Raw genomic sequence first — 57,671 nt, 5'->3', positions numbered from 1 at the left:
GCGAAACCCTTCGTGACGCTTGCAAGCTTGCTCCTAAACCTGGGTCCAGCGGTTGGGCCCGCGACCGACAGACTTCAACTCGACCGATGGACTTCGATCGAGGTCTGGCAGTCGAGTTGAGGTCTGTCGGTCACGAAGGCTTCGGCGACCGGGGTTGCGACCCTTCGTGACGCTCGCGAGCTCGCTCCTCAGGGCGCAGGGGTGGCGCTCGCGAGCTCGCTCCTCTGGGAGCAGGGTGAGGCGCTCGCGAGCTCGCTCCTCTGGGAGCAGGGGTGGCGCTCGCGAGCTCGCTCCTCTGGGAGCGCGAGCTCGATGCCGGCGGGGCCGCAGATACCGGGACTGATCATCGGACGCGCGATTTCTTGTCGGTGATCGGGTCTACCGTGCATGTATCAGTTGGACCGGCAACCAGGCCGGGCGGCAACGACTTCGGGGGAGTCACTGTGGGGGCATGGACCGATCTGCCGGGCGAGTTTCTCGCCGGGGTCGATCCTGCCCGTCCGGCCGACGCCGACACCGCCGCCCACATGCATCGTCTGGGGTCGATCCGTGCCGGGGAGTCGTATCTGGCGTGGTGCCGGTATCAGACGATCCTGGTGCTGTGTGACCGGTTGTTGAGTTCGGTCGGCAACAGTTACGTGTCCGACGGTTTCGGCGACATCGTCGCCCGGGTCTCGCGGGAGGCCGGGATCACCCGCTACCGCGCCGGGGCGATGGTCGATGAGGCGTTGTGTCTTCGTAGTCGGCTGCCGCGGGTGCTGGAGACGTTGCGCGACGGCATCATCGCCCCGCACCAGATCCGCGAGATCATCGGCCGCACCCACCTGGTGTCCGATGATCACCTTCTCGATCCCGATGACCTCGACAGCCGCCGGATCATCGAGGTGCTCGACGCATCCATCGCCGCCTTGCTGCGGAATCGGGTCGGGTCGTGGTCGACGTCAGGCTTGCGTGACATGATCGACCGGCTGGTCTTCGGCCACGACGCCGACGCTGTCCGCGAACGACGCCGCGAAGCGCTCGACACACGAGGCGTGTGGACCGAAAACCACGGTGACGGGACCGCGGAGATCACCGCGGTCATGGCCGCCGAGAACATCCGGGCCTGCGACGCCTCGGTGCGTGCGCTCGCGGCATCGGTGTGCGACCGGGACGGCCGCACCCGCAGCCAACGCAACTCCGACGCCATGTGCGCGTTGCTCACCCGAACAGCGTTCACGTGCGCATGCGGACAATCCGACTGCACCGCACCACCCGTCGATCCTGCCGGCGCGGCGGCGGGTGCCGAGATCGTGATCCATGTCGTGACCGACGCCGACACGTTGGCCGGTGGGTCGGGGCCCGGGTGGGTTGACGGACACGGGGTGATCTGCGACGAACACGTGCGTGATCTCGCCGCGCGGCCCGATGCCACCCTGAGCCCGGTCACCCCGGTGCGCACACCACCGGCGCGGGTCGCCGCCGAGGACGAGTGCACGCGGACCGCCGAGTCCGTCGCACCGAAGCCGGGTACGGCCACCGTGGTGGTCTTTCCAGGCGCGCTGCCCGGTGACCCGTATCGCCCGACCAGTGCATGTGCGGAGTTCGTGCGTGTACGGGACGGTTACTGCACCGAACCCGGTTGCACGCGTTCGGCGTTCACCGCCGATGTCGACCATGTCGCCGAGTACGACCACGCCCGGCCCGCCCGCGGGGGTGCGACGTCGAGTGAGAACCTCAACGCCAAATGCCGTGCCGGTCATCTGCACAAGACGCACAGCGACTGGACCGATGTGCAGTACCGCGATGACCACGGCCGACTGGTCACCGAGTTTGTGACGCCGGAGGGTTTCGTCATCCCCGGCGAGGCCGAAACCCTCGAAGACCTGTTTCCCAACCTGCGCCGTATCCGATTCGAGCAAGCCGCGAAAGCCCCGCCGACACCGCGGATCATCGTGCCGGAACGAGGACACCGACCGCCGCGCACGATCACCGAACGAACCGCCGCGAAACACGCGAAGCGGCGAGAAGAACGTGCCCGCAACAAGGCGCAGCGCGAAGCGGAACGGCGAGCCCGGAGCGAGGCAGCCCACCATCAGCCGACAACCCACGACGACGAGCCGCCGCCATTCTGAGTGACTGCGGCGTGCAGGGTCCGGAGGCTAGGCCCGCGGGTACCCGTTCGAGTCGGCGGGAGTGGCGTCTCCGTTGCCGTTGCCACCCGACCCCTTCGGCGGACGGGTGAGCCGCTTGGGAAGTCGTTCGGCCAGGCCGCCGAGGGGTGCGACCGTCTGATTGAGCAGGTCCACGGTCTCGGCCAACTCGTGCACCGTGTCCTGCATCGCGAGCAGGTTCGGCGCGAGTTGGCCGATGACCTCGGTCAGCTCGGTGATCCGGTCGAGCGGACCGCCGGGAGCGATGGCCCGTTCGACGGCGCCGTCCTCGCCGACGAGCTGATCGAGCAGCCCGCCGTCCGCGGCGAGCCGGTCGAGGATGCCTCCGGCCGCGGTGACCTTCTCCAGCACGCCGTCCGGTGCCGTCAGCTTGTCGACGATCCCGCCCTCGGAGGTCAGACGTTCGAGGATGCCCTCGTTCTCGGTGAACTGGTCGACGACGCCGCCTGCGCGGGTCAACCGATCCAGCGGGCCGTCCTTGGCGGTGAGCCGGATCAGGATGCCGCGTTCGTCAGCCATCTGATCGAGGAGCCCGCCTTTCGCGGTGAGCTTCTCGAGGGGGCCGTCGGATGCGGTCAAGCGGTCGATGACGCCGCCCGGATTCAGCAACCGTTCCAGTGGGCCGCCGTTGGCGAGGATGCGCCCGAACGGCCGGTCGGGTCCGAGCAACTCGGACAGCTGGTTGAGGAGGGCCAACGGCGTGCGGGCACTGCCCAACTCATCGGCATCGACCCCGACGGCCAGCGCGAGCTCGTGCTGGACGCTGCTGGCGGTCACCCGGGCGATGGTGACGGCGGATTCCGCGGCGCTCAGCACCACGCCGGTGACGGCGAAGCCGACCCGGAACGGCATCTCGACGAGCGCGCGGCCGGGATCGAGGGCGGCCTGTCGACGCTCGACTTCGCGTCGACCTGGGACGGGACGGCCGGAGAGAGACCGATCCGGAAGGGACTCCATGGTGTCCGACCCTAGGCCAACGGGTGTGTATTCGGGGTGAGGGTTGCGCGATTCCGGCGGGCGGTGTCGCTCCTAGGAGTCGGTGCCCGAGGTCTCCGCGGCCTTGGCCGCCTTGGCTGCCTTCTTGAAGTCGCGGACCTTCTGCAACGAATCCGGGCCGGTCACGTCGGCGACCGAACGGAATCCCTTCTTGCTGTAATCCCCGGCGACCTTGGTCCAACCCGACGGCTTGACGTCGAGTTGCTTGGCGACCAGGGCGACGAAGATCTTGGCCTTCTGGTCGCCGAAACCGGGCAGTGCGCGCAACCGCTTCATCAGATCGGCACCGTCGGCGGCTTCGGTCCAGATGCGTGCGGCGTCGCCGCCGTACTCGTCGGCGACGACCTTCGCGAGTGCCTGGACCCGCCCGGCCATCGATCGTCCGTAGCGGTGGATGGCCGGGGGAGTGGCACACAGGTCGGCGAACGCCTCGGGGTCGGCGTCGGCGATCTCGATCGGGTCCATGGTGCCGAACCGGTCGCGGATCTTGGCCGGCCCCGCGAACGCCCGTTCCATCGGGAACTGCTGGTCGAGGAGCATTCCGGTCAGGAGGGCGAACGAATCGCTGGAGAGGAGTTCGTCGGCCGCGGGTTCCTGGGCGATCTGGATCTTCGGCATGGGTCGATTCTGGCAGACGGCACAGGTGCGCGGCTCTAGACTGCCTCCATGATCAGCGGGGAGAACACGGGCGGCTTCGAGAACAGCAGGCCACGGCGCGGGCGCTTCGGGGTGGGGACGATCACGATGGTGGTCGGAACCGTGATGGGCCTGGCGGTGTCGCTGTTCGGTTCCGGTGTCGCCACGGCAGCGCCGGCCGACGACGGGGCGAACTACGTCACCACGCTGCGATGCGACAGCGTCAACCCGTGGCCCGCGGGCACGGTCAAGGTCCGCGTCGACGTGTTCAACCAGATCCGGTACCCGGCCGACGGCCTACCCGGCCCGGTGATCGCGCTCATCGGCACGGACCGCGCCAAGCGCGTCGCACTCGAATACACCTACGACGTGTCGGTGTCGTGGCGCAATCTGCGCACCGGGCGGACTGGTGTGACGACCGTTCCCGGCCGGGGTTACACCGTCAAGTGGCAGGTCGACATCCACCCGGGGAGCGGTCCCGTGACCTTCACGATCCGCCAGAAGATCGGTGCGCTCGCGTTCTTCCCGATGACCAACCCGCAGTATTCGACGTGCTCGGGTCGCGCTGTCGCGTGACCTACCGGTCGGCGAGTCCGCCGACCAGAAGGTACTGCGCGGTGAAGTAACTCGCGAGCACCCAGGCCTCGCCGGCGACTCGGAGTCGTGGATCGGTGACCAGGTGCCGTCGATTGACGATCGCGAGATCCGACAGCAGGAAGAACCATCCGCCGGCGCGCATGCGCGGCTGCGGCGCGGGCATGTCCGAGGCCAGCGCCGACATGGTCGCGAGCGTGTTGCCGTATGTACTCAGCACCGGCAGCAGTGCCGGACGGTGGCGGGCCAGGACCGTCGCCGACTCGGCGAGGATGCTCACCCGCGGTGCGACCGTACGGACCGACGGCCGTGCGCCGGCGCGCCACATCGCGGCCGCATAGCTCAGCTGCGCACCCGCGAAAGACGTGGCACCCCTGCGGAGAAACCGATCCTTCGCCGCCGGATCGCCGTGTTCGAACTCCTCCTGCAGCATGAACCGGTCCCCGGCCGCCGAGAATCCGAGAACGGCCGCCAAGGCGACGGTGTCGGCGACCGGACGACGTCGGGCACCGGCGGCCACCCGTGCTGCGAGCAGCAGGATCGGCATCGGCTTGGTGATCTCGGCGCTGCGTCGGCCACCAGCGGATCCGCTGATCGTCGCTGCCGCGGCCGCGGCCGCGTAGGCGATCCGGAATGCTCGACTCACCGCAGGATTCGGGCGACGAACCCACGGATGTCGGTGTCGGAGAATCGCTTCGACTGCGCTCCGTCGAGGGTCAGATACGTGCGTGCCGACACCTTGGTGTCACCGCTGCGCGCGTCGTTGAGGTACTTGAGCGTGAGCGGCACGACGACGGAGGTGTCCTGCAGGGTCTGCGTCATCAGAACCGGACGTTCGAAGCCGCGAGTCGGCAGATCGGTCGCCTTGGTGAGCAGAGCGGTGAGCTCGGTGTTCCCCGACAGCGGCTTGGTGAAGAGTGAACCGATCGCGAGCCCGTCCACCTCACGGGCGAACTCGGTCACACACGAGGCGGCGGCCTTGCTCATCCACTTCTTGCCGGTGTCGGTGAGGTAGGCGTCCACGTCGATGTCCGGTTGCGCGTTGCGGATCGCGCTCAGCGTGTACAACGCGTCGGCGGCCAGCCCGGACGGCATCGCGGCCGAGGACGGACCGAGATTGGCCACCAGCGAACCGAATTGGGCCGGGATCGAACTTGCTGCGGCGCCCTTGAAGTCGAGTTTGCCGCCCTGGATGGTCGGCGCCAGCCGGGCGAGGGTGATGGCGGCCGCCGCACCCTGTCCCTCGCCGACGACCGCCCACGAGCGCGACAGATTGTCTCCGATGTCCCGCGAGGCGCGCACCGCGTCGACGATGTTGCGGGCGGTGGCCTCCAGGTCGTAGTACTGCGGGGTGCCGGGTGTTCCGACGCCCGCGTAATCGGTGCTGACAACGGCATATCCGCGTCCGAGCCAACGCTTGAGTTCCTCGGTGTCCTCGGCGGTGGGCCGCGTCGATGGCGCGCACTTGTCGGCGATGCCGCGTGAACCGTGCGCCCAGGCGACGATGGGCCAGCCGCCGGCGGGCGCGCGGCCGCTGGGCACCATGAGCACGCCGGAGGAGAGGTGCGCCTTGCCGTCGGCGCCGGTGCTCCAGTAGGTGAAGTCGTTGCCTGACGCCGCGCCCGCGACCGTACGTGCCCGGGGGAGTTCACGATTGGCGTAGACAGCGCCCGGGGTCTGTCCCGGACCACGCGTGTCGACCGTGCCCGCGTTGTCGTCAGCAGGGGCACCGGCGTCGTCGGACGACGGCCCGGACGACGGGGCGGACGTGCCCGGTGTCGAGGTGCCCGGGGCGGGCTCGGCCGCGGCGGTGGCCGTCAGACCGGCGACGGCCGGAGCCACGACGATCGTGAGAGCCGCTGCGGCCGCGAGGGCCCGGGTGAGGTGGGCACTCCGGGGTTTCGAAGTGTTGCCATGGGGGTTCATGTGTCGTCAGTTCGTTCTGTGCGAAGAGGATGCCGAAGATGTTGTGGCTCAGGCGTTGACAACGCCGACGGCCGGTAGGAACCAGCAGTTCTGGGTGCCGTTGCTCGCGTTGCCGAAGACCGCCGACAAGATGGTGCCGCTGCCGGTCTTGACCGGTGCCAGCCGGACCCCGGACAGCAGGGGCAGCGCGGTCAGCGCGGTCCGGTCGGTGATCGGGTCGAGATCGGCGAAGCCGCCCTGCAGGGTGCTGGTGTTGAACCAGGCGACCTGCATCTTGCCGCCGCTGCCGGCCGTCGGCGAGGCCGGCACGAACGCGTAGGCGGTCTCTCCCTTGTCGACGAGGTTCAGCTTCTCGGGAAGCTTGACCCCGGGGATCATGTCGAGCAGCGGCTTGAGCTGGGTCAGTGGATCGGTCTTCATCGGCCACGGACCTGCCACGGCTCCCGCCCCGGCGGTCACGAGACCGAGCGGGTTGTCGGCGGTCGGCGCGGTGCAGAACGGCGCCACCGACGGGGTGAGTGTCTGGATGCCCAGCGTGCGGAGGAGGGCGATGGGATCGGTCGGCGCGGCGGCGGGCGTGGCGGCCGATGCGGGTGCACCCTCGGCGGCGGCCGGCAGCGGGAGGGCTCCCGCGCGACCGGCGATGTCCTCGACCGACAGCTGGCCGGCGCTGCCCATGATCGTCTGCGCGGCCTGCACGGCGATCTGGTCGACGCCCGCAGCCTTCAGCAGGCGGATCGCGCCCGCCAGCTCCGCGTCGAACGGGATCGACAGCGCACCGAGCATGTTGGAGGGGACGAGCGGCTCCGCGGCTGCGGGTGCCGACGTGGCGGTGAGCGTGGCCGCCGCCATCGCAACGCCCATCAGCCCGGCACCGCATCGCCGGATCGCGCGGTTGCGAGTGACGCGAAGGCCGGCGTCGGGGCGTGTGAACCGAGACGTGAGGGACATGGCTCTCCTTCGGGCAACCGGTCGAGACAACCGGATAGGGCGATCGAGCACCCGCCACGTGTGGCGGGTGTGACAGATGGGACTTGAGTTACAAGAGACCACGTCGGCGTCGACCCCGGCAAGTCGCGAGTCCGACCTGTGACATGGGCGCGATCGGCGAGAGACCGAACCCTCGACGACCTGCGTCTTCGGACGAAGTGCCCGCTCAGTCGCGATCGTCGGCGATGGCTGCGGCCACGCTCGGGTACAGCGGGATGGGGTCGTCGGGATCGGCTGTGGTGAGCACGTCGCGGAACTGACCGATGTCGCGCGCGACCCGGAGATCGACCCCACCGCGTCGCAGCGTCCGCCGCACCTCGGCCAGCATCCGCACCGCGCTGACGTCGATGAACGGCGACGTCTCGGCGTCGAGCACGATCAGGTGGACGTCGGTGGCGCCGGCGACGATCTGGTCGCGGACGTGGTCGGCGTTGGCGAAGAAGAGGCCGGCTTCCACACGCAGCACCCGGACGCCCGGAACCGTCGGCAGTTCGGGGTGTCCGTCGATGTCGACCCACCGGGTCTCGGCCCGGACCAGTGTCGCGACATGCGGTTTCGACACCCGGTACAGGAGTAGCAGCAGCGATACGGCGATTCCGATGACCAGGCCGGGCAGGGTGTCGAAGACCAGCACGCCGAACATCGCGGCGATCGCCGCCAGGAAGTCGAGTCGGGCGGACTGCCCGTAGATCGCACCGAGTCGGGAGGTCCACACCCGGTACAGGTCCCGCAACGCGCCGATGTCGACGAGTTCGAGGACCGCGGCGATGACCACCGCGGACAGCACCGCATCGGGCAGTTCCTCGAACAGGGGAGTGAGGACCAGCAGGGTGACCACCACGAGGGCCGCCGCGGTGAGTCCGCTCAGCTGGGTGCGCGCGCCCGCTCCGCCGTTGACCGCGGTCTTGGACAGGCTGCCGTTCACCACCATGCCGGAGGCGAGCCCGGCGCCGACGTTGGCCGCCCCCAGGCCGGCCAGTTCGCGATTCGCGTCGACTGTGTACCCGGCCTTGGCCGCGTACGTCTTCGCGGCGCCGAGTCCCTCGGCGAAGCCGATCACCAGGACCCCGACCGCCGGGCCGATCAGGCCGACGAAGTCGTCGAGGTCGACCCCGGCGGGAAGCCCCATGGCAGGCAGTCCCGCGTCGATGTCCCCGACCACCTCGACCCCGCGGGAATCGAGCCCGAAGAGATGCACGGCGCCGATACCGAGCGCGACGACGACCAGTGATCCCGGGACCAGGGGCAGCCACCGACGCAGCACGAGGACGACGACGAGGGCGCCGACGCCGAGCACCGCGGTGCGCCACTGGACGTCGCCGAGACCGGTCAGCACGCCGACGAGCTGTTCGAAGAAGTCTCCCGACGACTTGTCGACGCCGAGGAGTGCCGGGACCTGTCCGGTGATGATGGTCAGGGCGAGCCCGATGATAAAGCCCTTGAGCACGGGCTCGGAGATGAACGAGGCCACGAAGCCGAGGCGGAGGAGTGCGGCGAGGAGACCGATGACGCCCGCGACGACGGCCAGCGCCGTGGTCAGCGCGATGTAGCGCATCGTGTCGCCGCCGGCGATCGGGGCGATGATGGCCGCCGAGAGCGCCGCCGTCGCCGACATCGGACCGACGACGAGATGCCGCGAACTCCCGAAGGCGGCGTACAGGATCAACGCCGGGACCGCCGCATAGAGACCGACCACAGCGGGCACCCCGGCTATCGAGGCGTAGGCCAGCGCCTCGGGTACCAGGACCGCCCAGACGGTCAGACCGGCGACGACGTCGGGTCGCAGGAAGGTGCGGCGGTAACCCCAGAGGGACGGGAACGCGAGCCGGGCGCGGTCGGTCATGGTCCCTATCCGCTCGCCGCGCCGATTCCCTTGCCGATCAACACGATTCCGATCACCAGGATCAGCACCGCCATCACGGTCGCATTGTTCGCCTGCAGCCAGGACTTCAGGCTGTCGAGAGGTCCGCGCAGACGGGCGGCCGCGACCTGATATCCGACGACGGGCACCACGACCGAGGTCGAGGCGAGAACGGCGAACACCGCGACGGCGACGATGTCGCCCGAGACCGACAGCGCGCCGGAGGCGATCGTGACCCCCGCTGCCGCGCAGAGTACGAGGTTCTTCGGGTTGATCGCCGCCAGCGCGAACGCGATTCCCAGCGCGGTCACCGGACGCATCTCGTCGATGGCCGACATCCATTTCGGTGTCGCGGATTCCTTGTTTCGCGAGCGCCACTGCCGCAGACCGACGACGAGCAGGACGACACCGAGCGCGATCTTGACCCAGCCGGTGCTCGACGACGAACCACCGATGTCGACCGCACTGCCGAGCGCCACGAACACGGCCACCGCGACGACGATGCCGAGGAGCCATCCCGCCGCGAATCCGATGCTCGTCGTGCGCGCGTGGCGTCCGAGGAGCATGAGAATGGCGGCGATGATCGGGATCGGCGACACCGCGACACCCACCGCGAGAGGCAACAACTCTCCGAGTACGGATCCCATCGAGAACTCCTCACGAAATGGTGGCCGACAATGTAGTTTGTACGCCATAAGGGTGGCGAATGTCGGATTGTTCGCGTGAGAGACGTGGATCGACCTATCCGGCAAGCCATTTCGCGTCTGTTCGGCCGATGTTCACTTGATCTGCCCATTTGTTGTTCCGTCGGGGGTATGTCAGAGGAGGCTTGTTCAGTGTCACCAGATCTTTCCGATACCACCGATTTCGAGAATGCCGACCGGGGATTCGTCGACACCCTGGACCCGTGTGTGATCACCGATGACACCGGTCGAACGATCTGGGACATGCAGGCTTACGGGTTCCTCGATGACGACTGTCCGGAGACCGCCAATCCCAGCCTCTGGCGGCAGGGCCGCCTGTGCCGCAAGAACGGGCTCTACGAGGTGACGGCCGGCGTCTACCAGATCCGCGGATTCGACCTGTCGAACATGTCCCTGATCGAAGGGGACACCGGCGTCATCGTCATCGACCCGCTCGTGTCGGTGGAGGTCGCGGCCGCCGGTCTGGCCCTGTACCGCAAGCACCGTGGGGACCGTCCGGTCACCGGGGTCATCTACACGCACAGTCACGTCGATCATTTCGGCGGCGTCGAAGGGGTCATCGACCGCGACACCGATGTCCCGATCATCGCGCCGCACGGTTTTCTCGAGCACGCCGTGTCGGAGAACGTCTACGCCGGAAACGCGATGAGCCGGCGCGGGATCTACCACACCGGGGTGCTGCTGCCCCCGGGGCCGCGCGGCCAGATCGGCGACGGACTCGGCATCACCAACTCCACCGGCCGGGTGTCGCTGATCCCGCCGACGGTCGACATCACCCGGACCGGGCAGACCGAGGTCGTCGACGGGGTGACCATCGAATTCCAGCTGACCCCCGGCACGGAAGCGCCGGCGGAGATGAACTTCGTCTTCCCCGATCTGCGTGCCGCCTGCCTGGCCGAGAACGCGACGCACAACCTGCACAATCTGCTGACCCTGCGCGGCGCCCAGGTTCGAGATGCCAAGGCGTGGTCGAGATATCTCGACGAGGCCCGCCGGCTGATCGCGGGGCACGTCGACGTCGTGTTCGCCTCCCATCACTGGCCCACCTGGGGAGCCGAGGCGATCGACGGATTCCTGGCCGGCCAGCGAGATCTCTACGGATACCTGCACGACCAGACCCTCCGGTTGCTGAACCAGGGTCTCACCGGCGCGGAGATCGCCGAGGAGATCGACGGCAACATGCCACCGGCCCTCGACGACTCCTGGCACACGCACGGCTATTACGGCGCCGTCAGCCACAACGTCAAGGCCATCTACCAGCGTTACCTCGGCTGGTTCGACGGCAATCCCGCGCGGCTGTGGCAGCACCCACCGCGTGAGTCGGCGACGCGGTACGTCGACTGCTTCGGCGGCGTCGACGCGGTGGTGTCCAAGGCACAGGAGTACCGAGAGGCCGGCGATCTGCGATTCGCTGCCGAGCTGCTGGACAAGGCGGTGTTCGCCGAGCCCACCCACGAGGGGGCCAAGGCCGCTCTTGCAGAGGTGCTGGAGCAACTCGGTTTCGGTGCCGAGTGCGGGACGTGGCGCAACTTCTACCTGACCGGTGCGCAGGAACTGCGCGACGGGATCGCCCCGCAGGCGGTGGACATCGGCGCCGGGATGGCTCTCGCGCTGACCGTCGAACAGATCCTGGACTCGCTGGCGATGCGCATCGACGGCCCTGCGGCGCACCGACTCTCGGCGACGATCGACTGGGATGTCACCGATGTGGGTGAGTATCACCGATCGGTGCTGTCCAACGGCTTCTTGGCGCACCACCTCGCGGAATCAGGGGCGGCATCAGGCAAGGCCACCGACGCCGAGCTCGTGTTCCGGGTGACCAAACCACAACTGCTCGGACTGCTCGGGGGAGGGGTCGACGCCGAGTCCCTCGACCACACCGGTGATCTCGCGGCCTTCACGCGGCTCGGCGGTGTGCTCGTCACCTACGACCGTGACTTCCCGATCGTGACGCCCTGAGCAACCCGAGAGGAGTATCCGAACGTGTGTACCCAGCCCAAACCCCCTGATGCCCACACCATCTCGGCCAACCACGCCGCGCGCGAGCGCTACGCGATGGACGATGTCGAGGACTTCGCACTCAGTGCCCGCGGACTCATCGCCGAACTGCCGGGCAACGTGCTGTCCGACTCCGACGGTTCGGTCGTCTTCGACGCGGCCGCCCTGGACTACATCGACGACGACGCGCCCGCACCGGATTCGGTGAATCCCAGTCTCTGGCGCCAGTCGCAGCAGATCCGCCGCGGCGGACTGTTCCAGGTCACCGACCGGGTGTATCAGGTGCGCAACAACGACATCGCCAACCTCACCATCATCGAGGGTGAGGACGGACTCATCGCGATCGACTGCATGGCGGGCGTCGAGTCGGCGCGTCAGGGCATGGCGATGATCCGGGAGCACGTCAGCGACAAGCCGATCGCCGCGGTCATCTACACCCACACCCACATCGACCACTACGGCGGCGTCAAAGGGGTCGTCGACCCCGATGACGTCGCATCCGGCAAGGTCCCGATCATCGCGCCGGGCCACCAGTTCGACAAGTACGCCATCGGCGAGAACGTCGTGGCCGGCAATGCGATGGCCCGACGCGCCAGCTACGCCTTCGGCAGTCATCTGCCACTCGACCCGCTCGGCCACATCACCTGTGGCATCGGCGTCGTCAGCACCAAAGGGCCGGTCGTGTCGTACATCTCGCCGACCGACCTCATCACCGAGACCGGAGCGCGTCGCGAGATCGCCGGCATCGAGTTCGAGTTCCTCTACGCGCCCGACACCGAGGCGCCGGAGGAGATGCACATCTGGATACCCGAACTGAAGGCGCTGACCTGCGCCGAGAACGCGAACCACACCCTGCACAACATCCAGACCCTGCGCGGCGCGCGGACGCGGGACGCACGCAACTTCGCTCGCTACCTCGACGAGACCCTCGAGCGGTGGGGTGACGAGGCGGAGGTGCACTACGGTCCGCACACCTGGCCGGTGTGGGGAAACCGTGAACTCGTCGGATTCATCGAGTCACAGCGCGACGCCTACAAGTACATCCACGACCAGTCGCTTCGTCTGGCCAACAAGGGGTACACGCCGCTGGAGGCCGCCGAGGCTCTCGAACTCCCCGACGAGCTACGCCTCGCGTGGCAGAACCGCGGGTATCACGGCACGCTTCATCACGACGTGCGGGCGGTGTTCACCAAGGAACTCGGCATGTGGGACGGCGATCCCGTGTCGCTGCATCCCCATCCGCCGGTCGAGGCCGCCCGCCGCTACGTCGACCTCATCGGTGCGCCGGCGATTCTCGCCGAGGGGCGCCGGGCGATCGAGGAGGGCGATCACCGCTGGGCGGTGGAGATCCTGCACAAGCTCGTCTTCGCCGACCCGTCCGACACCGAGGCCCGCGAGCTGCAGGCCGATGCCTACGAACAGATGGGTTATCAGGCCGAGGGCCCGCAGTGGCGCGGGATCTTCCTGACGGCCGCCAAGGAGTTGCGGGAGGGCCCGCTGCCGCCTCCGTTCACGACCGCGAGTGAGGACTCGATCCTGGGCATGCCCATCGACATCCTCTTCGACTTCGTCGCCGTGCAGATCGACGGTGACAAGGCCGCCGACGCCGACATCCGCGTGAATCTGACCTTCAGCGACAGCGACGCCCGGTGGACGATGTGGGTGGCACGGGGCGTCCTGAATGCGCGCGAACACCACGCCGACGACGCCCGGGCGACCATCTCCGGTCCGAAGGCGGCGCTGACCGGCGCACTGCTCCGGCCGGGTGCGGCGTCGCAACTCGCCGACAGCGGAGCCATCACGATCGACGGCGACGCGAGTGAACTCGACAAGCTCGCCGCAGTCCTCGACACCGCCGATCCGAGCTTCCCGATCGTGACCCCCTGAGCGTTCACCTCGCAACGACGAAGGCACCCCGGCTCATCGCCTGGGTGCCTTCGTCTGTGAGAGGAGAAGTGGTCAGATGATCGCGAGTCCGATGACCGGGACGATCGTGCAGGAGACGACCTTGCCCTTCGTCTTGGTGGTCACGTTGCCGTGGATCGCCGAGATGACGCGTCCCTTGCCGGTTCGCGAGATACCGGTGAAGGTGCCGGGTCCCTCCTGGACGTTGATCTTCGGGTTGCGCTTGAGCGTCGTGGTGCCCGTGCGGCCGGTGTCGACGTTGAACCAGCTCACCGTGAGGGGTGCGGCCTTGTTGTCGATGGCCGGGCCGGTACCGAGCGAGGTGTAGACGTAACCGCTCTCGCCGCGCTTGGGGCCGGGAGCGGGGGCTTCCTGCGGGCCGGCGGTGACCAGGGCGCGTCCGAGTGAACCGCCGCCCGGGATGCATCCGAGGCCGAAGGTCGGGTAGAGGAATTCTTGGATCTTCGGGGCGTTCGGGCCCTGCGGGATCTCCGGATCGCCGGGCTTGCGCTCGGCGGCGAGCTCGCGCGCAGCCTGCTTGCGGCCGGGTTCGCCCAGGAAATCGGCGATCGAGCGCCAGATCTTGCTGACCTCCCCGGGCATCCCGGGGGTGTCGGCGAACGACTGGGCCTGACGGAGCAGATCGACCGAGACCTTGCCGTCGGGTCCGGGGGTGGCCACCGAACCGATGATCGCGGGTGCGAACGCGCCGAGTGAGTCCAGCACGCGCTGGTCGACCTTCGGTGCCGGCGCGGCCTGCGCGGCCGCCGGCAGTGCGAGCGAAGTCGCTGCGGCGAGCGCCGACACGGCGACGACGAGGCGACGGGTCCGGAGTCGATGCGGGGCGTTGCCGGATCGCAACCTCGGTGGCCGGGAGAAACGCACTGGTGTGTCCTAACGGTCGTGGCGCAGGCGGGAGAGCCGGGCTGCGCCTCGTGGTCGTGTCATCCGCCCGGGTGTCGGGTCGCGGACAGCCCATCCTCTCACCCGAGTCGTCGCGGGTCATTCTAAGCCCCCCGCGGGTTCCAATGTCCAGACCGAGACTCTGTTACGGGTGAGGTTTATGTGGTTATTGATGCAATTGTTACTCAAGTGAGGTGAAGATGGTCGACTCGTGCACTCCCTCGGCAACCTGGTTGGATGAGAAGAATCGGGAACTCGCCGGCGGTCGAAGAGGAGTCTGATGTGAACGAGCTGCGTACCGACGGCTTGTCGGGCCGTCGACGCGGGAGATCGCGACGGACGCGGGTCGTCGTCGCCGCGGCCGCGATCGCACTGGTGGCGACGAGCGCGACCGCATGCGCCGACGATTCGTCGTCGGGCGCGGAGGTCACCCTGCTCACCCACGACTCCTTCGAACTGCCCGAGCCCGTACTCGACGCGTTCCGCCAGGAGACCGGGCTGGCCTTGAAGATCGTGAAGTCCGGCGACGCCGGGCAATTGGCGTCGACGGTGTCGTTGACGCCGGGCGCACCGAAGGGCGATGCGGTCTTCGGCATCGACAACACCTTCGCGTCCCGCCCGATCGACGCCGGCGCCCTGGAACCCTACGAGTCGCCGGCCGCCGCCGGCGGTGCCGCGGAGTACGCGGTACCCGGCGCCGCGGGGCAGCTGACGGCCGTCGACCGCGGCGATGTGTGCCTCAACATCGACAACGGCTGGTTCGAGTCCAGGTCGCTCACGCCGCCCGCGAGTTTCCGCGATCTGACCCGACCAGAATTCGCCTCGCTCACCGCGGTGACCGACCCCGCCACCTCCTCACCGGGCACGGCGTTCCTGCTCACCACGGTCGGTGCGCTCGGCAACGGCTGGCAGGACTACTGGAAACAGGTCGTCGCCGGCGGCGCGACGGTCGTCTCGGGCTGGGAGGTCGCCTACAACCAGCTCTTCACCGCCGGCGAGGGTCGCGGCGACAAGCCCATCGTGCTGTCCTACGCGTCGTCGCCTGCGGCCACGCCCGGGACGAGCGCGCTGCTGGACAGCTGCTTCCCGCAAATCGAGTACATCGGCATCCTGAAGGGCACCCGGAACTCCACCGGGGCACGCAAACTCGTCGACTTCATGCTCAGTCCCGCTGTGCAGAAAGAACTCCCGTCGTCGATGTACGTCTACCCGGTGCAGCGGGACACCCCGCTGCCCGCGGGCTGGCCGGCGCGCGCGGAGGTGCCCGCCTGGATGTCGTCGCTGCCGCCGGCCACGATCGCGGAGAATCGCGAGATGTGGCTCGACCAGTGGCGCGCCGCGGTCGGTCGGTGATGCCTCGGTGACCCGCCCCGGGACGGCGATGACCCGGGCGTCCCGGGCCGCCGGACCGGTGGCGCTGTGGCTCCTCCCGGCACTGTTCATCGTGGTGCTGTTCGCGTGGCCGGTCGTCGCACTCGTCCGGCGGGCCGTCTCGATCGCCCGCGACTCGGGGACGGGTCTGGTCGAACTGCTCGAACGTACCGACGCGCTGGGACTTCTCGGCGTCACCCTGGGTCAGGCCGCGGCCTCGACCGTCCTGTCGATCGCCGCCGCCGCACCCATCGCGTGGCTGTTCGCCCGAGTCCGCGGAACCACCGCTGTCGTCCTCGCGGTCGTGGTGACCGTGCCGTTCGTCCTGCCCACGGTCGTCGTGGGCGTCGCATTCCGTTCGTTGCTGTCGGGCCCACTCGCGTTCTTGCACATCGACTCCGGCCTGCCGGCCGTACTCGCGGCCCATGTCTTCATCAACATCGCCGTGGTCGTACGTGTCGTCGGCGCGGCCTGGCGCACTCTCGACCCACGGCTGCTCGAGGCGGCCCGGTCGCTGGGCGCGAGCCGCATACGGGCGACGGCGACCGTGGTCGTGCCGCGGCTCGTGCCCGCGATCGCGTCGGCCGCGGCGCTCATCTTCCTGTTCTGCTCCACCAGTTTCGGCGTCGTGATCATCCTCGGTGCGGGCGAGCTGCGCACCCTGGAGACCGAGATCTACACCCAGGCCATCGGGTACTTCCGCATCCCCGAGGCGGTCGCACTGTCGATGCTGCAGATCGTGGTGGTGCTCGCGGCGTTGCTGCTGACTCGGGTGTTCGCCGATCCGGCCGGCCGCGGATCGGGTGGCGGTGCGCGGCGGGCCGAACGCGACCGCCGGGTCGCCGGCGGCCGGTGGACGCGGCCGGCCGTCTGGGCGGTCGGGGTGTGGACGGCGGTGCTCCTCGTCGGGCCGGTCCTGGTGCTCATGGTGCGGTCGGTCCGGCCGGTCGCGCACGGCGACTGGACCTTCGCCGGGTACCGCGCACTGGCCGAACCGGTCAACGGGGTGACGCCGCTGGAGAGTCTGCGGTACTCGCTGGTGACCGCGACCGCGGCGACCGCGATCGCGTTGGTGGTGGGCACACTCGCCGCCGTCGCGCTCCACCGTGCCCACGGGGTGGTCGGGGCCATCGGTTCGGCGATGTCGCTGGTGCCACTCGGTATCAGTGCTGTCACACTGGGATTCGGATATCTGATCGTGTTGGCGTCGCTGCCCTACGAGATCGCCGCGTCCCCCGCGGTCATCCCGCTCGTCCAGGCGCTCATCGCGATACCGGTGGTCATCCGGATCATGATGCCCGCGCTCGAATCGGTGCCGGCCCGGCTGCGGCACGCCGCGGCGACGTTGGGAGCCCGTCCGATTCGGGTGTTCGCGACAGTCGACCTGCCGATCATCGGCAGGTCGATGGGAGCGGCCGGCGGTTTCGCCTTCGTCATGGCCCTGGGCGAGTTCGGCGCGACGAGCTTCCTCGCCCGCGCGGACACGACCACCCTCCCGGTGCTGATCGGGTCCGCGCTGAACCGGCCGGGTGCCGACAACCTGGCGACCGCCATGGCCGCCTCGGTGGTCCTGGTCATCGCGACGGTGCTCGCCGTCGTCGCGGTCGAAGCCTTCCGTCCCCGCTCGGAGGTTCCGCTGCTGTGACCTCGATTCGTTCGAAAACCGATGCACCCCGGGGCGATCGGACCTCGCTGGAGGTTCGTGATCTCACCATCGCGTACGGCGACGACACCGTCATCGACGGCCTGTCCTGGCGCCTCGGCGGAGAGGGTTCGCTGGTGACCGCGATTCTCGGCCCGTCGGGGTGCGGCAAGTCGACCCTGATCCGGGCGATCGCCGGACTCGAGTCGCCGGTCCGGGGAACGGTGCGGTTCGGCGGTGTCGACCTCGCCGGTGTGGAGGTCCACCGCCGGGACTTCGGCGTCGTCTTCCAGGACGGTCAGCTGTTCGGCGGGCGCAGCGTCGCGTCGAACATCGGGTACGGACTGCGGATGCGGCGCTGGTCGCGCCGCGCCATCGCCGAACGCGTCGCCGAGATGCTCGACGTGGTCGGCCTCACCGGCTACGACAGACGTCTCGTCGACACCCTGTCGGGTGGACAGGCGCAGCGCGTCGCGCTGGCGCGTGCGCTGGCCCCGCGCCCGCGGCTGCTGTTGCTCGACGAGCCGCTCGCGGCCCTTGACCGACGTATGAGAGACGAACTGGCGGTGGAGATCTCGGAGATCGTCCGCGCGGCCGGTGTGCCGACGATGGTGGTCACCCACGACCATGCCGAAGCCGCGACCATGGCCGACGAGATCGCGGTGATGCGAGACGGCGTGATGATCCAGACCGACGCCCCGGCGGGGCTGTGGCGACGCCCGGTCGACGAATGGACCGCACGATTCCTCGGCGCCACGACCGTCGTCGACGCGCAGGTCCGGTCGGGCGTCGCCGACACCGTGCTCGGCGAGATGCCGCTCGACCGCCCCGACGGCAGCCGCAGGCTCGGCCTGCGGCCCGAGTCGGTCTCGATCGGCCCGTCGTCGCCGGGGACGGACGAGGACACCGGCGCGACGGCGACCGTCATGCTCGTCGCCGAACTCCCGGCCGGCCCGCGCGTGCGCATCGACACCCCGGTCGGCGAGATCGACGCCGTGACAGACGCAGCGGTCGCCGTCGGCGACCGGGTCCGGATGCGTCTGGTGCCCGAACGCGTCGCGGTGATCGGGCCGTGACGACGCGCGCGGTCGCGAGGACGTCGCCGTGCCGGTGACGCGACGCGACCTGCTCGTCCCGCCGGGTCTGATGGTCGTCGGCGCGACCTCGATGTATCTCGGCGCGGCTGTGGCCGTCGGCCTGTTCGACGTCATCGCTCCCGCCGCGGTCGCCTGGTTGCGGATCGCCGGGGCGGCCCTGGTGCTGCTGCTGTGGGTGCGGCCGCCGCGGACAGCCTGGCGGTGGGAGCGGCTGCGCCTCGCGGCGTGCTTCGGGCTGATCACCGCAGGAATGAACATCGCCTTCTACGAGGCCCTCGCCCATCTGCCGCTGGGCACGACCGTCGCCCTGGAGTTCCTGGGTCCGATCGTGGTGGCCGCGGTGGGTTCCGCGACACGTCGCGACGTCGCCGCACTCGTGCTGGCAGCGGTCGGCGTCGTCCTGATCGCCGATGTCCGATGGTCGGGGACGGCGATCGGCGTCGTCCTGGCGCTGACCGCGGCCGCCTGCTGGGCCGGTTACATCGTCCTGGGCAAACGCGTCGCGGCGCGGGGCGCGGGTGTCGAGGATCTGGCCACCGGGTTCGCGCTGGCCGCGCTGCTCACCGCGCCGCTCGCGTGGTGGGTGGCCGACGCGGTGCGCGAGGGTACCGAGCTGCCGGTCGTGCTGGCGCAGGGCCTGCTGCTGGGCATCGCGTCGACCGCGGTGCCGTATGCCCTGGATCAGGTCGTGCTGCGGAGAGTCGGACAGGCGAGATTCGCGATCCTGCTCGCACTGCTGCCGGTGACGGCGTCGGTGATCGGGTTGGTCGCACTCGGACAGGTGCCGCGACCGCTCGAAGCGGCGGGCATCGCACTCGTCGCGGTCGCCGTCGCGGTCCGATCGGCCGATGGGGACGTCCGGACCGCCGACCGCGAGAGCGAGACGCCGCCGGGCTGACCCGGGGTCAGGCGACGCGTGCCTTCTTCAGCGCTTTGTGGAGCTCCTTCTTCGACATCTCGGAGGTGTCGAGCTTGCGCATCCGATGGATGACCACCGGGCAGCGAACGCAGCGCGTGGAGCTCTTGCAGCACTTCTTCTTGGGCTTCAGAGAGCCCACCTTGGTCGGGTCGACCTTGCCCATACCGCGAGGTTAGCAGACCCTAACTATCCCCTTTCCGGGTGCTGTGATCGCGGTCTCACCGTCCGAGCCGATACTCTGTCACATTGAATCCCTGGGTGATCTGCTCTCCGCGCCGGTCAGAGCCGTTCGGATGCGAGTGTCGCCGACGTTCCGCAGTTGAACCGAGCGCCGTCCGCCGCCGCAGGTCCCCACCCACACGAAAGAGAGCCAGTGAGCGCTGCCCCCACCTTCCGCAACGTCGCGATCGTCGCGCACGTCGACCACGGAAAGACCACACTCGTCGACGCCATGCTGCGCCAGTCCGGCGTCTTCGGCGAGCGCGCCGAGGTCGTCGACCGGGTGATGGACTCCGGTGACCTCGAACGTGAAAAGGGCATCACCATCCTCGCCAAGAACACCGCGGTCCACCGGCGCCAGCCGGACGGGACCGAGGTCGTCATCAACGTCATCGACACCCCCGGCCACGCCGACTTCGGTGGCGAGGTCGAGCGTGGTCTGTCGATGGTCGACGGTGTCGTCCTCCTCGTCGACGCCTCCGAGGGTCCGCTGCCGCAGACGCGCTTCGTGCTCCGCAAGGCGCTGGCCGCCGAGCTGCCGGTGATCGTCGTCGTCAACAAGACCGACCGTCCCGACGCCCGCATCCAGGAGGTCGTCGACGAGACGCAGGACCTGCTCCTCGACCTCGCCTCCGACCTCGACGAGGAGGCCGCGAAGGCAGCCGAACTCGTCCTCGAGCTCCCGGTGCTCTACGCCTCGGGCCGTGCGGGCAAGTGCAGCACCGTCCAGCCCGCCAACGGTGAGGTTCCGGCAGGGGAGAACCTCGACGACTTCTTCGACGTCCTGCTCGAGTACGTCCCGGCTCCCAAGGGAGACCCGGAGGCGCCTCTGCAGGCCCACGTCACCAACCTCGACGCCTCGGCCTTCCTGGGTCGTCTGGCGCTCGTCCGCATCCACAACGGAACCCTCCGCAAGGGTCAGCAGGTGTCCTGGTGCCGCGAGGTCGACGGTGAAGCCGTCGTCGAGCGCGCCAAGATCACCGAGCTCCTCGCCACCGTCGGTGTCGATCGCGCGCCCGCCGAGTCGGCGTCGGCCGGCGATATCGTGGCCGTCGCCGGTATGCCGGAGATCATGATCGGTGACACCCTCGCCGACCTGGAGAACCCGCAGCCGCTGCCGCGCATCACCGTCGACGAGCCGGCCATCTCCGTGACCATCGGCACCAACTCCTCGCCGCTGGCCGGTCGGGTGTCCGGTCACAAGCTGACCGCCCGCATGGTCAAGCAGCGCCTGGACTCCGAACTGGTCGGCAACGTGTCGCTGCGCGTCCTCGACATCGGCCGGCCGGACGCCTGGGAGGTGCAGGGACGTGGTGAGCTCGCGCTCGCCATCCTGGTCGAGCAGATGCGCCGCGAGGGCTTCGAGCTGACCGTCGGCAAGCCGCAGGTCGTCACCCGCAAGGTCGACGGCAAGGTGCAGGAGCCCTTCGAGCACCTGACGGTCGACGTGCCCGAGGAGTACCTCGGCGCGGTCACCCAGCTGCTCGCCGCCCGCAAGGGCCGCATGGAGCAGATGAACAACCACGGCACCGGCTGGGTCCGGATGGAGTTCATCGTGCCCTCCCGCGGCCTGATCGGCTTCCGTACCGACTTCCTCACCGAGACACGCGGCACCGGCATCGCCAACGCCGTCTTCGACGGTTACGACGCCTGGGCCGGCGAGATCCGCGCCCGCCACACCGGTTCGCTCGTCAGCGACCGCGCCGGAACCGTGACCCCGTTCGCGATGATCCAACTCGCCGATCGCGGCACGTTCTTCGTCAACCCGGGCGACGACAGCTACGAGGGACACGTCGTGGGGATCAACCCGCGCCACGAAGACCTCGACATCAACGTCACCCGCGAGAAGAAGCTGACCAACATGCGTCAGTCCTCGGCCGACGTGATGGAGACCCTCGCCAAGCCGATGCAGCTCGACCTCGAGGCGGCCATGGAGTTCTGTGCCGCCGACGAGTGTGTCGAGGTCACCCCGGAGGTGGTCCGGGTGCGTAAGGTCCACCTCGACTCGAACACCCGTGCCCGTGAGCGCTCCCGCGCCAAGTCCCGGGACGCCGCTGTCAACTGACGGTTCGGCGGTACGGCGGCGCCCGTGCACGGTGGTAGACACGTCTGACGGACCGAGCAGCTTCTTTGTCATGGGGGTATCCGAGGTGAATCGCGCGAGACCACAACAAGGCCGCGAGACCACGAATCGCGCCCGGGGCCGGCTGCTCGGTGTGGTCTCCTGCGGCATCGCCCTGCTCGTCGTGTTGACGGCGTGCATGTCCGATCCGCCACCCCCGGTCCGCGACACCGGGCCGCCGCCGACCCCGACCGAGTACCCGGTGGAGAAGACGATCTACATCGCCACCGACTCGGTCGGCTCGGGGTTCAACCCGCACATCGCCGCTGACCAGAACCCGGTGACGACGGCGGTCGCGGCGATGACGCTGCCCAGCGCCTTCGCCCCCGTTCAGACGCCGGGCGGGACGGTGTGGGAGCTCCAGCGCTCGTTCGTGACCTCCGCGGAGGTCACGTCGCGGGCGCCGTTCACCGTGACCTACCGCATCCACACCGACGCCCAGTGGTCCGACGGGTTGCCGGTGACCGGTGACGACTTCAACTTCCTGTGGCAGCAGATGTCCCGGCAACCCAACGTGGTGGCGCCGGCCGGCTACCGGCTCATCGACTCGGTGCAGTCCCGGGAAGGCGGCAAGGTCGTCGAGGTCCGGTTCGAGCGGCCGTTCCCGGCCTGGCGCGAACTGTTCACCGGGCTCTTGCCGAGTCACGTGCTGAAGGGTGCGCCCGCGGGTTTCCAGACCGGGATGGACACCGGCAAGCCGGTGTCGGCCGGTCCCTACGCGATCGTGGGGATCGACAAGACCCGTGACGAGGTGCGACTCGCCCGCAACGACCGCTACTGGGTCACCCCGCCACGGCTGGACCAGATCGTGCTGCGCCGTGCGGGCACCTCGGCCCAGATGCTCGACTCCGTACGCTCCGGCGACTCGGCCATGGTGGCCCTTGGTGCCTCGCCGGCGACCGACGCCGAACTGAAGGCCCTGCCCGGTCTGGAGACCGCGCGCAGCCTGACGTCGCGGTCGCTCGGTGTGAGCGTGAACGCACGTACCGACGCGATGAGTTCGGTCGAGGTCCGGCGCGCGATCCTCGGACTGGTCGATCCGCGACTGACGACCTTCGCCGGCGCCGGCGACTGGGTGGTCGAGCCGTTCGCCAACACGGTCTTCGCGCCGTCGGACCCCGGTTACACGCCGGTCGACCGACCGCGTGTCGGGCCGGCCGAGATCGATGCCCTGCTGGGTTCCGCCGGTTATCGTCGCGCCGCGCCGGAACCCGTCGGTTCCGCGTCGCCGGTGCCGTCGGCGTCGTCCGAGTCCTCATCCCGGGCGCCCTCGTCGGTCTCACCGTCGTCACCGCCCGCGTCGGGGTCGCCGTCCGCCGGTGGTTCCACGACGCCCGGTGCAACGGACGCCCCGATCGAGGGGCTGGTCGAGGTGCCGGAGTTGCCCGAGGGCATCCTGCCGTTCCAGCGCGACGGCCAGGACCTCATCGTGCGTGTCGGTGCGGTCGCCGGCGACCCGCGCACCACGTCGGCCGCATCGAGCATCGTCGACCAGCTCCGCGGGGCTGGGGTGCGTGCGCAGGTCGTCACGCTCCCCAACAGCGAGCTGTACGGGTCGGCGCTCACGAACAAGCGGGTCGACCTGGTCGTCGGGTGGTCGGGGCTCGGCGTGCCGCCGGCGGCGTCGCTCGCCTCGCAAGTCGACTGCAACCAGCCCAAACCCGGTACCGAACCGTCTCCCGCGACGCCGCCGACCCCCACCAGCATCGCGCCGAGCGGAGGCGATCCCGGGGACAGCTACGCCAGCAACATCTCGGGGCTGTGTGATCCGCGCCTGATCGAGCTCGCCCGGACCGCACTCTCGGAGGACGACCCGATCCCGACACTGAACGAGGCCGAGCCGCTGCTGTCCGCACAGGCGATCTACCTGCCGCTGTATCAGGACTCGATGGTCGTGGGAACCACGCCCGCCGTGCGCGACGTCCCACTCACCGGGCCCATCCAGGTCTCGATCTTCGGGACCGCGGTGAACTGGGAGCTGTCGTGACCGGTTCCGCCGCCGGTCGCCGGTTGCTGCTCGTGCACGCCCACCCCGACGACGAGACGATCATGACCGGCGGCACCATCGCCCGGTATCTCGCGGAGGGTGTCGACGTGCGGGTGCTGACCTTCACGCTGGGCGAAGAGGGCGAGGTGATCGGGGACGAGTGGGCGCAGCTGGTCGCCGACGGCGGCGCCGATCAACTGGGCGGCTTCCGCATCCTCGAACTCTCACGGGCACTGGCCGAACTCAGTCCCGACGGGCAGCCACCGCTGCGACCGGAGTTCCTCGGCGGTGCCGGGCGCTGGCGGGACTCCGGCATGGCCGGCGCGCCGTCGGCGAACCACCCGCGCGCGCTCGTGCGGGCGGCGTTCGACGAGCCGGTCGGTGCGCTGGTCGGCGTCCTCACCGAGTTCGCACCGCAGGTGGTCGTCAGCTACGACGCCTCGGGCACGTACGGGCATCCCGATCACAAGCTCGTCCACGAGGTCACGGCGGCCGCGGTCGCGCGGGCCCGCGAACTCGGCTCGGGCCCGGTCAAGGTCTACGAATCGGTGACCGAACGCAGTGCCCTGGAGTCCGGGCTGGCCCGCGTCGTCACCGTTCCCGACAACTGGCGGATGCCCCAAGACGGTGAGCTCCCCAGCTATCCCGATGCCGACATCACCACCGAGATCGACATCAGCGGGTACCTCGCGCGCAAGGTCGCCGCTCTGGCTGCCCACGCCACCCAGGTGACCGTCGCCGCGTCGGGTACCGAGTACGCCCTGTCGAACAACATCCTGCAGCCGATCGCCAGTGCGGAGCACTTCATCCTCACCGAACCGGAACGCCACGAGTCCCTCGGCGCGACGGACACGCGCGAGTCGGACCTGTTCGCCGGGATCGACTGAGACGCGGGATCCAGACGATGACACGTTCGGCTCGCCCCGCATCGGGTTCCGTCCTCGACCGGCTCCTCCTGGGCTTCCTGATCGTCGACGGGTTCGCGGTCGGGCTCCTCGGCGTCGCCTTCACCTACCAGCGTTTCGGCGGTGTCGCGCTACCCGTCGCGGCTCTCGTCGCAGGGGTGGTCAACGCGGCTCTGCTCTGGCTCGCGTCCGGCTTCACCGCCACCCCGTGGCGGTACGGGCCGCTCGCCGCGTGGGGGCTCGTCGTCGTCATCGCCGGCGGCGTCCCCGGGCCGGGCGGTGATGTCGTGCTGTCGATCAGCGGCGGTTACCTGGTGCAGACACTCCTGCTCCTGGTGCTCGGCGTCGGGCCGTGCGCCGCGCTGGCCTGGACGGGTCGGCTACCCGAACCCGAGTGACCACCCGGCGCAGGGGCGCTCTGCGCTGCACTGCGCGAGGCGGAGTTAGAGTGAGAGACATGCTTCTGCGCGCGTGGGCCGAAGACATCATGGCCCCGATCGAGCGCGTCACGGCCGCACTGAGCCGTGTTCGTGACGACCCGACTCTCGGGGCCGACGCCCTCGACGATGACGGCTGGATCGCGCTGCTCGGCGCCGCGGGTGAGCAGCTCGACGAACTGTGTGACCTCGCCGACTCCGCGCGTCGTCGCGTCACCGATCCGGATGCGCTGACGTTCGTGGTCAACCGCAACCTCGACACCGGGGTCGTCAGCCGCCTGGGCCCCGACGACCCCGGGCTGGACGACCTGGTCGTCGAGGCGGTCGGTCTCGGAGCGACCGAGATCTGCATGCAGGGACCACTGCCCGCCGAGCTCCCGGCCGACGAGTACATCCGGCTCGTCGAAACCATCACCGGTGCCGCCGACGGGTTGCATCTCCACGCGTACCGGGCACCGGAGATCGTCGACGGCGCCGAGCGCGCCGGGGTGTCGGTGGCCGAACATCTCGAGCGGTTGCACTCGGCAGGCCTGGGATCGGTGCCGGGGACCGCCGCCCAGATCCTCGACGACACGGTGCGTGCGACGCTGTCGCCCACCGGCTCGGCACCGCCGGTCGGCAGCTGGGTCGATGTCATCGAGACCGCCCACCGGGTGGGCCTCTTCTCCACGGCGACGATGCTCTACGGGCATGTCGAGACGCCCGTGCACCAGGTCGCACATCTGCGGTTGCTCCTCGAGATCCAGCGCCGCACGGGGGGTTTCAGCGAGCTCATCCTGATGCCGCTGCTGCCCGAGAACGTGCCGCCGCACCTCGCCGAGACCGCGTCGCGGACGGCGTCGGAACGGGAGACCCGCGCGGTGCACGCCGTGGCCCGACTCATGTCCGTGGGCCTCGTCGACCATCTCCAGGTGGCCTGGACGAAGCTCCCTGCCGCCACCGTCGATCTGGTGCTGCGCGGCGGGGCCGACGATCTGGGCGGTCTGCTGCTCGACGGCGCCCTGATGCCGACCGCGGGACCGGAAGCCGGCCACGTGCTCGATGTCGCGGCCGTCGTCGACATCGCGGCGCGAGCCGGACGCACACCACGTCAGCGCACCACCCGTTACGAGATGCCCGGACCGGACCGGTTGGTCGCGTTGCCCCAGGTGTCCGCGTGAGCGGGACACCGTCCTCCGCGGGACCGTCGGCCGGGTCGTGCCAGGCCTCGCTGACGATGGACGACGTCGACGTCGTCATCATCGGTGCGGGCTTCGCCGGCCTCGGCATGGCGACACAACTCGCGCGCCGCGGCCGGGAGTCGTTTGTCGTACTCGAACGCGCCGACGGCGTGGGAGGCACGTGGCGCGACAACACCTATCCCGGAATCGCCTGCGACATCCCGGCTCATCTGTACTCGTTCTCGTTCCGGCCACCCGCGGACTGGTCGGCGCGGTTCCCGCGCGGCGCGGAGATCCGCGGCTATCTCGAACAGATCGTCGTCGACGAACGGCTGGCCGACCGCATCGAGCTCAATCGCGAACTGCGTGACGCGGTCTGGGATGAGCCGGACGCGCGCTGGGTGATCACCGCCGCCGCGCCGGACGGTCGGTCCGCGACGTTCCGCGCCCGTACGCTGGTTCTGGCGGTGGGGCGATTGTCGGAGGCGCGTATCCCCGACATCGACGGCCTCGACACCTTCCCGGGACAGGTCGTCCACACGGCCGGTTGGGACGACGCCGTCGCCGTGGCGGGTGCGCGGGTCGGGGTCGTCGGGACCGGCGCGTCGGCCGTGCAACTCATCCCACACCTCGCCGAGGTCGCCGAGGACCTCGTCGTGTTCTGCCGCACCGCACCGTATGTGGTGCCGCGGGCCGACCGCGACTACACCGACGACGAGCGCGCCGCGATGCTCGATCCGGCCGTCGCCGCCGAGGTGCGCGACCAGCTGCTCGTCGAGGCCGACGCGGCCTTCCGGCAGCGACTCGGGTTGCATCCCGACATCGATGAGATCCGGGCGCGGGCCCGTGACCACCTGCACGGGCAGGTGGCCGACGCCGGCCTCCGTGAGCAGCTGACGCCCGACTACGAGATCGGTTGCAAGCGCATCCTTCTCAGCGATGACTTCTATCCGGCGCTGCAGCGGCCCAACGTGGTGTTCGAGCCGAGCGCGCTGACGTCGGTCACCGAGTCCAAGGCCACCGCGCACAGCGGTCACACCTACGACCTCGACGTCCTGGTGATGGCAACCGGATTCGAGGCCGCGCGACCTCCCGCCGCGTCGCGCATCACCGGCCGCGCCGGGCACCGGCTGTCCGAGCACTGGTCGGCGGGCATGACCTCCTATGCCTCGACCGTCGTCAGCGGGTTCCCCAACATGTTCGTCCTCGACGGGCCGAACGCCGCACTCGGACACAACTCGGCGATCTACATGATCGAGACGCAACTCGACTACGTCGTGGGTGCGTTGGAGTACATGGCCGACAACGCAGTCGCGACCCTGGCGGTCTCGGCTGCCGCGGAGGAGGCCTACACGCGTGAGATCGACACGCGCAGTGAATCGACTGTGTGGCTGACCGGTTGTGACAGTTGGTATGTCGACCCGGACAGCGGTCGCCTGACCCTGCTGTGGCCGGGCACCGCGGCGTCGTTCCGTGAACGCAACGGCACCTTCGACCCCGCACCCTACGAACCACATCCCGACGAACCCGGCACCGGAACACCCGAGGAGGGTGAGGAATGACCGACCAGACCGCCATCCGCGGAGCGCTGGCCGCCGCCCGCGAACGGGCGCCGATCGGACTCGACGACGCCGTGGCGCTCCTGTCCTGTTCCGGCGACGACCTCACCGAACTCCAGTCGATCGCCGGGGCGATCCGCGACGACGGGCTCGCGGCGGTCGGCAGGTCGCGTCAGATCACCTACTCCCGCAAAGTGTTCATCCCGCTGACCCGCCTGTGCCGCGACCGGTGCCACTACTGCACGTTCGTGACGGTCCCCGGGAAGCTCGCCCGCGCGGGGGAGGGCCTGTATCTCGAACTCGACCAGGTCGTCGACCTTGCGCGGCGCGGTGCCGAACTCGGCTGCAAGGAAGCCCTGTTCACCCTCGGTGACCGGCCGGAGGAAAGATGGCCGCAGGCCGGCGAATGGCTGGCCGAACGGGGTTACTCCTCGACGCTGGACTATGTGCGTGCGGCCGCGGTCGCGGTGTTGTCCGAGACGGGTCTGCTGCCGCACCTCAATCCCGGTGTGATGAGCCTCGAGGAACTTCGCCACCTGCGGCCGGTCGCGCCCTCGATGGGCATGATGCTGGAGACGACGTCGCGACGCCTGTTCACCGAGAAGGGGCAGGCGCACTACGGAAGTCCCGACAAGGATCCACTGGTCCGCATGCAGGTGCTTCGCGACGCGGGCACCGCTCGCGTTCCGTTCACCACCGGAATCCTCGTCGGGATCGGCGAATCCCTCACCGAGCGAGCCGAATCGCTGCTGGCCCTCGCCGACGTGCAGGCCCAGGGCGGGCACATCCAGGAGGTGATCGTGCAGAACTTCCGCGCCAAGCCGGACACCGCCATGCGCTCGACCCCCGACGCGGAGATGACCGAGTTCCTCGCCGCAGTCGCGGTGGCCCGGATCGTCCTCGGCCCGCACATGCGGGTCCAGGCGCCGCCGAACCTGGTGTCGCCCGCCGAGTGCGCCGCGCTGATCGCCTCCGGCGTCGACGACTGGGGCGGGGTGTCGCCGCTGACGCCCGACCACGTCAACCCGGAGCGCCCCTGGCCGCACCTCGACGCCCTGGCCGCGCGTACCGCGGAGTCCGATTTCGTTCTCACCGAGCGCATCACCGCGCAACCGCCCTACGTGCTGAACGGTGCCGACTGGATCGACCCGGCGCTGACCCACCACGTCGCGGCACTCGCCGATCCGGTGACCGGCCTCGCCGTCGACACGCGCCCGGCGCCGCGACCGTGGCCCGCGGTCGCCTGAGTGTGTCCTGCTGCCTGATCCGAAGAATCACACCCCACTGGTCCCCTGAGGTGCGGATGGCCACCCTCTGCTCCCTGAGGTGCGAGGAGCGCGACCGTCCGCTCCCTGAGGTGCGAGGAGGGCGACCGTCCGCTCCCTGAGGTGCGAGGAGGGCGACCCCTCTGCTCCCTGAGGTGCGAGTAGGGCGACCCCGTCCGCTCCTTGAGGTGCGAGGAGGGCGACCCCCTCTGCTCCCTGAGGTGCGAGGAGCGCTAGCGACGAGCCTCGAAGGGGCCTGGCGAGAAATGTGCCGGAGCCTTCACGGGCAGCTACCCGAGTACCGGTGCGAGAGCCTCATATCCGCCGATGACGTCGGTCGCGCGATGGAGTCCGAGCTCCTGCAGCGCGGCCGCGGCGAGGCTCGACGTATAACCCTGCGAGCAGAGGATGATCCAGCGGACGTCGTGGTCGACCGCCTGGTCGATGCGTGCGTCGCTCGCCGGGTCGCACCGCCATTCGAGGACGTTGCGTTCGATCACGAGGGCCCCTGGCGCTTCGCCTTCCTCGGCCCGCTGGGCCGCGGGCCGGATGTCGACGAGTACGGCGCCGTCGGCCAGCTCCGCCGGGATGTCGACGGGCTCGACCCGCGCGATCCGCGACCGCGCGTCGGCGAGCACGTCGTCGATGGTCCGGTGAGCGCTCATTCGGGTTCGTCGGTGAGGACGGTCCGATTGCGGCGCAGGTGCCCGCCCTCGGAGATGTCGTAGTAGGACATGGCGGTCAACGGCGGAGAGTATGCGTGCACGCTCAGCGTCGGGGTCACCAGCGCAACGGGCTGCTCACCGGCCGACGGCTCCGGCGCGGCCACGACCGGGTTCCGCACGACGTCGTGCACCCACCCGAGGGGGAAGGCGGCCTGGTCGCCGGCGTCGAGGATGCGCACCGCCAGATCGTCTCCCGTCCAGTGATACTCGCGCAAGCTGCCCGACAGCACGGTCAGCGCGCCGAGCGAGCCGGCGTGGTCGTGGAGTTCGGTGGCCTCGCCCGGCGTCCAGCTGATCAGCCACACATCGACGTCGTCGTCGGCGTGCAGTCGGGTCGACCAGCGGTGCCGCTCGTCCCAGACCTCCGGGAGCACGGCGTCGTGCCGGCCGTCGAGGACATCGGCGACGCCCTGGTCGGTGATACGGAGGAGGTCGGCGGGCCGAAGCCGTGTCGGCAGGTGGCTGATGGTGCGCGGAGCCGCAGCGCCGGGGCGTTCACGGAGTGACGAGGAGTTCCGAGCCCGGTTCCGGGCGGCGGACAGAGACGACGTCGAGGACGGGGACGCCCATTCGGTGCGGGCGAGGGTGGAGGTCATGGCGAATCCTTGCGATGGTCGACGGGGATGTGGTGAGGCCGATCGGTTCAGCAACAGCACATCGACATCGACCGCGCGGTGGGTCGGTGCGGCACCCGGGCGCACGCACCCGCGGGTCGGTGTCCCGTCAGGACGGATTCGTCGACGACGATCATGTGCCCGACACTGCCCGCGGATGATCGCGGCGTCGAGGTTTGTCGGCACGATGAGCGAAACCCGTGGCGCCCACCGGCGGCCCGAGTGTGATCCTCGTTACTCCCAGGCCGATCCAGGCCCTTCTGGACGGGGGCCGATTTCGTCGCAGCGTCCACCGGGGCGGATACTGTGGGGTGCGGTTCGACCAGCCCTCGGGCCGCACCGGCGCCGACGCCGGAGTGCTGTTCGACGCCGAACCAGCGCTTCTCGTCGCGTCGACCCGGATCTTCCCTAGCGAAGGAGTGAGTGGTGACCTACATCATCGCGGAGCCTTGCGTCGACGTGTTGGACAAGGCTTGCGTGGAGGAATGCCCCGTCGACTGCATCTACGAGGGTGGACGCATGCTCTACATCCAGCCGGATGAGTGCGTCGACTGTGGTGCGTGCGAGCCGGTGTGCCCGGTCGAGGCGATCTTCTACGAGGATGATGTCCCCGACGAGTGGGAGCCCTACGTCAGCGCGAACGCGGACTTCTTCGACGACCTCGGCTCCCCGGGCGGTGCCAGCAAGGTCGGCAAGACCGACGCCGATCCGGCGTTCATCAAGGGACTCCCGCCGATGAACGAAGAGGACTGACCGGCTAGGCATGAGCAGTCCTGTCTCCCGTGCGGCCGCACCGCTACGAGTCACCTCGACCCGGGTGAGCGGGCGCCTGCCCGACTTTCCCTGGGACACGATCGCCGACGCCAAGGCGGCGGCCGGGGCTCACGCCGACGGCATCGTCGACCTCTCGGTGGGCACGCCCGTCGACCCGGTGCCCGATCTCATCCGCGATGCACTCGCCGACAGCTCGACGTTCCCGGGGTACCCGACGACGATCGGGACGCCCGAGTTGCGCGAGGCGGCCGCGGAGTCACTGGTCCGGCGGCATGGAGTCACCGCGCTCGACGAGACGGGCATCCTGCCGGTGATCGGGACCAAGGAGGCGATCGCGGGTCTCGCATCGACCTTCGGACTCGGACCCGGCGACGACGTGGTCATTCCCGAGGTCGCGTACCCGACCTATGAGGTGAGCGCGCTGCTCGCGGGTGCCCGACCGGTGCGCGCGGATTCGACCGTCGCCCTGGGGCCGATGAACCCGGCGTTGATGTTCATCAACTCGCCGTCGAATCCGACCGGCAAGATCCTCGGCCTGGACCATCTCCGCAAGGTCGTCGGATGGGCACGTGAGCGAGGGGCCGTCGTCGTGTCCGACGAGTGTTATCTCGGGTTGAGCTGGGAGGGCGAGCCGCTGTCGATCCTCGACCCACGGGTCTGCGACGGCGACCACACGGGGCTGCTGGCGGTCCACTCACTGTCGAAGATCTCGAACCTGGCGTCGTACCGTGCCGGGTTCTTCGCCGGCGACCCCGATCTCATCGGCGAACTGCTCGCGGTCCGCAAGCACGCCGGACTGATCGTGCCGTTCCCGATCCAAGGGGCGATGACCGCCGCGCTACGCGACGATGCGCATGTGGACGAGCAGCGCGAACGCTACGCCGCCCGTCGGCGCCTGTTGAAGGCCGCAGTCGAGGGTGCGGGCTTCCGGGTCGATCACTCCGAGGCGGGCCTGTACCTCTGGGCCACCCGGGACGAGCCGTGCCGGGAGACCGTCGACTGGCTCGCCGCGCGTGGAATCCTCTGCGCCCCCGGCGATTTCTACGGGCCGGCGGGTGAACGCCACGTTCGCATGGCGCTCACCGCGACCGATGAACGGATCAGTGCGGCCGTCGCCCGGCTGGCCGTCTGAGCCCCCAACCGGATCAACCCCGACCGGATCAACCCCGGCCAGATCAGCCGCGACCGCTCTTCTGCTGTAGTCGATCGATCTCCTCGGAGGCCTCGGCCTTGGTGAGGTCGGCCGAGAGCGTCTCGCCGGCCTCTCGCGCGAGGGTGTCGAGGTAGCTGCGCTGGGCTCCGGTCATCGGCTCGTCGCCGGTCACCCAGTCGTCCGGGTCCTTCTCGGTGGAGTTCCCGGCGCCCGCGCCGAGGACGTCGTCGGTCTCGTTCGTCGAACGATTGTTCGATGTGCTCATGAGCCCACCATACGTCGCGATCACGGATCCGGCCAGCGGCCCGGACTCAGTCGTTCTTGTGCAGTGCCTCGTTGAGGGCGATGCCGTCGCCCTTCCACGGCACGACCTCGACCGCGCCGGTCAGGCTGTTGCGACGGAACAGCAGGTTGGACTGGCCGGACAGGTCGCGCGCCTTGATCTGCGTGCCGTCGGGCCCGGTGACCTTGGTGCCGGCGGTGACGTAGAGGCCGGCCTCGACGACGCAGTCGTCACCCAGCGGGATGCCGCAGCCGGAGTTCGCGCCGAGGAGGCAGCGCTTGCCCAGCGCGATGATCTCCTTGCCGCCACCCGACAGGGTGCCCATCGTCGAGGCGCCGCCGCCGATGTCGGAGCCGTCGCCGACGACGACGCCCGCGGAGATGCGACCTTCCACCATCGACGACCCGAGGGTGCCGGCATTGAAATTGACGAAGCCCTCGTGCATCACGGTGGTGCCGGCCGCGAGGTGTGCACCGAGACGGATGCGGTCGGCGTCGCCGATCCGTACGCCGCCGGGCACCACGTAGTCGACCATGCGCGGGAACTTGTCGATCGAGTAGACGGTGACCGGTCCGCGGGCGCGCAGCTTGGCCCGCACCGACTCGAAGTCGTCCACCGCACACGGGCCGTGGTTGGTCCAGACCACGTTGGTGAGCATCCCGAAGATGCCTTCGAGGTTGGCGCCGTGCGGGGTGATGAGGCGGTGCGACAGCAGGTGCAGTCGGAGGTAGACGTCGTAGGCGTCGATCGGTGCGGCGGCGATGTCGGCGATACCGGTGCGGACCGCGATCGTCTTCACCCCGCGGGCCTCGTCGACACCCACCAGCTCACGGAGGTGAGCCGGTGTCGACTCGTCGTCGAGGGTCACGGTCTCGGCGGTCTCGACACCGTCGAGTTCGGGTTCGGGGAACCAGACGTCGAGGACGACGCCGGGAGTCGAACCCCCGTCGATCACGGTCGCGATGCCAGTTGCGTGTGCGCCAGTAGATGTCACGACAGGTGAGTCTAGGTGATCGCTACCGCGGCCCCTGTTCGCCATCGGCATCCATGGCGCTCCGTCTGGTCATCCATTCGGCCCAAAGTCCTGGTCGCGCGGGGTCCGCCGCTCGTAGGGTCGCCCTCATGACCGGTCATCCGCAGCCACCTGCACCACCCCGGCGCCGACGCCGCCGCCGGCCGTGGTTGCTCGGCGGCCTCGGCGTCGTGATCGTCGCGGCGCTGGCGGTCGGGGCCGTCGTCTTCCAGCCGTGGCTGATCTTCGTCGACACCGAGGTCGACGACGCGATCCCGGTCGCGGTCACCCCGACCACGCCGGTGCCGGGGCAGGCGCCTCCCGCCGGGCCGGTGGTGATCTCGCGCGGCAGCCTGATCAGCCACGAACACTCGACCTCCGGATCGGTCTCGATCATCGAGCAGCCCGACGGGTCACGCGTGCTGGCGATCGAGGGCCTGGACACCACCACCGGACCGGACGTCCACGTGTGGCTGTCGCAGGGGGAGGTGGTCGGGGGATTCGCCGGGTGGCGCACGGCTGCCGGGGTCCCACACGTCGACCTCGGGATGATCAAGGGGAACAAGGGCGACCAGCTGTACGAGATCCCCGCCGGCGTCGACCTGGGCGACTATCCGTCGGTGTTCCTCTGGTGCGTGAAGTTCAGCGTCTCCTTCGGCGCCGCGGAATTGGGCTCACTACGGTGAAGGGGTGAGCACTCCCGATCTCGACCTGACCGCCGATCCCGTCGACCTGACCGCCGCGCTGGTCGACATCGAGAGCGAGTCGCGCAACGAATCGGCCATCGCCGACGCGGTCGAGGCCGCCCTGCGGGCGCAGACAACCGGTTTCGAGATCCTCCGGCACGGCAATCGCGTTCTCGCCCGTACCGATCGGGGCCGCGCCCAGCGGGTCATCCTCGCCGGTCACCTCGACACCGTGCCGGTGGCGGGGAACCTGCCGCACCGCCGGGAGACCCATCCGGACGAAGGCGACGTGCTGCACGGCTGCGGCACCGTCGACATGAAGTCCGGTGACGCGGTGTTCCTCCACCTGGCCGCGACGCTGCCGGAGCCTGCCTCGGATCTGACGCTGATCTTCTACGACTGCGAGGAGATCGCGGCAGAGTTCAACGGCCTGAACGACATCGAACGCGAGCTCCCCGACTGGCTGGCCGGCGACGTGGCGATCCTGGGCGAGCCGACCGCGGGGCTCATCGAGGCGGGATGCCAGGGAACACTCCGGGTTCGACTGTCGGCGTCGGGGACCCGGGCGCACTCGGCCCGGTCGTGGATGGGCGACAACGCCATTCACAAACTCGCCGGTGTCCTGACCACGCTGGCGCGCTACGAGGCCCGTCGGGTCGACATCGACGGCTGTGAGTACCGCGAGGGTCTGTCCGCGGTTGCCGTCGGGGGTGGGGTCGCGGGCAACGTCATCCCCGACGCCGCACACGTGGACGTCAACTTCCGCTTCGCGCCCGACCGTTCGGTCGATCAGGCGCTCGACCACGTGCGCGAGGTGTTCGCCGCCGACCTGGCCGACGGCGCCATCGGGTGGGAGGTCACCGATTCCGCGGCCGGCGCCCTGCCGGGTCTGGCCCATCCGGCTGCCGCGGCGCTCGTCGAGGCCGCGGGCGGACGCTTCCGTGCCAAGTACGGCTGGACCGATGTGTCGCGGTTCTCGGCGCTGGGCATCCCGGCCGTGAATCTGGGGCCCGGCGACCCCAATCTCGCGCACCGCGTCGACGAGCGGGTGCCGGTGGCGCAGATCCGGGCGGTGACCGAGCTGCTGCGCGCCTACCTGTCCTGACCTGGCGCGACCGGCCGGGTCGCGTGTCGCTGCTAGCGTGACCGCCATGTCGACAACGCCCGATCCCGCCGCCGCCACCGCCGACGAGGCCGAGACCGAGGCCGACACCTGCTACGTCGGACCGATCCGGATCCGGCGCGACCAGCAGGGCAAGACCACCGACCGCCGGCTGCTGGAGTGGATCGACCCACGCGACGCCGCGCGTCGTTCCGACCGGACCATGCGTGACTCCTGGCGGGTGCTGCGCATCCAGTCCGAGTTCGTCGCCGGGTTCGACGCGATGAGCGAGGTCGCCGAAGCCGTGACGGTCTTCGGCTCGGCGCGACTGCATCCCGAGTCGCCGGAGTATTCTCTCGGTGTCCGCGTGGGCCGAGCCTTGGGCGAGGCCGGTTACGCGGTCATCACCGGTGGCGGACCCGGTGCGATGGAGGCCGCGAACCAGGGCGCACATCAGGCCGGGGCGCAGTCGATCGGACTCAACATCGAGCTGCCCTTCGAACAGGGCCTCAATCCGTGGGTCGATCTCGGCATGAACTTCCGATACTTCTTCGTGCGCAAGACGATGTTCGTGAAGTACGCGCAGGCGTTCGTCTGTCTCCCTGGCGGGATGGGCACCCTCGACGAACTCTTCGAGGCGCTGACCCTCGTGCAGACCAAGAAGGTGGTCAGGTTCCCGATCGTGTTGGTGGGCAGTGACTTCTGGGGCGGCCTGCTCGACTGGATGCGCGACGTCCTCGCCGCGCGCGGGATGATCTCGCCCGAGGATCTCGACCTGCTCACCGTCGTCGACGATCCCGATGACGTGGTCGCCGCGATCGAGGCCGCCACCCCCTGAGGGCCGATATGACCTCATCGGCCGGCGATGGCACGATTGCCCGGTGAGTGCTGTCTGTGTCTATTGCGCGTCCGGTCCCGTCGACCAGCCCTACCTCGACCTCGCCGCCGAGGTCGGGCGGACCCTGGCCGAGCAGGGGCATGTGGTCGTCTCCGGTGGCGGGAACATCTCCATGATGGGCGCGCTGGTCAACGCCGCTCGCGAGGCCGGCGGCCACACGGTCGGCATCATCCCCCGGGCGCTGATGAAGCACGAGGTCGCCGATCTCGGGTCGGGAGAACTCGTCGTCACCGAGACCATGCGCGAACGCAAGCGGCTGATGGACGAGCGCGCCGACGGGTTCATCACCCTGCCGGGCGGGATCGGGACGCTCGAGGAACTGTTCGAGACATGGACCGGTGGCTATCTCGGGATGCACGACAAGCCGGTCGTCCTGCTCGATCCTGTCGATTTCTACGCGCCGTTGCTCGACTGGCTGCGAGAGTTGTCGACAACCGGGTTCGTCGCCCGGCGATCGCTGGACCGACTGCTGATCACGCGCTCGGTGTCCGACGCGGTGGAGTTGGCGACAGCACGGTGAGGCCTTGCTACCGGCCGGTAGGGTAGCGCGTGGGTGCGCGGGGCACCCGATATGCCAGCGGGAGAGCGGAGGGCAGATGTCCCCAGAGGTCGAGCAGCAGGACAGTCGGCAGCAGAGCGTGAAGAAGACGGTCGGTATCCCCGACATTCTTCGTGGTGTGGTGAAGATGGCGCCACACGCGACCGGGATGATCAAGCACGCGCCGGGGCTCATCCGCCGTCCACCGGAGGCCAAGCGGACGATCGGTTCGGTCTTCCAGAAGCACGCGGCCGAGCACCCCGACCGGCCGTTCGTCCGGTTCGAGGGCCGCACGACCACCTACGGCGAGGCCAACCGCCGGGTGAACCGTTACGCTGCAGCGCTTTCGGCCGACGGCGTCGGCAAGGGCGACGTGGTGGCGCTGCTGTCCAAGAACTGCACGACCGACCTGCTGCTGATGCTCGCCACCGTCAAACTCGGTGCGATCGCCGGGATGCTGAACTACAACCAGCGCGGTGAGGTGCTCGAGCACAGCGTCGGACTCCTCGAGGCCACGGTCCTCATCCACGATCCCGAATGCGCCGAGGCATTCGACTCCATTCCCGAATCGGTTCTGCCGCAACACGTCTACGATTTCGCCGAGTTCGATGCCGCTGCCGAGGGGCTCTCGGAGTCCGACCCGGAGGTCACCGAGCAGCTACCCGCGTCGACCAAGGCCTTCTACATCTTCACCTCCGGCACCACCGGAATGCCGAAGGCGAGCGTGATGAGCCACAACCGGTGGCTGGCGAGCATGTCCGGCATCGGCGGTCTCGCCGTCCGGTTGCGCCACAGCGACACCATGTACGTGCCGCTGCCGCTGTACCACAACAACGCGCTGTCGGTCTCGCTCGCCTCGGTCCTCGCCTCCGGTGCGTGCATCGCCATCGGACGCTCGTTCTCGGCGTCGAAGTTCTGGGACGACGTGATCCTCAACCGTGCGACGGCCTTCTGCTACATCGGCGAACTGTGTCGCTATCTCCTCGCACAGCCCGAGAAGCCCACGGATCGCCAGCATTCCGTGCACACCGTGGTCGGCAACGGTATGCGCCCGGACATCTGGGACGAGTTCCGCGAGCGTTTCGGTGTCGACCGCGTCGTCGAGTTCTACGGGGCCAGCGAACTCAACCTCGCGTTCGTCAACGCGTTCAGCGTCGACAAGACCGCGGGTTTCTGCCCGCTCCCGTACAAGATCGTGGAGTACGACGAGGAGGGGAACCCCAAGCGCGGCGACGACGGTCGGCTCGTGAAGGTCGGCCGGGGCGGTACCGGCCTGCTGCTCGCCCAGATCAGTGACCGGGTGCCCGTCGACGGGTACACCGACTCCGAGGAGACCGAGAAGAAGATCATCCGGGACGCCTTCAAGGACGGCGACTCCTACTTCAACTCCGGTGACCTCGTCCGCGATCAGGGCTTCGCGCACATCGCCTTCGTCGACCGGCTCGGTGACACCTTCCGCTGGAAGGGCGAGAACGTCGCCACGACCCAGGTCGAGGGGGCGGTCGACTCCTACGAGGCCGTCGCCCAGTCGGTGGCGTACGGCGTCGAGGTCCCGGGAACCGACGGTCGCGCCGGGATGATCGCGATCAAGCTGCGTGAGGGCGCCGACCTCGATCCGAGCGCTTTCGCCCGGCACCTCTACGACGCCCTGCCGTCGTACGCGGTGCCGCTGTTCGTGCGGATCGTCGACGACTTCGAGCAGACCTCGACCTTCAAGAACCGCAAGGTCGAGCTCCGCAAGGAGGGATACGCCGACGCCGAGGCCGAACGGGTCTACGTGCTGCTCGGCAAGGAGAAGGGCTACACCGAGTACTACGACGACTACGCCGACGACGTCGCCGCGGCCAAGGTCCCCAAGGGGTGAGTTCGACCCCGGAGGCGTCGGTGTCGCCGACGCTGTGCGGGCGTCGGGTGCCGACCGATCGCGCGCTGGTCATGGCGATCGTCAACCGCACCCCCGACTCGTTCTACGACCGGGGGGCGAGCTTCGACGACGCCGCCGCGCAGGCGCACGTCGATCGGGTCGTGGCGGAGGGCGCCGACATCGTCGACGTCGGCGGGGTGAAGGCGGGACCCGGTCGCGAGGTCGATGCGGCGACGGAGGCCGCCCGGGTCGTCGGGATGATCTCCTGGATCCGGGACCGGCACCCGGATGTGCTGATCAGTGTCGACACGTGGCGCAGCGAGGTGGCCGACCAGGCCTGCGCCGCCGGGGCCGACCTCATCAACGACACCTGGGCGGGGTTCGATCCCGACCTGGTCGCCGTCGCGGCCGAGCGGGGCGCGGGGATCGTCTGTTCCCACACGGGCGGCGCGGTGGTGCGCACCCGGCCGCACCGCGTCGCGTACGGGGATTCCGTGGACGCCGTGGTGGCCGATGTCCTCCGAGAAGTGACCGCCGCGGCCGAACGTGCGCTCGCGGCCGGCGTTCGTCGAGACTCGATCGTCATCGATCCGACGCACGATTTCGGCAAGAACACCCACCACGGGCTGGCTCTGTTACGCGGCGTGAAAGATCTTGTTAACACGGGCTGGCCGGTGCTGATGGCGCTGAGCAACAAGGATTTCGTAGGGGAGACTCTGGGTACAGACCTAACGCAACGATTGGAAGGGACACTGGCCGCGACAAGTCTGGCCGCCGCACAGGGCGCCCGGATCTTCCGCGTTCACGAGGTCGCTGCCACTCGCCGTGTGGTCGACATGGTCGCTGCCATCGCGGGAACGAGACCACCCGCCCGAACAGTCAGGGGACTCGCATGACCAAGCAGCAGAAGCGACGTACGCCCAGCACCGTCATCAGCCGCGACAAGGCCGCGATGTGGCCGACGGTCGCCCAGGCCCCGGGAACCGAGCAGCGCTGGTCGGCAACCCACACCTGGGAACAGCCGGACTGGACGATCGACGAGCTCGTCGAGGCGAAGGACGGCCGGACGATCTCGGTCGTGCTCCCCGCGCTCAACGAGGAGGAGACCGTCGCCGACGTCATCGCGACGATCATGCCGCTCTACGGCAGCCTGGTCGACGAGGTCATCGTCCTGGACTCCGGTTCCACCGACGCGACCGCCGAACGGGCGCTCGCCGCCGGCGCACAGGTGGTGACCCGCGAGGAAGCGGTACCCGAGCTGGACCCGGTCAAGGGCAAGGGCGAGGTGCTGTGGCGTTCGATCGCCGTGGCGACCGGCGACATCATCGCCTTCGTCGACTCCGACCTCATCGACCCGGACCCGATGTTCGTGCCGAAGATGCTCGGCCCGCTTCTGGTCAACCCCGAGATCCAGCTCGTGAAGGGCTACTACCGGCGTCCGCTGCGAACGGGCGGTACGCACGACGCCAACGGTGGCGGTCGCGTGACCGAGCTCGTCGCCCGGCCGCTCCTGGCCTCCCAGAAACCCGACCTCACCGCGGTGCTCCAGCCGCTCGGCGGCGAGTACGCCGGCACTCGCGAGCTGCTGTCATCGGTCCCGTTCGCGCCCGGCTACGGGGTGGAGATCGGGCTGCTCATCGACACCTACGACCGCTACGGTCTGGCCGGTATCGGTCAGGTCAACCTCGGGGTCCGCACCCATCGCAACCGCCCCCTGGTGGAATTGGGAGTCATGAGCCGGCAGATCGTCGGAACCCTCATGCGCCGGTGCGGTATCGAGGACTCGGGCGTCGGCCTGACCCAGTTCACCGCCGAGCCCGACGGGTCGTTCACACCGCACACCACCGAGGTCTATCTCGAGGATCGTCCGCCGATGAACACCGTGCGGGTGCTGGACCCCAAGACCGAGGAGATGGCCTCCTAGGCGCGCCCCGACGCGAGGCGCGGACACGACAGACGCCGACCCGACAGACGCCGACCCGGCGACCGCGCCACCGTAGGCCGGCGGTCGCCGGGTCGGCGTTGCGCCGGAGTCCGGTTCGACGGCTTCTGTCAGGATGGATCACATGCAGACGCTGCTGCTGTACCTGCTGATCATGGGGCTCGTCGTCGCGGGCGTGTTCGCCATCGTCTGGTTCGTGTTCGGCCGTGGGGAAGATCTTCCGCCGGTCGAGCCCGACACGACGCTCACCAGACTGCCGTCTGCGGGGGTCACGGGCGACGACGTCCGCGCGCTGCGGTTCGCGCAGACGCCGCGAGGCTACAAGCAGGCCGAAGTCGACTGGGCGCTGGCACGTCTCGCACATGAGGTCGACGATCTGCGCTCGGTGATCGCGCGCCTGCGTGACCGGGAGCCGGTGCCCGGGACGTCGGTCGACGCGCACTCCGACGATGTGGTCGCCGACCACGAGAACGGTGGTGCCGGCACGTGGCAGCCGGGCCCGCCGACGGCCCCGGGGTAGGCGCGCAGCGGGTTCCGCGCGGCGCGCGTGTCGCGCACTGGCAATCGTGTGAGACGCCTACACGTATCATGTTCGGAGCAGGGACCTTGAAGGGAGCTTGAGAATGGCGGCAATGAAGCCACGTACTGGGGACGGCCCCCTCGAAGCGGCCAAAGAAGGGCGTGGAATCGTTGTCCGGATTCCGATCGAGGGTGGGGGTCGACTCGTCGTCGAGCTGACCGCCGACGAAGCAGCCGCGCTGGGCGAGGAACTCCGCGGGGTCACCGGCTGAACATGCCCCACGAGGGCAGTTCCCATGAGGCCCGGGCGGACACACCGACACCGCACCGGGCGCATGGCCTCACTTCGATCGTCGAGATCCTCCGATGCCCGGTGTGCGCCGGACCCCTCTCGGTCGACGGCACGTCGCTGCGCTGTCCCGACGCTCATTCATTCGACATCGCCCGGCAGGGCTATGTCGCACTGCTCGACGGTCGGTCGGGCGCGCTGCGCGCCGACACCGCGGCCATGGTGGCCGCTCGGGCCCGTGTGCACGACGCCGGTTTCTTCGTCCCTGTGGTCGATTCCGTGTCCCGACGCGCCGCCGAGTTCGCGAGTGGATCCCCTCGGCCCGTGATCCTCGACGCGGGCGCCGGTGGCGGACACTACCTTCGCGCCGCGGTCGCGGCGACCGGAGCGCCGGGCGGTGTCGACGGGTCTCCCGTCGCCGGGATCGGCATCGACCTGTCCAAATATTGCGCGCGAGCCATCGCCCGGGGACCGTACGGGCTCGCCGCCGTCGTCGGCGACGTCTGGCGTGGCCTACCGGTCGTCGATGGCGCTGTCTCGGTGGTGCTCTCGGTGTTCGCGCCCCGGAACCCGTCCGAGTTCGCCCGGGTGCTGACGCCCGACGGTGCACTGATCATCGTGAGCCCGGGGCCCGACCACCTCGCCGAACTCATCGAGCCGATGGACATGCTGCGGGTCGACGACGCCAAGGCCGCACGACTCCACGCGGCGCTCGACGACGGTTTCGAACTGGTCGACGAGTCTCCACTGCGGTACACCGCCGACCTCGACGCCGGGACCATCGGCGATCTGGTCGCCATGGGGCCCTCGGCATTTCATTCCGAGGACGCCGACATCCGCGCGCGGGCCGACGCCTTCGCCGGGGACGCTCGCGTGCCGGTGACGGTGTCGGTCGTGGTCACGACGTGCCGTCCCACCCGCGGACGGCGCCCGGCTCAGCGCCGGACGGACTCGTAGACGCCCAGGGTCTGTTCGGCGATCGACGCCCAGGAGAACTCGGCGTCGGCACGGTCGCGGCCGGCCGCGCCCATCACCGACGCTGCGGCCGCGTCGGAACCGACCGCGTTCACCGTCTCGGCCAGATCGTGTTCGAAGGTCTCCGGATCGGCGGGGTCGTAGGGGACGAGGCGGCCGGTGACGTTGTCGCGCACCACCTCGGGGATCCCGCCGACCTCCGAGGCCACCACCGCGGTGCCGCAGGCCATGGCCTCGAGGTTCACGATGCCCAGCGGCTCGTACACCGACGGGCACACGAAGACCGTTGCCGCTGTCAGTATCTCGCGGATGCGGGGGAGAGGGAGCATCTCGCGCACCCAGTGCACGCCGGGACGTGCCGCGGACAGTTCGCCGACCGCCCGCTCGATCTCGGCGCCGATCTCCGGGGTGTCCGGTGCACCTGCGCAGAGGACGAGCTGGATGTCGGGGTCGAAACGGTGGGCCGCGGCCACGAGATGCGCGACGCCCTTCTGCCGCGTGATCCGGCCGACGAACGCGACGATGGGTCGGTCGGGGTCGAGTCCGAGAGCGGCGGGCGTCGAGTCGGGTCCGAACGGGTCGGCGACCGGATACCACTGCGAGGTGTCGATCCCGTTGCGCACCACGTGGACACGCTCGGGGTCCAGTCGCGGGTACGTGTCGCAGATCTCCGTCCGCATACCCGCACTCACCGCGATGACTGCGTCGGCGTACTCGACCGCGTTGCGTTCGACCCAGCTCGACACCCGGTAGCCCCCGCCGAGTTGTTCGGCCTTCCAGGGGCGCGACGGTTCGAGCGAATGCGCGGTGAGCACATGCGGCACGTCGTAGAGCTGGGCGGCCAGGTGCCCGGCGAGACCGGTGTACCAGGTGTGGGAGTGCACGACGTCGGCGTCGGCCGCACCGACAGCCATCCGCAGGTCGGCCGAGAGAGTCGTGATCGCCGCGTTCGCCCCGGCCAGCCCGGGATCGGGGGTGTACACCGCGGCGGTCTCCCGCTCGGCGCCCATGCAGTGCACGTCGACGGTGATGAGATCGCGGAGATGGCGGACCAATTCGGTGACGTGGACACCGGCACCGCCGTAGACCTCAGGTGGATATTCTCGTGTCATCATCGCCACCCGCATGATCTCGACGCTAGTGCCATCGCGCGCAGTTCGCCATCGGTGCCGGTCAACGGTCACCGGGGCCGGGACGCGCGGCATTCTTCCGGCCCGGTCACCTGGCCGACGGGTTCGATGGCGGTTAAGTTGGGGGAGTGAGATCTGAGCCGCACGTCCTCGGCATCGTCCTCGCAGGCGGCGAAGGCAAGCGTCTGTATCCGCTGACGATGGACCGTGCCAAACCTGCGGTGCCCTTCGGCGGTGCCTACCGGCTGATCGACTTCGTGTTGTCCAACCTGGTCAATGCCGGTTACGAACGCATTTGCGTGCTGACACAGTACAAGTCGCACTCGCTGGACCGGCACATCTCGCAGACCTGGTGGACGTCGGGATTCCACGGCGAGTACATCACCCCGGTCCCGGCCCAGCAGCGTCTCGGACCGCGCTGGTACACCGGCAGCGCCGATGCGATCTTCCAGTCGATGAACCTCATCACCGACGAACGACCCGAGTACATCGTCGTCTTCGGCGCCGACCACGTGTACCGGATGGACCCGTCGCAGATGGTGGCGGCGCACGTCGAATCCGGCGCCGACGTGACGGTCGCCGGAATCCGTGTCCCGCGAGCGGAGGCGACGGCCTTCGGTTGCATCGACTCCGACGAGAGCGGCAAGATCACCCGCTTCCTGGAGAAGCCGACCGATCCGCCGGGGACGCCGGACGATCCCGAGTCGACGTTCGCGTCGATGGGCAACTACGTGTTCACCACCGAGGCGCTGGTCGACGCGCTGCGCGCCGACGCCGCTGACTCGGACTCCGACCACGACATGGGTGGCGACATCATTCCGGCCTTCGTGCGCCGGGACACCGCCTACGTCTACGACTTCAAGGACAACGATGTCCCCGGTGCCACCGAACGCGACACCGGCTACTGGCGTGACGTCGGAACGCTGGACGCGTTCTACGAGGCCCACATGGACCTCGTGTCGGTTCATCCGATCTTCAATCTGTACAACGGCCGCTGGCCCATCCGCGGCGAGACACACAACCTGCCGCCCGCCAAGTTCGTTCAGTCCGGGGTGGCCGAGGACTCCGTCGTGGGGTCCGGCTGCATCATCTCCGGGGGCACGGTGCGCAACTCGGTCCTGTCGTCGAACGTCATCGTCGAGGACGGCGCGGTGGTCGAGGGCAGCGTGCTGATGCCCGGTGTCCGCGTCGGAAAGGGCGCGGTCGTCCGCAAGGCGATCCTCGACAAGAACGTCGTGGTGGGTGACGGCGAGCAACTCGGCGTCGATGTCAGCGCCGACCGCGAACGGTTCTCGGTCAGCGCCGGCGGTGTGGTCACGGTGGGCAAGAACATCCGCGTCTAGCGCGATGAGCCGTCCCGCAACGCCGCGTCGATGAGCGTCGCGATGTCGTCCCCGGCGTCGTCCGGCAGGGCGTCGACCGGCCACCAGCGCAGATCCACCGACTCGTCGCTGCGCACGACCTGGGGGAGTTCTCCGTCGGACGTCGGTGCGGCGATCACTCGGTAGCGGACATCGAGGTGGCGGGTGGGGACGCCCAGCGAGCAGGTGATCGGGTGGGTGTGCAGATGCACGATCCCGCCTCCGGGATCGGCGGGGTCCGTCGTGTCGAGTACGAGTTCGGGCATGCCCGACTCCTCTCGTGCCTCGCGCAGCGCCGCGTCGGCGAGGGAGTCGTCGGTCGGTTCGCAGTGCCCGCCGAGCTGAATCCACTTGCCGACCCGGGGATGCAGGGTGAGCAGGACGTGCCGGCGCGTGGCGTCGAAGACGATCGCCGAACCCGTCAGATGTCCTGCCGCGCTGGCCCGTAGGCATCCCTGCGAGGATGCCGCCAGGAAGGCGAGGTACGTGTGGCGGAGGGAGTCCTGGTCGGGATCCGGTGTCTCCCACCGGGTGAGGGCCTCGACGGCGGACGCGTGCAGCGACTCGGCGGTCACAGCTCCAGCACCCAATCGGCGGTGGGGGCGGGGTCGCGGAGCTCCGACGGTTCGAGGGGATGACCGATGGCGACCGCGCCGAGTGGTTCCCAGCCGGGGTCGAGGTCGAGGACCCGGCGTACCGTCGGCGCGGCGAAGATGGTCGACCCGATCCAGCAGCTGCCGATGTCGCGGACCGACAGTGCGGTGAGCAGGGTGGCGACCGCCCCGCCGGCGGCCACGGTGAACATCGTGTGTTCGGCTGCGTTGCGCCGCTCGTCGGGGTACTCGTGGACGCCATCGGGCACGAGGAACGGGATCACCAGTTCCGGGGCGTCATAGAGGATCTGTCCGCGTCGCAGCCGTTTCTCGATGGATTGTGTGGTCTTGGAATCCGACTCCAGATCGGCGCGCCACTCGTGTGCCATCGCGTCGAGGAGTTCCCGACGCCGGGATGCCGACCGCAGCCAGACGAAGCGGACCGGATGCGTGTGGTGGGGCGCCGGAGCGGTGAGCGCCTCGCCGAGGGCGGCGCGCAGCTCCTCGGGGTCGACGGTCCGGTCGGCGAAGGCCCGTACCGAACGCCGGGTGCGGATGGCCTCACGGCGTCCCTGGGCGATCGCCTCCTCGGTCCCGAGGCGGAACAGGTCCTCGTCGTGGGGCCGGATGAGATCGGCGGCCGTGGTCCCGTCCTCGGCCGGACCGAAACCGCGGACGACGGCGACGGGGACGGCGGCCAGCTTGCCCTTCACGAGGTCGGCCGCGGCGGCGAGCTCGTCGGCGACCGCGATCTCGGTGACGATCAACGGGTTTCCGTAGTCGTCGACGCCGCCCTCGTAGGGGTGGGTCACCGCGATACCCGATGCACCGATGGCGACGTCGGTCTGTCCGGTCCGCCAGGCGCGGCCCATCGTGTCGGTGATGATCACCGCGACGTCCAGGCCGGTGGCATCGCCGATGGCCCGCCGGAGCGCCGCCGCGCTGCGGTCGGGATTCTCCGGCAGTAGCGCGAGCTGGTCGCTGCGCACGTTCGAGCCGTCGATCCCGGCGGCGGCCTGGACCAGGCCCAGCCGGTTCTCGGTGATGAGGGTTCGGTTCTTGCGTGCCAGTACACGCACCGATTCGTCCTCGACGAGGCGACGGCGCAACGCATCCCGCTCCTCGGGGTCGCTCGGTGCGTCGACCATCCGACCCTCGGCCTTGGAGATGATCTTGCTGGTGACCACCAGGACGTCACCGGATTCGAGCCAGGGTGCGGCAGTGAGGATCTCGCCGGCGACGTCGGTATCGGCGGTGAACTCGGGCAGACCGGTCACCGGACGGATCTCGAGCTGGCCCGGGGCGCGGTGGTCGGGGCGTGCGGTCACACGAGGCCCTTGTTCGCATCGGGGAGCGCGACGTCGACGAGGGCGCAGGCCGCACGCACCATCTGGGCGGTGGCCGCGGGGTCGGTCATGAGGAGGGGGGCGGCGCCGACGGCGATGCCGTCGACGGCGGCGTGGTCGCCCTCGGCGATCAGCCAGCCGTCCAGGATCCCGTTCCCGCTGCGGGCGCCGTAGTGTCCGGCGATGCCCTCGGCCGAGGACTCGACCTCGATCACCGACAGGCACTCGTCGGCCATGCCGCGCAGCGGCCGGTTGTCGATGACCGGTGAGATGCCGACCACGGGGGCCCTCGTCTGTCGCAGTGCGCTGCGCATCCCGGGGACGCTGACGATCGCGCCGATGCTCACGACCGGGTTCGACGGCGCGAGCAGGACGACGTCGGCGTCGGCGATCGCGTCGAGGACACCGGGTGCGGGCGCGGTGTCGTCCGAACCGACCTGTGCGAAACCGGAGGTCGGGATCTGGGCGCGATGGCGCACCCACCATTCCTGGAAGTGGATCGCGACCCGTTCGCCGTCGTCGCCGTCGGGCTTGGCGACCACCACGTGTGTCTCGTGACGGTCATCGGTCACGGGCAGGAGTCGTACGCCGGGGTTCCAGCGGCGGGACAACGCGGCGGTGACGTCGGACAGTCGGTACCCGGCGTCGAGCATCTGAGTCCGGATGAGGTGCGTGGCGAGGTCGCGATCGCCCAGTCCGAACCAGTCCGGATCGGCACCGTAGGCGGCGAGTTCCTCCTTCGCGTGCCAGGATTCGTCGCGCCGGCCCCACCCGCGTTCGGGATCGATCCCGCCGCCGAGGGTGTACATGCACGTGTCGAGGTCGGGGCAGATGCGGACGCCGTGCATCCACGCGTCGTCGCCGACGTTCACGATCGCGGTGATCTCGTGTTCGTTCGCCTGGACGCCGGACGTGTCGTCCTGGGGGGCCGGGAACGCCGTCGGGCCGAACAATTCGCGCAGCCCGAGGAGGAATCGTGCCCCTCCGACGCCCCCGACGAGTACGGTCACCTTCACAGCAGGTACTCCTTCACACCGCCACTGTAGTGCGCGGTGTGCGAGGGCGGTCAGGGGCTGTCGGCGCGGTACGGACGATTCGGACCGGCGCCGCGGTCGGTGTGACATGCACGTCGGGTTGAGGTCAATGTCGTGTCGAGTCACAACGATGTCGGATCCTGGTGGTAAACAGAGAATCTTTGACTTCAACTTGACCGCGACCGCCCTGGGCGTGTGTAATCACATCAGTGTCATTCCGAGTTTGAGATCGAGAACCTCTGGATCGAAAACCGCTGGACTTCAACGGATTCGATTGTATGTTCGAACTCGGGTGAGGGTCGGTTCCGGCACTTCGCGGGCCGTCGCTCGGGCGCTGTGTGTACGACTGATGTGGGAGTCTCCGCATCCGTAGTACAAGTGGTGTGGCAACAGTGGTGGGTGCGGCACACAGGCCGTGTTCGCAAAGGACGCAGAAACTACCAACATCCCGAGCTAGGAGGCGCCGACGATGGCTTTGGAAAACCCGATCGGCAATCCGCTTGAACCACAGAATCGCCCGCAATTCATCGCCGAGTTCAACACCCTTGGCCCCGTTGATGATTCGATGATCGGTGGTACCGCCACCTCGTCGGCCATCGGTGTCGGGACCGACCTCGAGTCGCCCCTCGGACCCGTCGCCGACGACGCGGACCCGGGCCGTCGTCATCTCTCGTTGGTACCCAACGACTTCGACGATCTCTTCGACGCCGTCGAGGAACAGTGGCAGGACCGTGCGCTGTGTGCGCAGACCGACCCCGAGGCGTTCTTCCCCGAGAAGGGTGGGTCGACGCGCGAGGCGAAGCGGATCTGCCAGGGCTGCGAGGTGAAGTCCGAATGCCTCGAGTACGCACTGCACAACGACGAACGCTTCGGTATCTGGGGCGGCCTGTCCGAGCGTGAGCGCCGGCGCCTCAAGCGCGGCATCATCTGACTCGGCGCCCCGCACGGGGATCGCCCGACACATCGATCGACCTCACTGTCGGCCGGCCGAATGGCTACCGCAGTACTCGACCGCGGATCACTCTGGTCCGCGGTCGATCGTGTCTTCGTCGACACCCAGATGCGTCGCCACCTGTTGCACGAGGACCTCATGGATCAGATCCAGCAATTCGGTGCCCTTCTTGGCGCGCGACTCCAGCGGCCGGCGGAAGAGGATGATCTGCGCGCGCGTCGGCGCACCGTTCACATCCATCCCGGCCGGGATCAGCCGAGCAAGCGGGACGGCGCCGTCGGCGGTCACCTCGTCGGGCCACTCGACGGTCTCCGGGTCGCGCGGCAGCAGCCGCGGGATCTCGTCGACGGCGATGTCGAGCCCGGCGATCTGGTCATGCCACTGCGCGTCGATCTCCGCGAAGGCCTCCAGCGCGACCGCGTCGAATTCGTCCGACCGGCTGTTGTGTGCGGGCACGCCCTGCGGGAGCAGCGGCGAGCGCAGTCCGCGTCCGCGACGGTCACGATGACGCCCCACCCGCCGCCGACCGCGGCGGGACTCCGGCAGGCCGGAGGCGCCACGTGGAGTCGGCTTCGGGTCGATGCGCATGGCGAGAGTGTAGGAGGTCGGCCGACCCCGTGTCTCCTCTGGCCGCCCGTGTCTCCTCTGGCCGCCCGTGTCTTCGCCGGCGGCCCGCGCGGTGAGCGTGTCGTCGACGTGGTTGCGAGCGACGAGGGCTAATCTCGTCACGTGAAGCTTCCCCGACTGTGCTGCCGACCCGGCTGCGCCCGATCCGCGGTGGCTACCCTGACCTTCGTCTACGCCGAGTCGACCGCGGTGATCGGTCCGCTCGCGACGTCGCAGGAGCCGCACTCCTGGGACCTGTGTGACGACCACGCCCGCCGGATCACCGTCCCGCGCGGCTGGGAGATGCTGCGCAGCGAGCGGGGTTTCTCCGCGCCGCCGGCCGAGGATCAAGAACTGACCGCCCTCGCCGAGGCGGTCCGGGAGGCCGGAGCCGTCGCCGGAGGCGGACGCCCGCGTTACGTCGACCGCGGTCCGATCGACGCTCTCGACGCCTTCGAGGACACTCACTTCGCCGACGCCCACCGCGACGCGGTGGAGGACCGTCGCTCGGGACGCCATCGCGCCGGTCCGGTCGACGCACCGTCGCAGCCGGCCGGGGCCCCGCGACACCAGACCCGCCCGCGTCCGGGTCGTCGCGGGCACCTTCGAGTACTGCCGGATCCGGTCGACTGACCGGTCACCACCGCGCGGGGGGCGTGGACCTCGTCGACGTCGTGGAGGGACGTCGCCACCGCGACGGTGTGCCGTCCCCGTCGACCGTGCGTCTCTTTCCGTCGACCGTGCGTCTCTTCCCGTCGACTGTGCGTCCGTTCGCGTCGAGTGTGCGTCTCTTTTCGTCGACTGTGCGGCCGTATCCCGGCATCGTCGAACGCGGGTCGGTGATCGCCGGCCCCGCGGCGGTGGCCTCCGGTGTCACCCGGACTGTGTCGAGTACGTGCGCGCCGACTCCGCGACCTGGCTACCCTGGTGACATGCGAACCGGTTCCCCCGACCTCGACAACGCCGAGGAGCTGATCTCGGCGGATGTCGACGGTTTGCTGAGAGCGGTCGCGCTCGCCGGTGCCCAGGTACGCGCCGTTGCCGAAGCCGTCCGCGAAGGTGTGCTCGCGCCGCTCGCCGACCTTCGTCCGCGCAGCGTGGTCGTGGTCCACGGCTCCAGCGGGGTGTCCCATCGGGCCACCGACTTCGCGGTGGCGACGCTGGCGGCCCGGGTCGACGTGCCGGTGGTCAGCGGACCGGTGTTGCCCGGGTGGATCGGACCGCTGGACGTCGTGATCGTCGCGGGCGACGACGCCGGGGACATGGCGCTCGCCGATGCCGCCGCGCGCGCGCTGCGCCGGCGGGCAGAGGTCGTGGTTCTCGCCCCGGTGGCCGGTCCGTTGCAAGATGCATTGGGCGGCAACGGGATCAACCTCGCACCGCGTTTCGACATCGAGCCGCGTTTCCGGTTCGTCGGCTTCGCCGCGGCGCTGCTCGCGGTCTTCGGGGCGCTGACGCAGGTCCGGTTCACCGGGTCCGTCCCCGCACTCGACGATCTCGCCGACGCGCTCGACGCCGAGGCCTCCACCGGGCATCCGGCACGCGATGCCTTCCACAACCGCGCGAAGTCGCTGGCGTTGCGCGTCCAAGGACGCCCCACCGTGTGGACCGCGGACAGCCCGGCCGGGGCGGCCATCGCCCGCCATGCGGTCGCCGGACTCGTGGGCCTGTCCGGAATCGTCAGCGCCGCAGCCGAACTCGCCGACGTCTCGCGGATGGTACAGCTGCTCGAGGCGCGTCCGGACAGCGGGCCGGCCGTGGACTCCATCTTCTACGATCCCGACTTCGACGGACCGCCACCGGCTCCCGCGCCGCGAGTTCAGGTCGTGTCGACCGGCAGGCGGGAGTGGTACACGCGCCAGCGTGTCACCGGCCTGGGTGAGGTCGATGTCCTGGTCGGAGCCGATCGAGCAGAGCAGACTTCGGCCGCCGGGGGCACGGACGGCCGGGAATGGGACGACCGGCGCCCGGCGCCGGGCGAGGATCCGGTGGCCGACGGCCCGGGGGACGTACTGGATTTCCTGGTCGTGGCACTACGGGTCGAGATGGCGGCGGTGTACCTCCGCCTGGTTGGGAACGCGATGCAATGAGGATCATCGACGGAGTGGTGCGGCCCTACGCGTGGGGTTCACGGACGGCGATCGCATCGATGCAGGGCAGGCCCGTCCCGTCGGCACATCCCGAGGCCGAGCTGTGGTTCGGCTCCCATCCGGCGGGGTCGGCCCGGTGTGTCGACGTAGCCGGAATCCAGCAGGATCTCGTCGATGTGATCGACGCCGATCCGATCGGCACGCTCGGCACGGCGAGTACGGCCGCCTTCGGGGACCGGCTGCCGTTCCTCCTCAAGGTGCTCGCCGCCGAGGAGCCGCTGTCCCTGCAGGCCCACCCGTCCGCCGAACAGGCGCGCGCGGGGTTCGAACGCGAGAACTCGCGCGGTGTCGGTCTCGAGGCCCGCGACCGCAACTACCGCGATCCGTGGCACAAGCCGGAACTGATCGTCGCCACGACCCCGTTCGACGCCCTGGCGGGTTTCCGCCGACCCGAGGACACCGTTCGGTTGCTCCGCGCGCTGCAGGTGAGCGAACTCGATCCCTACCTCGGGATGTTGGCCGGCCAACCGGATTCCGAGGGATTGCGGGCGCTGTTCACCACGTGGTTGACGCTCCCCGAGTCCCTGCTCCGGCAGCTCGTCCCGGCGGTGCTCGCCGGGGCGATCGCCGTCCTCAGTGCTGGGGAGAGCGAGTTCGTCGCCGAGCTGCGCACCGTCTGTGAACTCGGAGAGGCCTACCCGAACGATCCGGGTGTCCTGGCGTCGTTGCTGCTCAACAACATTCATCTCGAACCCGGGCAGGGTCTCTATCTGTCCGCGGGCAACCTGCACGCCTACCTCCGCGGTACGGGTGTGGAGATCATGGCGAACTCGGACAACGTGCTGCGCGGTGGACTGACGCCCAAACACATCGATGTGCCGGAGCTGTTGCGCGTCCTCGACTTCACCCCGGTCGATGTCGCCGACCTGACCCCCCAGGTCCGGACGATCGGCGCCGAGCGGGTCTATCTCACCCCGGCCCCCGAGTTCCGGCTGTCGCGGGTCGAACTCGACGGCACGGGACTTCATCATGCCTCGTCGATCTGCTTCGACATGCCCGGCCCGCAGATCCTGGCGGTGCTGAGCGGTGCGGTGGAGGTCCGGCCCGCGGGCGGGGCCCCGCTCACCGTGACGGCCGGCCGGGCGATGTGGATCACCGACGACGACCCGGACGTCATCGTCCGTGCGGCGTCGGCTCGGGCGGTCTTCTATCGCGCGCTCGTTCCGGCCGCGGTCACGGCGCAGCCCGGGTTGACCCCGACGGTCGCGACCGCGACCGAATGAGCTGACCGCACACCAGAATTCGGCTGATCCGCGGGTCAGCGTCGGGCCGGCGCCGCAGGCGCGGTGGCCGCGGGTTCCGGATAACCGCCGATCAGGTTCCATTCATCAGGGGTCGCGACCATCGTGACCAGGGTGGGCCGGTCGCCGGTGTCGAGTGAGATGTCCTGCGGGGTCCGCGGATTCTGCCGCAGTGCGACCGTGGCGCCGTCCGCGGGTTCGCCCGCTCCCGGTGCGACGACGATCATCCGGGTGGTGTCGGATGCGGGGGAGGGCGGGGCGACCCCGTCGACGATGAGCAGGGCCGGGCCCGGACGCGCCGGAGTGCGGTCGCCCGAGAGCGACAGCGCGCTCGGATCGCCCACGGCGGTGACCACCGGGGTCCACCGGTGCGGGCGGTCGGTGTGCACGCGCACCGCGGCGCCGACCGCGACTGCGCGCAGGGCGATCTGGGCGACGACATGGATGCCCGCGGCCACCGACACCGTGGAGATGCCGGGCCCGACGAGCCGGGTCGCGACCGCGCGGCCGGCGTGATCGGCCCCGATGAGCTGTCCGCAACCACCGGCCGGGAGGCGTGTCGAGGCGAGGAACGCGTCCGCCTCCGCTCCGGTCAGCACCGGAACCGCCCGGTCGAGGCGAGTCGAGGTCGAGATGGGAAGACTGGCTGCGAGAGCATCGAACTGGCGGCCATCGAGTGGGATCAGCCCGGCCGGCCACTCGGTCAGGGCGCGCCGCGCCGCGGGGAACTCGTTGACCCGGACGATCCCGGACACATCGACTGTCGTGCGATCGCCGCGGCGCCTACCCTCGGTCGCTCGCGGCCGCAACTTCACGGTGACGGTCGTCGAGACCGCGGAGTTGACCCAGACGCCGCGCAAGACGTCGGCCAGGGCGGCCGGTTCGACAGCCGCGCTGCGCATCCGCAGACCGGCCACGCCGACCGAGTCGCGCTCCTCCGACAGCGAGTCGAGGGCCGCTCCCTCGGTCAGCTGAGTCGTGATCGCGGTGATCTGCGCAGCCGACAGAATCGTCGTCGACAGACCCTGTTCGGCAAGTCGTTTCGCGACACGGCGGGTGGTCACGGTCGCGGTGCGCAGGGCGCCGGTCGCGCCGCCACCGCGGCGGGCGACGGCGTCGGCGCAGTCGAGCGGGTTCAGCCGCAGGACGACCAGCACCGACCGTTGGGCCGTCGCCGACAGCGGGCCCAGGGTGCGGTCGTAGGTGGCCGGCGCGACGCCCGAACCCCATACGCGCACACCATGGCTGATGATCTCGATGCTGCTGAGCTGGATGTCGTACGGGCTGATGCACTCGGCCAGGACGCCGAGCGGGACCACCTGACCCGATTCGTCGTCCATCTCGCTGTGCCCCGGGGTCAGATAGGTGACCGCCGGACCTCCCGGGTCCACCCGGACCACCGTCACGAGAGTGTCGCCGACCCATCGCGCGCCGATGGTCGTGGGAGCCGATGAACGGCGTGCCGCGGCATGGGTGTTGGGGGCGGGCAACGGGATGTCGAAGGGCGCCGGGGCGAGATCGGCGTGGTCGCGACGCATGCGGGACCACGAGAACGACAGGTTCGCGAGGATCCGGCCGAACACCGACGGCCGGCCGCCCACCCGCACCAGGCCGGCCGAGACGAGCACGGCGACACCGAGCGCGACCGCGCCCCAGCCGCTGCCGGACACGGTCCAGACGACCAGCCCGATCGCCAGGATCGCCTCGATCACGACGAGTGTGGGCAGTGCCATCCCACGCGTGTTCCGCTCCACGGTTGCGACCCCCTCGATCACCGCTGCCGACTGCCACGTGCCACCCACCGAGTGTGTGCACAAGCGGTGGAGCCCCACACGTCAGGGGCATGTTTGTCGGTTAGGCTACTACCGCGCGGCAGGGGGTATGCCGCAGGAGATCACAACCCGCCCGCCGCCGGATGAGGTCCGGCGCCTCGGAACGGGTGCGGACAGGGGGAGTCGTGGCACGTCAGCTGACGACCAAAGCCCAGGTCAACGGCTATCGCTTCCTGATCAAGCGGCTCGAGCACGCGCTGGTCCGACGCGACGTCCGGATGCTGCACGATCCCATGCGTTCCCAATTGCAGGCCCTCGTGGTCGGTACGGTCCTCGGTCTGCTCGTCCTCGGCGGGTGCGGGATCTGGGGCCTCATCCGGCCGCAGGGCTCGGTCGGGGATGCCACGATCATCGTCAGCAAGAACAGTGGCAGCACCTATGTACTGATCGAGGACACCCTGTATCCCGTGCTGAACCTCGCCTCCGCGCGGCTGGTGACCGGGAGTTCGGAGTCGCCGACGTCGGTCGGGGACAACAAGCTCAAGCCGTACCCGCGTGGGCCCCTGCTGGGCATCCCCGGCGCGCCGGCCGCCCTGCCGGGATCGTCGCACCCGGACTCGTCGACCTGGACGGTGTGCGATTCGTCCACGGTGTCGGAGGCGCCGACGGAGTCGGTCGAACTGACCGTCATCGCCGAGACACCGCGCCTCGGCGATTCGATCGGTACGGCGCGACCGGCCGGTGCCGTGCTCGTCGACGCCGGTGACGAGACATTCCTCGTGTATCAGCTGTTCCGGGACGGTGCCTGGAGCCCGGTGCGTGCCGCGGTCGACACCGCGAGCGCACCGGTCATGCGCGCCCTCGGCCTCGAGGGGGTCACGCCGCGGCAGATGTCCACCGGCCTGCTGAACACGTTCCCCTTGGTCGATCCGCTTGCGGTGCCGGAGATCCCGGGTGCCGGGCAGCCGGGCGTGGTCGACGGCGCGAGTATCGGCAGCGTCGTCAAGTCGGTCGGTGTCGACGACACCACGACCTTCCACCTCGTCCTGCGCGACGGGGTGCAGGAGATCAGTGCCCCGACCGCGGAGCTGATGCGGCTGGCCGACTCCGACGCCGCGCCGGTGACCACCGTCGCGCCGGGACAGCTCGCCGCACTGAAAACCGTTCGCTCGGCACCTGTCTCGGACTTCCCCGAGGTCGCGCCGGAGCTGCTGGACGTGAGCGGCGATCCGACACTGTGTCGCACCTGGACCCGCGGCACGGGGGAGCCCCGGGCGCAGACCTCTTTGCTCGCGGGTCGCGAACTGCCACTCGGCCCGGACGCGGTTCCGGTCCGGCTGACCTCGTCCGACGGTGCCGGACCGAACCTCGACGCGGTGTACGTACCTCCGGGCTCGGGGGAGTACCTGCAGGTGACCGGCAACGAGGCAGACAGTTCGCGCACCGAATCCCTCTTCTACGTCAACGATTCGGGGGTCCGCTTCGGCATCCCCGACTTCGAGACCGGCGGGGTCCTCGGACTCGGGGACTCACCGTCCCGTGCCCCGTGGTCGGTGGTGGCCCTGCTGGCACCCGGGCCGACCCTGGCGCGCGAGAACGCGCTCGTGGCGCACGACGGCCTGGAAACCGCCCGACTCGAGGCCGGCCCGGAACGCACCGGGGCACCGCACGCCGGGGGATGACCGACGGCCGCGTCCGTCGCGGGCCTACGTGAGCGGACCGCCGACGATGTTGCCGACGATGCCCCGGATCACGTTCGTACCGTCCTCGGATCGCAGTTCCTCGTACCAGGCCGCGGTCGCCTCCGGGTCTTTGCCATGCGTGACGTCGCACCGCTTGCGCGCGCGGAGAACGAGGTCGGCGGCCCGCTCGGTGCGGGACGCCTCGTAGGCCGCGAGGGCCGCGTGCAGGTCGTCGGCATGGTCGCGGAACGCGAATTGCAGTGCGATCGAGTCCTCCATCGCCGAGCAACCGCCCTGACCGATGTCCGGGGTCGTGTTGTGTGCGGCGTCGCCGAGCAGTGCGACACGTCCCTTGACCCAGGTGTGGAACGGATCGGTGTCGAGGATCTCCACCCGGTTGGTGGTCTCCGGGTCCAGCGTCCGGATCAGCTTCTGGACACCGGGAGCCCATCCCGCGAACTCATCGGCCAGTACGTCACGCGCCGTGCCGCGTTCGAACGGAACCCCCTCGGGCATGGTGACGTCGAAGAAGAAGTAGAACCTGTTGTCCGCGACCGGCATCACCGACACCCGGCGCGAATCACCCACGTAGGTGGTCCATTCGGTCGCCGGCCCGATCTCCTCGTCGACCGGGACCAGTCCGTTGAAGTTGACGTACCCCGCATACCGGCGCTCGACGGCGCGACCGAGGACGTAGTCGCGGGCCAGTGATCTCGCACCGTCGGCAGCGATGACGATGTCGCCGTGAGCGGTGCTGCCGTCGGCGAATTCGACGGTGGCGTGATCGGGACCGTCGTGGACGGCGACCATCTTCTTGCCGAATCGGATCTCGTCGTGACCGAAGGCGTTCATGAGCATGAGCTGTAGTTCGGCGCGTGCGATCGGATACGGGCGCTGCCCGACCTCATCGATGAGCGGTGCCATGCTGAAGCGGCACATCGTCTCTCCGGTGAACGCATCGATGTAGCTCATCGAGTCGACGATGCCGCCGAGCGCAGCCGTCTCCGCCTCCAGGCCCAGGTGATTCAGGCATTTGACCCCGTTGGACCACACCGAGATCGCCGCACCCACCGGCCGGTTC

53 protein-coding genes (1 of these 53 only partly in view) are annotated in these 57,671 nt (G+C 69.4%); 33 read left to right on the top strand and 20 right to left on the bottom strand.

Translation table 11 applies throughout. From position 1 onward, the window contains the following. The first annotated feature begins 443 nt into the window (after positions 1-443). Positions 444-2,114, top strand: coding sequence for an HNH endonuclease signature motif containing protein (locus tag CA982_RS06960; RefSeq protein ID WP_086534597.1), 1,671 nt, complete (start codon positions 444-446; stop codon positions 2,112-2,114). 27 nt (positions 2,115-2,141) lie between these two features. Here CA982_RS06960 and CA982_RS06955 read toward each other — a convergent pair whose 3' ends face one another. Both CA982_RS06955 and CA982_RS06950 read right to left on the bottom strand, forming a co-directional pair. Further along, positions 2,142-3,110, bottom strand: coding sequence for a hypothetical protein (locus tag CA982_RS06955; RefSeq protein ID WP_086534596.1), 969 nt, complete (start codon positions 3,108-3,110; stop codon positions 2,142-2,144). A gap of 72 nt (positions 3,111-3,182) precedes the next feature. After that, the gene (locus CA982_RS06950) at positions 3,183-3,767 is read right to left on the bottom strand and encodes an HhH-GPD-type base excision DNA repair protein (RefSeq protein ID WP_086534595.1); all 585 of its coding nucleotides are present in this window, start codon (positions 3,765-3,767) and stop codon (positions 3,183-3,185) included. Between the two features lie 48 nt (positions 3,768-3,815). Between CA982_RS06950 and CA982_RS06945 the strand changes: the two genes are divergently transcribed. After that, positions 3,816-4,361 carry a hypothetical protein gene (locus tag CA982_RS06945; protein ID WP_086534594.1) on the top strand — a complete coding sequence of 182 codons (546 nt, stop codon included), beginning with the start codon at positions 3,816-3,818 and terminating at the stop codon, positions 4,359-4,361. Position 4,362: 1 nt separating this feature from the next. Here CA982_RS06945 and CA982_RS06940 read toward each other — a convergent pair whose 3' ends face one another. From CA982_RS06940 to CA982_RS06920, 5 genes are all read right to left on the bottom strand, one after another. Then, on the bottom strand, positions 4,363-5,025 hold the full coding sequence (locus CA982_RS06940) for a lysoplasmalogenase family protein (RefSeq protein WP_086534593.1): 663 nt from the start codon (positions 5,023-5,025) through the stop codon (positions 4,363-4,365). Continuing rightward, entirely contained in the window at positions 5,022-6,305 is a 1,284-nt protein-coding gene (locus CA982_RS06935; RefSeq protein ID WP_086534592.1) for a lipase family protein, read from the bottom strand. The genes CA982_RS06940 and CA982_RS06935 overlap by 4 nt, the downstream gene beginning before the upstream one ends. 48 nt (positions 6,306-6,353) lie before the next feature. Beyond that, positions 6,354-7,256: a hypothetical protein gene (locus CA982_RS06930; protein WP_086534591.1), complete on the bottom strand. Its 903-nt coding sequence runs from the start codon at positions 7,254-7,256 to the stop codon at positions 6,354-6,356. 205 nt (positions 7,257-7,461) lie between these two features. After that, positions 7,462-9,138, bottom strand: coding sequence for a SulP family inorganic anion transporter (locus CA982_RS06925; RefSeq protein WP_086534590.1), 1,677 nt, complete (start codon positions 9,136-9,138; stop codon positions 7,462-7,464). 5 nt (positions 9,139-9,143) lie between these two features. Continuing rightward, on the bottom strand, positions 9,144-9,803 hold the full coding sequence (locus tag CA982_RS06920; RefSeq protein WP_086534589.1) for a GAP family protein: 660 nt from the start codon (positions 9,801-9,803) through the stop codon (positions 9,144-9,146). Positions 9,804-9,992: 189 nt separating this feature from the next. Here CA982_RS06920 and CA982_RS06915 point away from each other — a divergent pair, with 189 nt between their 5' ends. Beyond that, entirely contained in the window at positions 9,993-11,819 is a 1,827-nt protein-coding gene (locus CA982_RS06915; protein WP_086534588.1) for an alkyl/aryl-sulfatase, read from the top strand. Between the two features lie 24 nt (positions 11,820-11,843). Further along, the gene (locus CA982_RS06910) at positions 11,844-13,745 is read left to right on the top strand and encodes an alkyl/aryl-sulfatase (RefSeq protein WP_244176154.1); all 1,902 of its coding nucleotides are present in this window, start codon (positions 11,844-11,846) and stop codon (positions 13,743-13,745) included. Between the two features lie 72 nt (positions 13,746-13,817). On the opposite strand, the gene CA982_RS06905 is transcribed toward CA982_RS06910, so the two are convergent. Continuing rightward, a complete protein-coding gene (locus CA982_RS06905) occupies positions 13,818-14,648 on the bottom strand; it encodes an Rv1157c family protein (protein ID WP_086534587.1) in 831 nt (276 codons plus the stop codon). Positions 14,649-14,948: 300 nt separating this feature from the next. Between CA982_RS06905 and CA982_RS06900 the strand changes: the two genes are divergently transcribed. The 4 genes from CA982_RS06900 (at position 14,949) to CA982_RS06885 (ending at position 19,674) form a co-directional block, all read left to right on the top strand. Beyond that, positions 14,949-16,019, top strand: a complete 1,071-nt coding sequence (locus CA982_RS06900; protein WP_086534586.1) for a thiamine ABC transporter substrate-binding protein — start codon at positions 14,949-14,951, stop codon at positions 16,017-16,019. Positions 16,020-16,047: 28 nt separating this feature from the next. Further along, positions 16,048-17,682, top strand: coding sequence for an ABC transporter permease (locus tag CA982_RS06895; protein WP_086534714.1), 1,635 nt, complete (start codon positions 16,048-16,050; stop codon positions 17,680-17,682). Continuing rightward, the gene (locus CA982_RS06890; protein ID WP_425269047.1) at positions 17,679-18,755 is read left to right on the top strand and encodes an ABC transporter ATP-binding protein; all 1,077 of its coding nucleotides are present in this window, start codon (positions 17,679-17,681) and stop codon (positions 18,753-18,755) included. The genes CA982_RS06895 and CA982_RS06890 overlap by 4 nt, the downstream gene beginning before the upstream one ends. A gap of 70 nt (positions 18,756-18,825) precedes the next feature. Beyond that, positions 18,826-19,674 (top strand): EamA family transporter, encoded by an 849-nt coding sequence (locus tag CA982_RS06885; protein ID WP_086534712.1) that lies wholly within the window; start codon positions 18,826-18,828, stop codon positions 19,672-19,674. 7 nt (positions 19,675-19,681) lie between these two features. Here the strand turns inward: CA982_RS06885 and CA982_RS26675 are convergent, their stop codons facing one another. Beyond that, positions 19,682-19,858: a hypothetical protein gene (locus tag CA982_RS26675; protein ID WP_086534585.1), complete on the bottom strand. Its 177-nt coding sequence runs from the start codon at positions 19,856-19,858 to the stop codon at positions 19,682-19,684. A 210-nt stretch (positions 19,859-20,068) separates the two neighbouring features. On the opposite strand from CA982_RS26675, the gene typA reads away from it, so the two are divergent. From typA to cofG, 7 genes are all read left to right on the top strand, one after another. Further along, a complete protein-coding gene (typA, locus tag CA982_RS06875) occupies positions 20,069-21,979 on the top strand; it encodes a translational GTPase TypA (protein ID WP_086534584.1) in 1,911 nt (636 codons plus the stop codon). A gap of 70 nt (positions 21,980-22,049) precedes the next feature. Beyond that, positions 22,050-24,023 (top strand): ABC transporter family substrate-binding protein, encoded by a 1,974-nt coding sequence (locus tag CA982_RS06870; RefSeq protein ID WP_086534583.1) that lies wholly within the window; start codon positions 22,050-22,052, stop codon positions 24,021-24,023. Next, entirely contained in the window at positions 24,020-24,910 is an 891-nt protein-coding gene (mshB, locus tag CA982_RS06865) for an N-acetyl-1-D-myo-inositol-2-amino-2-deoxy-alpha-D-glucopyranoside deacetylase (RefSeq protein ID WP_086534582.1), read from the top strand. Before CA982_RS06870 ends, mshB begins: the two co-directional genes overlap by 4 nt. Positions 24,911-24,927: 17 nt before the next feature. Continuing rightward, on the top strand, positions 24,928-25,326 hold the full coding sequence (locus CA982_RS06860; RefSeq protein ID WP_208617903.1) for a facilitated glucose transporter: 399 nt from the start codon (positions 24,928-24,930) through the stop codon (positions 25,324-25,326). Positions 25,327-25,385: 59 nt separating this feature from the next. Then, complete coding sequence (locus CA982_RS06855) at positions 25,386-26,525, top strand: FO synthase (RefSeq protein ID WP_086534580.1); 1,140 nt, start codon at positions 25,386-25,388, stop codon at positions 26,523-26,525. A 56-nt stretch (positions 26,526-26,581) separates the two neighbouring features. Beyond that, on the top strand, positions 26,582-28,087 hold the full coding sequence (locus CA982_RS06850; protein WP_086534579.1) for a flavin-containing monooxygenase: 1,506 nt from the start codon (positions 26,582-26,584) through the stop codon (positions 28,085-28,087). Next, complete coding sequence (gene cofG / locus CA982_RS06845) at positions 28,084-29,331, top strand: 7,8-didemethyl-8-hydroxy-5-deazariboflavin synthase CofG (protein WP_086534578.1); 1,248 nt, start codon at positions 28,084-28,086, stop codon at positions 29,329-29,331. Before CA982_RS06850 ends, cofG begins: the two co-directional genes overlap by 4 nt. Before the next feature lie 308 nt (positions 29,332-29,639). Here cofG and CA982_RS06840 read toward each other — a convergent pair whose 3' ends face one another. Together CA982_RS06840 and CA982_RS06835 are read right to left on the bottom strand one after the other, a co-directional pair. Beyond that, positions 29,640-30,014: a rhodanese-like domain-containing protein gene (locus tag CA982_RS06840; RefSeq protein WP_086534577.1), complete on the bottom strand. Its 375-nt coding sequence runs from the start codon at positions 30,012-30,014 to the stop codon at positions 29,640-29,642. After that, positions 30,011-30,670 carry a cysteine dioxygenase gene (locus CA982_RS06835; protein ID WP_086534576.1) on the bottom strand — a complete coding sequence of 220 codons (660 nt, stop codon included), beginning with the start codon at positions 30,668-30,670 and terminating at the stop codon, positions 30,011-30,013. Before CA982_RS06835 ends, CA982_RS06840 begins: the two co-directional genes overlap by 4 nt. A 441-nt stretch (positions 30,671-31,111) precedes the next feature. On the opposite strand from CA982_RS06835, the gene fdxA reads away from it, so the two are divergent. Further along, a complete protein-coding gene (gene fdxA / locus CA982_RS06830) occupies positions 31,112-31,441 on the top strand; it encodes a ferredoxin (RefSeq protein WP_004019217.1) in 330 nt (109 codons plus the stop codon). A gap of 10 nt (positions 31,442-31,451) precedes the next feature. Beyond that, positions 31,452-32,594 (top strand): succinyldiaminopimelate transaminase, encoded by a 1,143-nt coding sequence (dapC, locus tag CA982_RS06825; RefSeq protein ID WP_086534575.1) that lies wholly within the window; start codon positions 31,452-31,454, stop codon positions 32,592-32,594. A gap of 43 nt (positions 32,595-32,637) precedes the next feature. Here dapC and CA982_RS06820 read toward each other — a convergent pair whose 3' ends face one another. Continuing rightward, on the bottom strand, positions 32,638-32,880 hold the full coding sequence (locus CA982_RS06820) for a DUF3072 domain-containing protein (protein WP_086534711.1): 243 nt from the start codon (positions 32,878-32,880) through the stop codon (positions 32,638-32,640). 46 nt (positions 32,881-32,926) lie between these two features. Continuing rightward, positions 32,927-33,892 (bottom strand): 2,3,4,5-tetrahydropyridine-2,6-dicarboxylate N-succinyltransferase, encoded by a 966-nt coding sequence (dapD, locus tag CA982_RS06815; protein WP_086534574.1) that lies wholly within the window; start codon positions 33,890-33,892, stop codon positions 32,927-32,929. A gap of 188 nt (positions 33,893-34,080) precedes the next feature. Between dapD and CA982_RS06810 the strand changes: the two genes are divergently transcribed. The 10 genes from CA982_RS06810 (at position 34,081) to CA982_RS06765 (ending at position 42,705) form a co-directional block, all read left to right on the top strand. Then, positions 34,081-34,596: a DM13 domain-containing protein gene (locus CA982_RS06810; RefSeq protein WP_086534573.1), complete on the top strand. Its 516-nt coding sequence runs from the start codon at positions 34,081-34,083 to the stop codon at positions 34,594-34,596. Between the two features lie 4 nt (positions 34,597-34,600). Beyond that, positions 34,601-35,701, top strand: coding sequence for a succinyl-diaminopimelate desuccinylase (gene dapE / locus CA982_RS06805; protein WP_086534572.1), 1,101 nt, complete (start codon positions 34,601-34,603; stop codon positions 35,699-35,701). Positions 35,702-35,747: 46 nt separating this feature from the next. Further along, entirely contained in the window at positions 35,748-36,536 is a 789-nt protein-coding gene (locus CA982_RS06800) for an LOG family protein (protein WP_086534710.1), read from the top strand. Positions 36,537-36,579: 43 nt separating this feature from the next. Beyond that, positions 36,580-37,116: an LOG family protein gene (locus CA982_RS06795; RefSeq protein WP_086534571.1), complete on the top strand. Its 537-nt coding sequence runs from the start codon at positions 36,580-36,582 to the stop codon at positions 37,114-37,116. Between the two features lie 76 nt (positions 37,117-37,192). Beyond that, complete coding sequence (locus CA982_RS06790; RefSeq protein ID WP_086534570.1) at positions 37,193-38,998, top strand: long-chain-acyl-CoA synthetase; 1,806 nt, start codon at positions 37,193-37,195, stop codon at positions 38,996-38,998. Positions 38,999-39,069: 71 nt separating this feature from the next. Then, positions 39,070-39,894, top strand: coding sequence for a dihydropteroate synthase (folP, locus tag CA982_RS06785; RefSeq protein ID WP_244176158.1), 825 nt, complete (start codon positions 39,070-39,072; stop codon positions 39,892-39,894). After that, on the top strand, positions 39,891-40,922 hold the full coding sequence (locus tag CA982_RS06780) for a glucosyl-3-phosphoglycerate synthase (protein ID WP_086534569.1): 1,032 nt from the start codon (positions 39,891-39,893) through the stop codon (positions 40,920-40,922). The genes folP and CA982_RS06780 overlap by 4 nt, the downstream gene beginning before the upstream one ends. A gap of 142 nt (positions 40,923-41,064) precedes the next feature. After that, positions 41,065-41,460 (top strand): DivIVA domain-containing protein, encoded by a 396-nt coding sequence (locus tag CA982_RS06775; protein WP_086534708.1) that lies wholly within the window; start codon positions 41,065-41,067, stop codon positions 41,458-41,460. 103 nt (positions 41,461-41,563) lie between these two features. Next, positions 41,564-41,731, top strand: coding sequence for a DUF3117 domain-containing protein (locus CA982_RS06770; protein ID WP_004019232.1), 168 nt, complete (start codon positions 41,564-41,566; stop codon positions 41,729-41,731). Between the two features lie 2 nt (positions 41,732-41,733). Then, a complete protein-coding gene (locus CA982_RS06765) occupies positions 41,734-42,705 on the top strand; it encodes a putative RNA methyltransferase (RefSeq protein WP_086534568.1) in 972 nt (323 codons plus the stop codon). On the opposite strand, the gene glgA is transcribed toward CA982_RS06765, so the two are convergent. Then, the gene (glgA, locus tag CA982_RS06760) at positions 42,684-43,850 is read right to left on the bottom strand and encodes a glycogen synthase (RefSeq protein ID WP_208617902.1); all 1,167 of its coding nucleotides are present in this window, start codon (positions 43,848-43,850) and stop codon (positions 42,684-42,686) included. The genes CA982_RS06765 and glgA overlap by 22 nt on opposite strands. Before the next feature lie 131 nt (positions 43,851-43,981). Here glgA and glgC point away from each other — a divergent pair, with 131 nt between their 5' ends. Beyond that, complete coding sequence (glgC, locus tag CA982_RS06755; protein ID WP_086534567.1) at positions 43,982-45,196, top strand: glucose-1-phosphate adenylyltransferase; 1,215 nt, start codon at positions 43,982-43,984, stop codon at positions 45,194-45,196. Here glgC and CA982_RS06750 read toward each other — a convergent pair. From CA982_RS06750 to cofD, 3 genes are read right to left on the bottom strand one after another with little or no spacing between them, the layout of a single operon-like run. Further along, the gene (locus CA982_RS06750; RefSeq protein ID WP_086534566.1) at positions 45,193-45,789 is read right to left on the bottom strand and encodes an NUDIX hydrolase; all 597 of its coding nucleotides are present in this window, start codon (positions 45,787-45,789) and stop codon (positions 45,193-45,195) included. The genes glgC and CA982_RS06750 overlap by 4 nt on opposite strands. Further along, entirely contained in the window at positions 45,786-47,135 is a 1,350-nt protein-coding gene (locus CA982_RS06745) for a coenzyme F420-0:L-glutamate ligase (protein WP_086534565.1), read from the bottom strand. Before CA982_RS06745 ends, CA982_RS06750 begins: the two co-directional genes overlap by 4 nt. Next, complete coding sequence (gene cofD, locus CA982_RS06740; protein WP_086534564.1) at positions 47,132-48,169, bottom strand: 2-phospho-L-lactate transferase; 1,038 nt, start codon at positions 48,167-48,169, stop codon at positions 47,132-47,134. The genes CA982_RS06745 and cofD overlap by 4 nt, the downstream gene beginning before the upstream one ends. Positions 48,170-48,860: 691 nt before the next feature. Here cofD and CA982_RS26715 point away from each other — a divergent pair. Further along, positions 48,861-49,118 (top strand): WhiB family transcriptional regulator, encoded by a 258-nt coding sequence (locus tag CA982_RS26715; protein WP_171011557.1) that lies wholly within the window; start codon positions 48,861-48,863, stop codon positions 49,116-49,118. An 87-nt stretch (positions 49,119-49,205) separates the two neighbouring features. Here CA982_RS26715 and CA982_RS06730 read toward each other — a convergent pair whose 3' ends face one another. Then, positions 49,206-49,727, bottom strand: a complete 522-nt coding sequence (locus CA982_RS06730; RefSeq protein ID WP_086534562.1) for a metallopeptidase family protein — start codon at positions 49,725-49,727, stop codon at positions 49,206-49,208. Between the two features lie 141 nt (positions 49,728-49,868). On the opposite strand from CA982_RS06730, the gene CA982_RS06725 reads away from it, so the two are divergent. From CA982_RS06725 to manA, 3 genes are all read left to right on the top strand, one after another. Further along, entirely contained in the window at positions 49,869-50,378 is a 510-nt protein-coding gene (locus tag CA982_RS06725) for a DUF3499 domain-containing protein (RefSeq protein WP_208617901.1), read from the top strand. A 299-nt stretch (positions 50,379-50,677) separates the two neighbouring features. Further along, on the top strand, positions 50,678-51,835 hold the full coding sequence (locus tag CA982_RS06720; protein ID WP_086534705.1) for a hypothetical protein: 1,158 nt from the start codon (positions 50,678-50,680) through the stop codon (positions 51,833-51,835). Next, positions 51,832-53,118 (top strand): mannose-6-phosphate isomerase, class I, encoded by a 1,287-nt coding sequence (manA, locus tag CA982_RS06715; RefSeq protein ID WP_086534561.1) that lies wholly within the window; start codon positions 51,832-51,834, stop codon positions 53,116-53,118. The genes CA982_RS06720 and manA overlap by 4 nt, the downstream gene beginning before the upstream one ends. 35 nt (positions 53,119-53,153) lie before the next feature. Here manA and eccE read toward each other — a convergent pair whose 3' ends face one another. Beyond that, a complete protein-coding gene (eccE, locus tag CA982_RS06710; RefSeq protein WP_244176153.1) occupies positions 53,154-54,869 on the bottom strand; it encodes a type VII secretion protein EccE in 1,716 nt (571 codons plus the stop codon). Positions 54,870-55,093: 224 nt separating this feature from the next. On the opposite strand from eccE, the gene eccB reads away from it, so the two are divergent. Beyond that, on the top strand, positions 55,094-56,590 hold the full coding sequence (gene eccB, locus CA982_RS06705; protein ID WP_086534560.1) for a type VII secretion protein EccB: 1,497 nt from the start codon (positions 55,094-55,096) through the stop codon (positions 56,588-56,590). Positions 56,591-56,614: 24 nt separating this feature from the next. On the opposite strand, the gene hpxO is transcribed toward eccB, so the two are convergent. Beyond that, a protein-coding gene (hpxO, locus tag CA982_RS06700) for an FAD-dependent urate hydroxylase HpxO (RefSeq protein WP_086534559.1) crosses the window boundary here: on the bottom strand, positions 56,615-57,671 show its 3' portion. 101 nt of this gene lie beyond the right edge of the window; 1,057 of the gene's 1,158 nt are visible here — the last part of the coding sequence; its start codon lies beyond the right edge, outside the window; the stop codon is at positions 56,615-56,617.

Source organism: Gordonia lacunae (genome assembly GCF_002149015.1).
GTDB lineage: Bacteria > Actinomycetota > Actinomycetes > Mycobacteriales > Mycobacteriaceae > Gordonia > Gordonia lacunae.
This window is presented reverse-complemented; position numbering and strand designations above follow the sequence as displayed.

Excerpts from the sequence above, each read along its gene's own strand:
- CA982_RS06955 (WP_086534596.1), bottom strand. The coding sequence starts at position 3,110 with ATGGAGTCCCTTCCGGATCGGTCTCTCTCCGGCCGTCCCGTCCCAGGT.
- CA982_RS06950 (WP_086534595.1), bottom strand. The coding sequence starts at position 3,767 with ATGCCGAAGATCCAGATCGCCCAGGAACCCGCGGCCGACGAACTCCTC.
- CA982_RS06945 (WP_086534594.1), top strand. The coding sequence starts at position 3,816 with ATGATCAGCGGGGAGAACACGGGCGGCTTCGAGAACAGCAGGCCACGG.
- CA982_RS06935 (WP_086534592.1), bottom strand. The coding sequence starts at position 6,305 with ATGAACCCCCATGGCAACACTTCGAAACCCCGGAGTGCCCACCTCACC.
- CA982_RS06930 (WP_086534591.1), bottom strand. The coding sequence starts at position 7,256 with ATGTCCCTCACGTCTCGGTTCACACGCCCCGACGCCGGCCTTCGCGTC.
- CA982_RS06925 (WP_086534590.1), bottom strand. The coding sequence starts at position 9,138 with ATGACCGACCGCGCCCGGCTCGCGTTCCCGTCCCTCTGGGGTTACCGC.
- CA982_RS06920 (WP_086534589.1), bottom strand. The coding sequence starts at position 9,803 with ATGGGATCCGTACTCGGAGAGTTGTTGCCTCTCGCGGTGGGTGTCGCG.
- CA982_RS06895 (WP_086534714.1), top strand. The coding sequence starts at position 16,048 with ATGACCCGGGCGTCCCGGGCCGCCGGACCGGTGGCGCTGTGGCTCCTC.
- CA982_RS06885 (WP_086534712.1), top strand. The coding sequence starts at position 18,826 with ATGGTCGTCGGCGCGACCTCGATGTATCTCGGCGCGGCTGTGGCCGTC.
- CA982_RS26675 (WP_086534585.1), bottom strand. The coding sequence starts at position 19,858 with ATGGGCAAGGTCGACCCGACCAAGGTGGGCTCTCTGAAGCCCAAGAAG.
- CA982_RS06870 (WP_086534583.1), top strand. The coding sequence starts at position 22,050 with ATGGGGGTATCCGAGGTGAATCGCGCGAGACCACAACAAGGCCGCGAG.
- CA982_RS06860 (WP_208617903.1), top strand. The coding sequence starts at position 24,928 with ATGACACGTTCGGCTCGCCCCGCATCGGGTTCCGTCCTCGACCGGCTC.
- CA982_RS06855 (WP_086534580.1), top strand. The coding sequence starts at position 25,386 with ATGCTTCTGCGCGCGTGGGCCGAAGACATCATGGCCCCGATCGAGCGC.
- CA982_RS06850 (WP_086534579.1), top strand. The coding sequence starts at position 26,582 with ATGGACGACGTCGACGTCGTCATCATCGGTGCGGGCTTCGCCGGCCTC.
- cofG (WP_086534578.1), top strand. The coding sequence starts at position 28,084 with ATGACCGACCAGACCGCCATCCGCGGAGCGCTGGCCGCCGCCCGCGAA.
- CA982_RS06840 (WP_086534577.1), bottom strand. The coding sequence starts at position 30,014 with ATGAGCGCTCACCGGACCATCGACGACGTGCTCGCCGACGCGCGGTCG.
- CA982_RS06835 (WP_086534576.1), bottom strand. The coding sequence starts at position 30,670 with ATGACCTCCACCCTCGCCCGCACCGAATGGGCGTCCCCGTCCTCGACG.
- dapC (WP_086534575.1), top strand. The coding sequence starts at position 31,452 with ATGAGCAGTCCTGTCTCCCGTGCGGCCGCACCGCTACGAGTCACCTCG.
- CA982_RS06820 (WP_086534711.1), bottom strand. The coding sequence starts at position 32,880 with ATGAGCACATCGAACAATCGTTCGACGAACGAGACCGACGACGTCCTC.
- CA982_RS06800 (WP_086534710.1), top strand. The coding sequence starts at position 35,748 with ATGTCGACAACGCCCGATCCCGCCGCCGCCACCGCCGACGAGGCCGAG.
- CA982_RS06790 (WP_086534570.1), top strand. The coding sequence starts at position 37,193 with ATGTCCCCAGAGGTCGAGCAGCAGGACAGTCGGCAGCAGAGCGTGAAG.
- folP (WP_244176158.1), top strand. The coding sequence starts at position 39,070 with ATGGCGATCGTCAACCGCACCCCCGACTCGTTCTACGACCGGGGGGCG.
- CA982_RS06780 (WP_086534569.1), top strand. The coding sequence starts at position 39,891 with ATGACCAAGCAGCAGAAGCGACGTACGCCCAGCACCGTCATCAGCCGC.
- CA982_RS06775 (WP_086534708.1), top strand. The coding sequence starts at position 41,065 with ATGCAGACGCTGCTGCTGTACCTGCTGATCATGGGGCTCGTCGTCGCG.
- CA982_RS06770 (WP_004019232.1), top strand. The coding sequence starts at position 41,564 with ATGGCGGCAATGAAGCCACGTACTGGGGACGGCCCCCTCGAAGCGGCC.
- CA982_RS06765 (WP_086534568.1), top strand. The coding sequence starts at position 41,734 with ATGCCCCACGAGGGCAGTTCCCATGAGGCCCGGGCGGACACACCGACA.
- glgA (WP_208617902.1), bottom strand. The coding sequence starts at position 43,850 with ATGCGGGTGGCGATGATGACACGAGAATATCCACCTGAGGTCTACGGC.
- CA982_RS06730 (WP_086534562.1), bottom strand. The coding sequence starts at position 49,727 with ATGCGCATCGACCCGAAGCCGACTCCACGTGGCGCCTCCGGCCTGCCG.
- CA982_RS06720 (WP_086534705.1), top strand. The coding sequence starts at position 50,678 with ATGCGAACCGGTTCCCCCGACCTCGACAACGCCGAGGAGCTGATCTCG.
- manA (WP_086534561.1), top strand. The coding sequence starts at position 51,832 with ATGAGGATCATCGACGGAGTGGTGCGGCCCTACGCGTGGGGTTCACGG.
- eccE (WP_244176153.1), bottom strand. The coding sequence starts at position 54,869 with ATGGCACTGCCCACACTCGTCGTGATCGAGGCGATCCTGGCGATCGGG.